The organism is Campylobacter aviculae (genome assembly GCF_005406215.1).
Classification (GTDB): domain Bacteria; phylum Campylobacterota; class Campylobacteria; order Campylobacterales; family Campylobacteraceae; genus Campylobacter_D; species Campylobacter_D aviculae.
The window spans coordinates 115344-160213 of record NZ_NXMA01000004.1 but is presented as its reverse complement, the minus strand read 5'-3'; the positions used below and the strand labels follow the sequence as shown (position 1 = coordinate 160213).

The following is a 44870-nucleotide window of genomic DNA, read 5'->3' as shown; positions in this document are numbered from 1 at the left end:
ATTAAGTATTTGATGAAACTTCTTTTTAAGATTTTAAGTCCTTTTTAGATAAAAAAAGGAAATGAAAGTATAACTAATTAAGCTTAAAGGGGGATTAAATTCGTAGGTTTGAAAAATTTTTAGCTATCTATAAGAATTTAACTCAAAAATTTCATTAGGGTAAAGTTATGGAGAATATATCAGTTCTAAAAGACAATTTTTTAGTGTATAGGATAGATATAAAAAAGGAGGATATGCTTTAATCATTGCTCCTAAAAAGAAATTAAAAGAATATAAGCTTAATATACCTAAATCTTTGAATTTCGATTTTAATCCTTTTAGCTTATATTAAAAGATTATTCATAGGAGTTAAAACAACTCCTATAATTTAAATATTTAATCTTTAAAAACAAAAAAATAAATACTTGCAATAAAACTTAATAAACTTCTAAACCTTAATATTTACACTTCTATGTTTAGTTTTAGCTTTAGAACTTAATTTACTAAGATGATTGGTATTAGAGTTGGAATTGTTATCGTTAGAATTATCATTGCTATTAGAATTGTTATTTGTATTGTCATTATCTATTTTTACATTAAAAAGAATTTCTAATTCTTTTGCTAAATCAAATTTATTTTCAAGAAGTTTTTTTATGAGTTCATTTCTTATATTATCATCTTTATAAGTTTCTTTGTTTTTACTTTCTACTTGGATGGGTTTAAAGGGTTTATCTTTTTTAATTGTTTTTTGATCAGTATCAATAGAATTAAATATTTTTTGACTTTCTATATCTTGACTTGTCTCTTCTTTTTGTAAAGATTTTTTATTTTTAGCCTCTAATTCCAACCATTCTTTTTTAAATTCTTCTATATTATTTATTTGCATAGGTAAAAGTAAAACTTGCCTCATAATTTCATCATTATTTGTATTATTTATAGGATGTTTATCAAAAAAATTTTTTAAATCTTTTATTTCATCAAGACTCATATTTCTATCAAGCCCACCTAATTTACCGAGCACGGTAGTATCACCTTCAACAATACCATAATTTTGTTCTAAACCTTTAGCAAAAGCAAGCAATGCTTCGCCCTTGCTTATATTTTGCTTATCTTTAAAATCAAATTTTAATGAAGTTTCAACTGTAAAATTATTTTTATATTTTTCAACATTCATAAAATCATTCTCGTTTGAATATATATGTGTTATTTGAAAATTTCGACTATCGTATTGTAACCATTTTGGAATATTTTCAAGTTCATCTTTAGTAAAATATGTATTTTCGTTAGATATAAATTGTGAAAAAACTTTATAAGCATTTCCTATGGTTTTGGCTATATCTACATTAGTAAAAAAGGCATTATTGACTGTATTTTCCTTATTGACAAAGTTTGCATAATCCTGCACATCTTTAGCATAAATCTTATAATCTTTTGGTATTCCTGCAGCTTCATTGAAATCACTGGTAAAAAAACCATCTTCATCTACACCATAACCTAGTATTTTATTAACAGCCTTAGATTTATCACTTACTAAATTTGAATTTGTTTGTTTTAATGAGGTATTGTTTGAAATATTATTGTTATTTAAATTTGTGTTGTTGTTTATTTCTTTATTATTATCTACCAAATCATTTGTTTTAGAATTCTTTTTAGAATTTAAAGTATTTGTATAGTAATTATAATTTGAGTAAGAAGTTATATTATTTATCATTTTACTGCCTTTTTGGTTATAGTGGTAGATAATATTTTATCATTTCTATATCGGTTAGAAATGAGTTTAACTTAATATATAAAAAAATATCAGCGAGTACGACCTATATGCAAGCCACCTAAATAGCTATCAAATTGATCTTTATATTGATTACTTAATTGTCTAACTATTAGATTACTATTTAAAACCTGCTTTGATTGTTTATACATTTGTCCTATTCTTGCGTCATATAATACCTCATCATAAGTAAAATAATTATAAGGAGTTCCTAAACTTGAAACAGTCCAATTGTTTTGAGCTAAAAAACCAACAAACAAATATAAATCTCCATATGTTAATGCTTTCCATTCAGTAAGCTCTCTAGGAGTCATAGTAAAATATGATTTTGCATGATTTGCTAAAGCATAACATAAAGTTGATCTACAATCATACAAAGTTTCATAGTACCCACCCTTAACATCTTTCATCTCATTAAGGCTAAGAACCTTAACACCTACGCTATTATCACTGAGTGCACCATTACTGACTTTAGCTAAAAAATCATCCCCAAAAGCAGAACTTGCTAATAAAGCACCTAAAGTTGCAATGCTAAGTAATTTTTTAATCATAATTTATCTCTTCTATGTAAAAACAGAACATAAATTATTCTATCATAAATGATAATTTTAAATCAAATTCTTAAAAGTTCTATTTTATGGATATTTTAGTAATATTTGTGGTGAATTTATAAATAAAAATTGCAAAATTTATTTTTATAACATTTTAAAAATTTTGTTACGAAGTGCAACAAAATTTATTTTTTAATGCAATTTATAAAGATTATTCTTAAAAATTTGGAATAATAAATTATCAACTCTCTACAAATAGCTTGACTATATAAAGTACTATGATTAAATTTTAGAACATTCTATCATTTTTCCATTGTGTATAACCACTTGTTGATTGAAATCGCTGAATTTGGGAATGTAAGCATACCCACTTAAAGGATCAATCACTATGCAAATTTGACGTTTATATTTAGAAGTTAGGCGAATAATGCAGTTTTTGCCACTTTTTGCTAAATTTTTATCATAAACGCTCTTAGAATTTTTAAGCGGGGAATATAATCTTCCTATTTCATCGAAAACAATTTTTGTAGAACCGCTACAAGATCCTTTAAATTCAACTTTTTCTATATCGAAAGTCTTAAAGATATTAAATCTTTTAGTTGTTTTTTCATCATCCTTATTGATCACCCCACTTTGTCCTGAATTCATCAATTTTTTAGGGTTTAAGATATCTATGGCAATCTCTCTATCGATATTGATATCCGTTTTCCCTAAATTGGCATTGCCATCACCATTTTTATCCAAAAAAATAGTATAGGTTTGCTCATAATCAGTTGCCGCAGATTTGATAAAATAAAGTTGCCATCTACTTTTATACCATTCCTTTTTAGCCACTGCTAAAGCTGAACTTCTAAAACTTTCTTGCACCATAGCTAAGTTTCTAACATAGTATATGTCATTAAGAATTTGTTTTGCTCCTAGCATTAATCTATCTTTTTTTATATTGACTTTAGCTATAGAAATGATAATGCCTAAAATAAAAATAACTAAAACAAGCTCTAAAAGCGTAAAGGCTCTATTTATAGCTCTTAACTTGATATATTTTTTCAAATTTGCCTAACTTAATTTTTATTATTGATTGGTCTTTAATACTTTCTTTACCATTTTTTATACTTCTTAAATACAGAGTATTACTTTCCTTAATGCCATAAAATTTTAATCTTTTTTGCAAAGAATCAGAAACTCTAATTGCAAAAATATTTTGTTTTTTTAATTCTTGACTTAATTCTTTAGCAAAATGGTAATTATTTGCAAAGTGGCGTTTAGGATTTGAAATGAAATAATATAAAAATTGATTCCCTATTATAACAAAATAGCAAAATAGCAAAAAAATTGCTGTACATTCTATAAAAATTTTATATTTTAGTCTAAATTTGGGCAATCTTACACGATAGCTTTCCATAAAAGTTTTTACCAATAAAGGAGTACAAATAACACAAAATGGTAAAAAATCTTCCAGATAAAGTTTTTGCCTTAAAGAAAGCAAGGAGCAAAAAATAAAAGTAATGCTCATCAAAAACCAAAGTAAGCTTTTATTGTCTTTAAACATCAAACGATAAATAACATAAAAAAAATAAATAAACACAAGCGGGGAAAAACAAGCGGAAAAAATTCCCAAAGTGTCCAAAAAATATCCTCTTGGACGTCCTCCTACATCAAAACCATAAAAACTGATATTGATTCCAAAAAGAACAAGGGATAAGCTTAATAAAATAAAATCTTTTTTATAAATTCCGAAAAAGAAAAAGGTTAAAAATAAAATATTAAAAGATTGATCCACACATAAAGCTAAGATTAAAAGGGGATAAAATAACCATTTTTTTTGATACTCATAAGCACAAAGTATAGCAAGGGTTAAAAATATAACTATGGAAGCTTCATTAACCAACAAAGCACTTGCAACAGTTCCAGGGAGTAAAATAAAAAGCAAAAGAGACAAAAAAATATCCAAATGGGTTTTTGTATACTTTTGTGCTAACTTACAAAGCAATAAACAGCTTAAAAAATGAAAAAGTAAAATAGGGAGTCTCAAACCAAAATCATTTTGTCCAAAAATAAAAGTTCCAAAATGGGTAATATAATAAAGTAAGCTATGAGAAAAAACTAAAAATGACCCTTTTTCTCCAAAATAAATTTCAGCTTCATCACTACTGATACTCAAAGTTGAAATTCCATAAATAAGGGCGATTAAATCAAAAATCAACAAGATAATAAAATAAATATTCCTAGCTTTTTTCATAAATCAAATTCTACTACACTAAACCTAAAATATTAATTTTCTTGACTTAATCTAAATCGCTTAAAATACTATGTTAAAAATTGTTATAATTTTTAACATAGAAATTTATTTTCTATAGTTTATTGATTTTTGATATATTCCACCTTTTTTAAAAATAATCCAAGACGCTACCAAAGAACATAAAGCCGCTAAAGTAAGCCATAATGCTGGAGAAGACGGATTATTTGTTTTTTCTATCAAAAAGGTTGAAACTGCTGGAGTAAATCCGCCAAAAATCGCTACTGCTACAGAATAAGCAAAAGAAAAACTTAACACTTTTACATTCTTTGGCATAATTTCACTCAAAGTTGCCGTCATAACTCCATTGTAAGTCCCATAAACAAAGCTAAACCATAATTCCACCAAAATCAGATTAGTAAAAGAAATATGATGCATTAAAAAATAAAGCATAGGATATGCACTAACAACCCCTAAAAAAGCTGCTACGGGTAAAATAAATTTTCTACCGATTTTGTCTCCCATGTATCCAGAAAATGGCAACCAAAAAGCATTGCTAAGCCCTACAATAGCTACAATTATAAAACCTTCAAGTTTGGTAAAATGCAAAACTTTATTTACAAAAGTTGGTGCATAAGCGGTGATAAAATAAAAAGTAACTGTGGTCATTGAAACAAGCATAATGCCTAAAATCACGATAAAAACATTTTGACGCATATTTTGAAAAATATCTTTTAAATTCTTTGGAGTTTGATGATTTTTAGACTTAAATTCTGGAGTTTCTTCTAAAGCTCTCCTTATATAAAAAATATAAGGCACAATCAAACATCCTATAATAAAAGGGATTCTCCATCCCCATATTTGCATAATTTCATCTCCCAAACAATAATGCAAAAATACACCCAAACCTCCTGAAAATATTGTAGCAATCTGTTGAGACCCGCTTTGCCAAGACACATAAAAACCTCGAAGATGATCAGGTGCGATTTCAGCTAAATAAACACTGGTACCACCAAGTTCAGCTCCTGCACTAAAACCTTGCAAAAGTCTGCCTAAAACGACAATAATAGGTGCTAAAATTCCTATGCTTTCATACCCAGGACAGCAAGCAATTGTAAAAGTTCCTAATGCCATAAGCACTAAAGTTAAAACCAAGCCTTTCTTTCGTCCATACTTGTCCATATAAACCCCAAGAACTATAGCACCTATAGGACGCATTAAAGATCCTACCCCAAAAGCTATAAAACTTTGCATTAATGAAATAAAATCATTTTGAGCAGGGAAAAAGATCTTAGCGATAAAAGCAGCATAAAAACCATAAACTGCAAAATCATACATTTCTAAAAAATTACCACTAGCAACACTAAAAATCATTTTGGCATTTTGTTTCTTGGTACTCATAATAAAGCTCCATTTTTATTTTCATTATAGTCCAATTTTATCTTTTTAAATACAAAATGATCTTTTTATATTTAAAAAACAATTTTTTAGTTACATATTGAAACAAAATTGCAAATTTTATAATACAAAAATTTTATTAAACAAATCTACAATACAAACATTTCAAAAAAGATTAAAAAAATAATAATTTGACTTTAGATATAATTTTTATAAAAAAAGGTTGAAATGTATTCCATCGCCAATACCTATACAGCTAAAATCGAAATTAAAAAATCTACTTTTTTAGCTTTTCTTTGCCCTTATGAAGACTTTGAAAATCTGTTAAAAAATGTAAAACAAGAACACCCAAAAGCAGTCCATTTCGTCTATGCTTATAGATATTTAAATGATTTAAACCAGATTATAGAAGATAAAAGTGATGATGGCGAGCCAAAAGGAACTTCCGGGATGCCTTCTTTAAATGTTTTAAGGGGTTTTGATCTTATAAATGTGGCTGTGATTGTTGTGAGATATTTTGGTGGAATAAAACTTGGCACAGGAGGTCTTGTAAGAGCTTATAGTGATGCAGTCAATGAAGTCATTTGTAATTCTATTTTAATCCCCTTTGAAATCAAAAAACACATACAAATTATCATAGAACTAAAAAATCTTAGACGCTTTGAGCATTTTTTAAACACTCATGCTTTAAATTTCAAACGCGAATTTAATAATGAAAAAGTCATTTTAAAATTTGATCTAAATGAAGAAGAAGAGCAAAAATTTGAAAATTTTTGCCAAAATTTTGCACCTTTTGAAATAGAGAAAAAGATTTTATAGTGCCCCAAAATGGGGCAAAAATCAAATTGCACTCAGTAAATCATTTAATAGCTTGCTATTTTGTTCACCTGTGCTTTGATTTAAAAGATCATTATGTACGCTTGCACTTTGAGACTTTAAAGAAAGCTCTCCTTCATTTTGTCTAAAACGATAAGCATACATACTTGACATTTGTGCATATTGGCTTGAAGAATGATTTGAATTCGAACTTTGACTGCTCTTTTGAGAATCTAAATTCTGTGAAGTATCATTCTCACCTAATTTATCTAAAAGACTAGTGAAATCAGAATTAGAAGAATAATCCTCAACTTCTTTATCCACTTTCTTATACTGACCACTGATAGCATCGTATTCATACGAGCTTATGGTTTTGTAATTTACTTGCATAACTTTCTCCTTTCAAAATATGCAAAAATTATACAAGCAAAAATCGTTCCTTCTTTAATTAATCGTGATGAGTTGGCACATACTCTATATCAATTTCACGATTTGCTATAAAATTTTCCTTAGCTTTTTTGCAGTTTTCATCACGCATTTTTCGGTATTCATTGCGTATAGTAATTTCTTTATCGCTTAAAGGTCTGTCCTCTAAAAAGCTGATGTGAAAATAGGTATCATCAGGCTTAGAATAAGTCTTGTAAAAATCGATATAATCAAAATAATCTTTTCCGTTATCAAATTCCACAACTTCTTCGATATAAATAGTCGGTCCAAAGCCTTTATGATTTTGAGTAAAATGCCCAAAACCTGCACTGTATTGAATTCTAAATTTAGCCATTGTTTTCTCCTAAAAATTCTTCATAATTTCCTCTAAAATCTAAAAGTTTTCCATCTTTTAGTTCCCAAATACGATTGGCAAAAGAACTGATGAGTTCTCTATCGTGACTCACGCAAAGCACCACACCTTGAAAATTATATAAAGCTTCCCCTAAGGCAATAATGCTTTCAAGATCAAGATGATTATCAGGTTCATCTAAAAGTAAAAAATTGGGACGCTCTAGCATAAGACGAGAAAGCATCAGGCGATGTTTTTCACCTCCACTTAAATTCGCAGCCATTTTTTCTTGATCACTTCCGCTAAAAAGCATTCTTCCTAAACACTTTCTAATCTCATCTAAATCTTTGAATTTTTCACTCATAAGCCATTCATAAAGCTTTAAATTTTCATTGATGATATTGCTCGTATCCTGTGGAAAATATCCAAGCTCTATAGTCGCACCTAAATGTAAATTACCACTATCTGGAGTGATGGCATTTGCAATGATTTTTGCTAAAGTTGATTTGCCCACGCCATTTGCTCCGATTAAAGCAATTTTATCATTTTTTTCTATCTTAAGTTCCAAATTTGAAAATAAATTATGTTCATAAGCTTTAGAAATTCCTTTAAGCTCTAAAACTTCATTGCCAATCTCCCTTCCTAAGCGAAAAACGATACTAGGATCCCTGCGACTTGAAATTTTAATCTCTTCAAGCTCTAATTTTTCAAGTGCCTTAGCTCTACTTGTGGCTTGTTTTGCCTTAGACGCATTGGCACTAAAACGACGGATAAAATTTTCTAATTCTTCTCTTTCTTTTAAAGTTTTATCACGTTTAAGTTCAGCTTGTTTTGCTAAAAGCGTCGAAGCCATATACCAATCATCATAATTTCCGGCAAAATCTCGAATTTGCTTAAAATCAACATCTAAAATTCTCGTGCAAATTTTATTAAGAAAATGCCTATCGTGAGAGATCACTACCAAAGTTCCCTCGTGCCTTAAAAGTTCATTTTCAAGCCAAGAAATTGCCTCTAAATCAAGGTTGTTTGTAGGCTCGTCTAAAAAAAGCACATCCGCACCTAAAAACAACACTTGTGCGAGTAAAACCTTAAATTTATCCGCACTTTGTAAAGTACTCATCAAAGCATCAAAATCTTTGATTTTTAAAGAACTTAAAATTTTTTCACAACGCGTTTCGCAATCGTAATTTGGATCCTCTTCAGCGGTTATCATTTCAAGTTCGCTTAAACGTTCATTGATTTCATCGGTAAATTCTTCACTCATATAAAGCTTTTCTTTTTCTTTTAAAGCCTCATATAATCTTTTATTGGCACACATAACCGCATCTTTAATGGTGTAGTTTTCAAAAGCAAATTGATCTTGCCCTAAAACTGCGATCCTTAAACCCTCATCAAAAACAACTTCACCGCTACTTGATTCTATTTCACCTGAAAGAATTTTTAAAAAAGTTGATTTTCCAGCACCATTGGCACCTATAAGTCCATATCTTTGCCCGCGAACGAGTTTTAAATTGACATTTTCAAATAAAAGTTGATTTGCAAAACGCATGGTAAGATTTCTTACTTCAACCATAAAGATTCCTTAGATTTTTACTTATAAAAAATTTTGAGAAATTGTAGCAAAAAAAGACTTGAAGTTAATTTAGTATAAACAATGAAAAATAAAATTTTTCATTGTCGTAAAAATATTAATAATCTAAAAGCTCCACAAAAACTTGTTTTTTATCGTCGCTAAATTGGGCACTATATGAAATTTGAGTTTCATACTCCCCTCCATCAAATAAAACTCCCCTCAAACTACCTTTTTCATAATTTTTTCTCATATCATCGGGCATTTGTGGATAAGTTAATTTCAAACTAGCTTTACAAAAAGTTGTTTTTTTGTCATTACTATCTTGAGTTATAAAGCTACTAAAAGAAGTATAAGCTACTTCATTAGCATAATCTTTCAAATCAAGAAAGGGCTTAAAATATGCTTTCAAAAGTCCAAGCTTATCAGTAGATAATGCAGCTTCTACATCTCTTATATCCATATCTGAAGCCATTCTTAATGCCTTTAAAGACTGTTCGTTTAAACCGTATTCGACATAAACCCACTCATCATCGTCTAAAATACTTTTTAATGTAAGCTTAACATCTTCATCGTCACATTTTGGCTTGGTATCAAAACATCCAAGGAATAATAAAGCTAAGAGCAAACTTAACAAAACTTTTTTCATTGCTTATCCGTTATTATTTTAATAAATTTAATAATTTCGTCATTTTTGGCACCATCTTGACCTAAGAGATTTCTTAACAAATCCAAGCTAAGCTGTGGTGGAAATATAAGATAAGCATTTGTCGGAAAACCATTAGAATTTAAACCGATACAAAATTTTTCATCTTTGTTTGTATATGCTTTTCCTGCGACGATTTTAAAAGTATCTTTGTCATAAAGCAAAGTGGGTTCTGTTTCAAAAGGTGCATATTTTTCACTCATTTTCATCTCCTTTAATTTAGGTATAAGTTAAAAATTTTTCTTTAATTTATACAATGTTAAGACTTGACCTCATCTATAATTAAATTAACTTTTTCAAGATTTTGATTCCTAAGCAATACACCAACTATAAATAAATCTATTATTGCAATACCGAAGTTACCATAATCTAGTATCTTTGAAACAGAAAACCAAAATGAATCATATGAAGATTCAGCAACAAAGCCAATTATTACGGAAAGTAAAGTTAAAGCTAATCTAAAAATTCCAAATCCAATTTGCCCTATATAAAATCTTGCTACACCAAAACCACCTAATAAAAAATTATAAACCCAAAAAACTAAAGTTGGATTTTTAAGTTTAGTATATTGAAGTCTTGCATATACCTTATCCAACTCATCGGAATTTAAAGCTTCAAGTTTTTTCTTTAAGTCTTCATTGGACATAATAGGCTCAGAATATTTATATCCTCGACTTATTTTTTTTCTGAAAAATCCATATTCTTTTGGCAGTTTATTTTCTATTGATAAAAATAAACTCGTAGCATCCATTCTTTCACTCCTTAAAAAATAAATAAAACTTTGGAATTATTCCACATTAAAACTTAATTATTATTGAAATATTAAATATTTTTATGATAAATAATTGAATATTTCAAATGTTTTTAATAAAGAAAAACTAATGTAAAATTTCAAAAAAATTTATAACTTTAATCAGGAATTAGATGATCAAAAAAAGCAAACGCGATATGGCATACGAAATTGATGTTGATGTTAGCACGCTATATAATTGGAGAAAATATAAACCCAATTTATATCGTATCGTAATGCTTGGCTTTAAATTTGATGAACTTTTAGAAAAACAGAAAAAAGACTACGAAGAACTCCTTAATATGGAACAAAAAATACAAGAAGAAATCTCAAAATTTAACAAAGACTAATTTTTAAGCTTTTTTATATAAAATTCTCCATTTTCACAAAAGGTTTATAAGATGTTTTTTTTAGATTTTTTAAGTTATTTTAGTTTGATTTTTGAATTTTTGGCACTATTTTTAGCTTTTTATTTTAAAAATACGCGTATATTTTTTATCACTCTTGCTTTACTTATCTTTCATTTGCCTTATTTTTTTGCAAGTGTATTTCAAGCTCATTTATTTGTTTCTTTATTTTTGCCTTTGATCTTTGTTTTACTCGGAGTGAAAAAAATATCTGATAAAATTTTAGAAAGAAGCAATCTTAGCTCTGTTTTAATCATATTTTTAATTGCGATTTTAAGTTTTATTCTTCCTAATAATACAAGTTTTAACGCAAATAGCTTAGATTTTCATCTCAATATACCTTTTTTTAGCCCTATTAGCGATCTGGCTTTTTTATTTTTCATCCTTTTTAGTTTCATTTTAATCATACAAGGCTTTAAAAGAAAAGAGTATTGCTTTTTTTTGGCTTTCATTGGTGCAAATTTGCAATTTTTATTTGATTTTCTTTGCGGTGTTAAGTACTTTGAATTTGCTAGTTTGATTTTTTGCTTTGTTATTTTATATCAAATATATCGAAATTTATTTTTTGATCCACTGACAAAATTGCCTAATGAAAAAAAATTAATGCATTATCTAAAAGGCGAAAATCATTACATCATCGCTTTGCTTCATTTTAATGAATTAAAACATACTCAAGAATCCTATGTCAAGCTTATTTTAAAACAAATCGCTAAAATTTTGAAACGCTTTAAAGCAAAAATTTTTATAGTAGAGAAAGATTTTATCTTAATTTTTAACGATAAAAATACAGCATTAAACCATCTTGCCTTTTTAGAATCCACGCTAAAAAATACAGAATTAAAACTAGAAAATGAAAGTTTTAAACCTGAATTTAAACTTGTTTGGAAAGAAAAAGAAGGAAATTTTACTCAAGAATTAGAAAGCCTAAGAGCAAAACTCTAAGGCTTAGAAATTATTTTTCGTTTGCTTCGACTTCGATGCTTAAGTTAATATCATCTCCTAAAGTGATGGTTGAAGTTCCTGATGCAAATTTAAAATCAGAACGCTTGATTTTTCCATTTAAAGAAAATCCGACTTTTTCTTTACCATCTTTACCTTTAGCTACTCCTCCGATTTCAGTATCTAAAACTACTTCTTTTGAAACTCCAGCTATGGTTAAAATTCCAGTCATTTTTCCTTTTTCATTATTAATCTTTTTATATTTTTTCATTACAAAAGTCATATCAGGATATTTTTTTGCTTTGAAAAAGTCATCTTGCTTTAAGTGATTATCTCTAGTTTGGTTTTCTGTATTAACAGATTCAACTTTAATCGTAGCCTCAAGTTTTTTAAATTCAGCACTTTTAGGATCAAAATCGATCACAGCACTATAATCTTTAAAATTTCCCTTTACATTACTGATCTGTAAATGCTTGATTTTAAAACCTACGTCAGTATGAGCTTTATCTAAAGTATATTCTTTAGCAAATAAACCTGTACTCAATAAAGACACAGCGACAAGCGAACTTAATAAAATCTTTTTCATGATTTTTTCCTTTTTAAAATAATTTTGCAAAAAGAATTCTATTTTAAAAAAAACAATCAATAATTAATATCAATTTAAAGTGTTGAGTAAAAATTTTACAAAATCATCAAAACTTGGCAAATTTAACTCTTTAACTTCTCTTTGTTGTTTTCCCCACATACATTCTGGAAAATAAGCATCATCCTTAAAACGTGCCATTATATGAAAATGAACCCTTGGAACATAATTTGCAAAAGAAGCAATATTAATTTTTTCAGGCTTATAAAATTTGATCATAGTTTTTTCACAAAGCAGAATTTTTTCAAAAAGCTCTCTTTGTAAATCGCTAGGACAATCACTCAATTCCTTATAAGGATACTGAGTAAAAATCTTGATCCAAGGTATTTGAGATTCTTCTTTTTCTATATAAATCAAATCATTTTTATAAATCATTTTTTTCTCACTCTTTATGTTTTAGAAATATTTTACTAAAATTTATCAAGTTTTTAAGTCAAAATAGGTTAAAATTTTAAAAACAATATTAGAGGGAAGGATATAATGCAGATTAGTTCAAACTATACTTCATATTATCGGTTTAATGAACTCTCTAATAACTCAAAAGATTCTTCTGATAAAACAGAAAATAATAATATTTCTAAAGATAATGATAAAGAAAACACTACAGATGAACAAACTCAAATGGTTAATGGCGTTGAACTTGACGCCAAACAAGTTCAACAAGTTAGAGAACTTCAAAATACAGATAGAAATGTTAAAGCCCATGAAGCAGCACATCAAGCTGCTGGTGGTGGTTTAGCAGGGGCTGCAAGTTTTACCTACACAAGAGGACCTGATAACAAAATGTATGCTACGGCAGGTGAAGTTCCTATAAAAATGCAAAAAGGAAAAACTCCAGAAGAAACCATAGCTAATGCACGCCAAATTGTGGCTGCAGCAATGGCACCTGCTGACCCTAGTCCGCAAGATTATAAGGTAGCTGCAAATGCTACAAAAATGGAATTTGAAGCAAGAGCAGAAGCTATGAAAATAAAAGCGGAAGAAAGTAAAGAAAAAGAAGAGGAAAATAAAGAAAAAACAGAAGAAGCTAATTCAGATAAAAACTCGGATTCAAAATCTAAAAATTCTAAACAAAATTTTTCTAATGCTAACTTTGATCAAGAATTTAAAAATTTTGTAGCAAAAACTTACCAGCAAAACTCACAAAATAATTATATTAATTTCAATATTGCTTCTTAAACCTTAATATTCACTCTTCTATGTTTAGTTCTAGAACTTAATTTACTAAGATGATTAGAGTTGGAATTGTTATCATTAGAATTATTGTTATTAGTATTAGAATTATTATTTGTATTGTCATTATCTATTTTTACATTAAAAAGAATTTCTAATTCTTTTGCTAAATCAAATTTATTTTCAAGAAGTTTTTTTATGAGTTCATTGGTATCTTTGGCTTTGTAAGTTTCTTTGTTTTTGCTTTCTGCTTGGATGGGTTTGAAGGGTTTAGTTTTTGTTTGATTAGTTTCGCTGGTTTGTTGTGTTAAGTTAGAATTATTTTGTTGTGCTATTTGTGCCTTATATTTTTCTCCCATAGCATCACTCTTAGCTTTCATTTCTAGCCATTGTTTTTTGAATTCTTCTATGTCGCTTATATTGCTTCTAAGTTTAATCATGTTTGCAAAATCAACTCCTATATCTCCAGTTATACTATAAGTAATAGGATTTTGCTGAATGAAATCTTTTAAACTCTGTATTTCATTTGCATTCATAGTTTTATCAAAACCAAGTATTTTTCCTAATATACTAGTTTCTCCTTCAATAATACTATTATCACTCATTCTAAATCTAGCATTCAAAAAAGCCATTAATGCACCACCTTTAGTTATACTTCCATCATTATTTGTATAAACGTTTTGTCCTATATCTGTAGTGATTGCTGAGGAGGCAAAAATAGAATTGCTATTAATTTTAGGATTAACTAAATTGTCATTATTGGGATAAGTTTGAGTAACTCTATGGATAGTATCTGTATAAATATTATTTAATTTGTTATAATAATCTTTAGCTTCATCTTGATTAAATGTTTTTGTAATTTCAAATGTATCGACGTCATAAACAAAAGCTACAGGCATACTTTGCAATTGTTCAAGTGTAAAAGAGTTTGAATTTGTATCTGGTGCAATTTGCGAAAAAAGCTTATAGGCATTTCCTATGGTTTTAGCAAAATCGATTTTAGTATGTGTTGATGCTGTTGATATTGCATTCCAGTCGGCTAAATTTTGAACTCCTTTAGCATAAATCTTATAATCTTTAGGTATTCCTGCAGCTTCATTAAAATCACTGGTAAAAAAACCATCTTCATCTACACCATAACCTAGTATTTTATTAACAGCCTTAGATTTATCACTTACTAAATTTGAATTTGTTTGTTTTAATGAGGTATTGTTTGAAATATTGTTATTATTATTTAAATTTGTGTTGTTGTTTATTTCTTTATTGTTATTATTATCTACTGAATTATTTGTTTTAGAATTCTTTTTATTAGAATTTAAAGTATTTGTATAGTGATTATAATTTGAGTAAGAATTTATATTATTTATCATTTTACTGCCTTTTTGGTTATAGTGGTAGATAATATTTTATCATTTCTATATCGGTTAGAAATGAGTTTAACTTAATATATAAAAAAATATCAGCGAGTACGACCTATATGCAAGCCACCTAAATAGCTATCAAATTGATCTTTATATCTTCTGCTTAATTCTCTCACTATGCTATTGTTATTTAAAACAGCACTAGATTGCTGATAAACTCTACCTGTAGTACCATCTAAAACAACTGCCGCATAAGTAAAATAGTTATAAGGCTTTCCTAAATCAGAAACAGCTTTATTATTTTTAGTCATAAATCCCAAATATTGATCAGGATCTCCAAAAGTTACCGCTATTAAATCAGCTTGCCACGTTCTATTAACGGGGTTATGTAAAATACTATCAGTATCAGCAAATCCATAACACTGGGTTGTACCACATGTATATTCAGATTTCCAATACCCACCCTTAACATCTTTCATCTCATTAAGACTAAGAACTTTAACACCTGCACTATTATCGCTGAGTGCACCATTGCTAACTTTAGCTAGAAAATCATCCCCAAAAGCAGAACTTGCCAATAAAGCACCTAAAGTTGCAACGCTTAATAACTTTTTATCATGACTTCTCCTTTGTATTAAAGTGTACTTATTTTATCACGATTGATTATTTAAATCAAATTTTAAAAATCCTATTTTATAGATATTTTAGTAATATTTGTGGTGAATTTTTAGTGTTTTAAGAGTTTTTTATTTTTTTAATATAATTGAATAATAGTGTGTAAATTGGTAATATTATTTAGTAATTAATTTTAATAAATTTTCTAAACCTTAATATTCACACTTCTATGTTTAGTTTTAGCTTTAGAACTTAATTTACTAAGATGATTAGAGTTGGAATTGTTATCATTAGAATTATTGTTATTAGTATTAGAATTATTATTTGTATTGTCATTATCTATTTTTACATTAAAAAGAATTTCTAATTCTTTTGCTAAATCAAATTTATTTTCAAGAAGTTTTTTTATGAGTTCATTGGTATCTTTGGCTTTGTAAGTTTCTTTGTTTTTGCTTTCTGCTTGGATGGGTTTGAAGGGTTTAGTTTTTGTTTGATTAGTTTCATTGGTTTGTTCGGTTACAATATCATCATGCAAAAGCATTTTATCACTTATAGCCACTTCATACTCTTTTACAAATTCATCATGTCTTTTTTTAAAATCCATATATTTAGTTTTAAATTCTTCCAAACTTAAATCTTGATCTCTTATAAGTTCTCTATATTCATCTCTAAGATCAGATGCTTGTTTGATTATATCATGACCAAGATTATACATTTGAGCATAATTAAGAAACATCCATGATTTTATTTCTTCATCTATTGGATCCCACTTTTCAGATTCTTCGCCAAAATTTTTAAGAGGAGATTTTTCAATTTTATTTGGATCTTTGAGTTTATTTTTATTCATAAAAGCATTAAAACTTTTCATTTCTTGTTCGCTAACGTTTTCATCAAAACCAAAGATTTTCGTATTATACTCAAATTTCTTTCCACGGTAAGGAAGAGCAGCATCTCCTGTTATAAAAGTATGTCCATGTATGTTGGTTGTTGTTATAATATCTTCTTCTTTAGTTTCTTGTTTATTTTTAGAATTTAAAGAATTTGTATAGTAATTATAATTTGAGTAAGAATTTATACTGTTTATCATAAATTTTCCCTATTATCTTATATTCCATCCACCAAGATAATGTTTTCCATTAACTTTACAATTCGTAGTTTCTGGACCACACATTCTGCCAAACTGAATAAGTCCTTGTCTATTCCAATAGTATTCATCACCATTGCTATCGTGAAATAAGGTTAATTCTGTCTCCCAATTAGGTCTAGCAAAAGTCGTTGTTGCAACCAACCTAATACAACATCGCCCATTTTATCAGAAATTTTAGTAAATCTATAAATAAAAATTGCAAAATCCTATTTTTATATTGTCGCTTTAAAATTTATTATAAGATATAATAAAATATGAAAATACAACAAATGAATTCAATAAATTTCCATAGTTTTAGAATTTAATTCTTTATAAGCGGCACAAGCTTCTTTATGTTTTTTATCGCAAGCCATACCAAAATATCTTTTAGCCTTTTGTAAATCTTTTATTTCAAGTTGATTATAACGTCCAAGAAGATAACACGCTTCAGCAAAACCTAACGTACAAGATTTGGAATAAAAGGCTAAAGAATATTTTTTACTTTGTCTGATCAACTCACCTTTTTCATACAAAAATCCTAATTTATAACAAGCAGAAGCATCTTTTAAGTCGCATGATTTTTTATAAAATTCTGTTGCCATTTGACCATCTTTATCATTTTCATAAAACAAAGCCACATTATTACAACTTCTAGTATCTCCTAAATTGCAAGCTTTATTAAATGCTAAAATCGATTCATTAACATATCCTTGATTTTGCAAAATCACACCCATATTAAAACAAGCCTCAAATAAACCCAAACTACAAGCTTTATCATATAATTTATAGGCCTTATTGACATCTTTTCTTACTCCCTGGGCATTTTCGATCATATAGGCCATAGAAAAACAGGATTTTGCACTATTTTTTTCACAAAGTTTCTCAAAAATTTCATACGCTTTTGAAAATTTATTTTCTTCATAAAATTGCAAACCTTTTTCTAAATCACTTAAAGCAAAAATTGCATTATAAGATAATATTAAAATTAAAATTATTTTAAACATTATATTTCCTTTAAAAGATCACAAGAATCTGTGATTTGTTTTTTTCTTTTGTAAAGTTCTGTTTTTTTAAATTCTACAACTTGTTTTTTTTCTTCGATCAAAATTTTATTTTTCTCAAAAAAATTCTTAGCAATTTTAGCAATAATTGGTTTATTAATAAGTAAATTTTCAAATTCATAAACATTTAATTCTTGTAAAACTCTTTCGTAAATTTCACTTTTTTTTGGATAAAATAAAACAAATTCAGAGCTATCAAGCTCGTAAAGAACGCGACTTTCATTTATTTTTTGACTAAAAAAACTTAAACTCAATTTTGTAGCGTTTTCATAATTTGCAAAAGCCTTTAAGTTAAGCTTTTCAAAAAACAAATCAAGATCTAATAAACTTTTATATAAAAGTTCTTTAAAATCCTTTAAAAAGTATTCTTCGCTTGCATTACAAAAAGCTCTTAAATCGCTAAAATTTTTATCACTTTGAAAAATATTATCTTTTTGAATATTTGAAAATTCAGCCTTAAATAATAAAATTTCTTTTTCTAAGCCATCGATTAATTTTGTCAATTTTTCTTTAATATTTTCAAAAGAGCAATTTATTTCATTTTTAATCTTTTTAAATTCTTTATTCAATACATCAGAATTATAAAACATCGCCAAATAAGCATCATCGCTTGATATAAAAGGTGTTTTATAATCATATCTTATATACAAATTTCTCGTTAAAAATTTAGTTGATTTTTTGTAAAAATAAGCTTCTTTCTCTTTGACACAATTAAAGATCTCGCTTGAAATTTTTTCACTAATGCTTTTAAGTTGGTTTAAAATTTGATGGTTTAAAATTATAATTTCTTCTAAAATTTTTTCATAAATAGAATTGAGATATTCTTCATAACTTTGAAATTTCAATAAAAGTTGATTAAAAATTTCCATAAAAAGTTTATTTTCATTATCTAAAATTTCACATAGAATTGATATTTTCCTTTTTATAAATTTCTGTTTTAAACCTTTTTCATCTAAATTTTGTAAAAAACTCAACAGGTGTTCAAAATTTGACTGCTTATAGCTTTCTTTTGCTTTGGCCTCTTTACAAGATATAGCAATAATTTCTTTAAAATATTTAGAAAAAACCTGCTTAGCATATTTTAAGACATTGTCTAATTCTTGCGGGGTCAATTTATCTTTTTGGTTTAAAACACAAATGCTATTTTCACCCAAAATTTCTAAATTTTCTCTGATAACATCTTCTTCACTTTTTTTACCTGCATTATCAATCAAACTTAACCAAATTGCCGCATGTATATTTTTTAATTCTTTTGACGTTGTTAAGGTATCATTTTCATTAGCATTAAGTCCAGGAGTATCTACAAGAGTGATTTTTTTCAACAAAGGTATAGGTGCAAAAATATGTAAATTTTTAGCTTTTTTAAGCTCATTTCTTTGATCGGTATATTGTGCAAGATCTTCTATATCTGTAATAATATCACTCCCATCTTCAAATTCTACTCTTAAAAAATACTCTTTAGCATAATGTAAGAAAGTAGGCTTAAAGGTTACAGGAATGATTCCAGTAGGCAAACACTCGCGTTTTAAAATCAAATTCAAAAGACTTGATTTGCCGCTAGAAAATTGTCCAACTATAGCAATATTTATATTTTTTTCCAAAGAAAAAATCAAATCTTCTAATTCTTTGCTTAATTCATAGCTTAGGTGCATAAAGGGTTCATTTAATTTTTTACAAAGCGTTTTAATACATCCTTCAAAACTATTATCAAAATCGCTTAAATAAGCATCTTTGTAAGCTTTTATAAAATGATTTAAAATATCAATTTGCATTCAAAAGATCCATTCTAAGTTGTTCTAATCTAGAAATTTTTTCTAAATTAACCTTATAAGAATTTAATATATCAGCATTTTTATCTTTAATTTCTCCGATCAAATTTTCAAGATTATTTAATTTCTCTTTCTGGATATTTTCATAATTTCTAAGTTTTTCATTTAAAAAAGCAAAAAATGCTCCATTAATATCAAGTTGCTTTAAAATAGCCCCTATGTCAAAACTTTTAAAAATACCGTTAATACTTTCATCTAATCTGATTTCAAGTTCAAATAAATTAGTTTTTTGCAAAATAATATCTTTAATTTGAAGTTTTAACAATACAAATTTATCACTGCTAAAAATATTTTCTATACTTTTAGAAATTTCATTTTTAAAATTCTCAAAACCTTCATCAAAACTCTCTCTCAAAAAATCATACTTTAAGGCTAGACCTTCTTTTAACTCTTCGATTTTTTTTATATTTTCAAATCTAATTTCTCTTAAAATATCGTTAATACCATCTTTAATTGTAATATCAACTATACTTAAAATGCGATTGATATCAATTTTTTGAGTTTTATCTTTAAAATATTTTAATTCATCCATTAAACGTTCTTTAAGTTTTTTTGCTAATAACAACACAAGGTTATCGATTCCGCTTTCTAAATTTTTAAGCTCCATAATCGTATTAGAAATTTCCTCTTTCGCCTTTTGTAAAATTCTTTCTTTTTTATCAAATTCAAGCAAGAATTGATCATTTTCCTGATTTAAACCTTGCTCATTCTCTTTTATTAATTTATTTTGCATTTCGTATATACTTAAAACATAATTTAACTCTAAAAAAAGTTCTTTTTTATAAGCCTCTAAAGCAATTTTGCTTTTTTCTCCAGAATAAAGTTCATTAAATAAATAAGCTTCAAATTCTTTCATACCACTTTTTTTCAAGCTTTCTTCATTTGCAATGCCTTTATAAAAATCATTTGCCATTTTTGCACTGACACATAAAAAGTCGATTTTTTCAACTAAGTTTTTATCAATATTTTTAAGTTTTTCTCTAAGGCTTTTTTTGGTGTAATTTATCACTTCTTCAAGCTCTTCTTTTTTTAGCAAATCAGATTTTGTTAAAACAATTAAAAATTTACTCAAACGCGAATTCAATAAACAATGAATCAAAAACTCAACATCTTTTTGAGTCAATGCTTGAGAAGCATTCATAAGATGGATTAAAAAATCGCTTTCTTTTAAATATTCATTAGTTAAAATTTCTCTTTGAACAATCACATCATCAAGACCTGGAGTATCTACTATAGCAATGTTATTTTTTAAAAATTCTAAGTCGTTTTTGATTTCTATTTTTTTAATTAAAGCTGAAATTTTATTTTTTGCAGAACTGAATTCTTTTAACTCATCTAATTGAATTTTTTGTTTTAAACCTTCCGTTTTTATATACTTTTCAATATCAATTTCTGAAGATAATTTAGAGATAAATTCTTTTAATTCTTTGCTAAAAGAAGAGGTTTTTAAAATATCTTCCCATTCACACTTGTCCCAAAAATAAACTATAGCTTCTTTTTCTAGTCCATAACTTATAAGAGTTAAATTGGCTGTTTCAGGTATGTTTGAAACCCCTAAAAAATCTTGCCTTAAAAGAGCATTTAAGAGGCTAGATTTTCCAGAATTCATAATGCCTGTTATAGCTATATTGAATTCTAAATTTCTAAATTTATTTATTTTTTTCTCTAATTTTTGTTTTGTATTTTCATCAAAACTTAATTTGCAAAGTTCTAAAGCAATTAAATCTAATTTGTCAAAATTATCTAAAAATAGCTTTTTTTTATCAATAATTTGCACTTTTATTGTTTGTATAAAATCCAAAATTAAAGTATTATCTGTAATTTTTCGTAAAATTTGTAAAGCTTTTGATAATTCTTGTTTATCAATAAAACCCATTTTTAAAAGATTGATAGCACAAATTTGAGCTTTTTGAATACTGAAAATATCCACTCTTAAAGCAATTTTTTCGAAGATAACCTTAAATTCTTTTAAAAGAAAATATTGTTCGTAATTTTCTTTATTTGCACTTAAAATAATTGCAATTTCAGATATATCAAGAATATTTTTATCTTTAAAATGAAAATTAAAATCTAAAAATTGAAGTTTATTTTGCCAAATTTTTTGAAGTAATTCTTTCATATTTTCCCCTTAAAAAAGGGGAAGGATTTATTATTTATCTTTTTGGGCAACAAGTTGTCTTCTCATATAGGCAATTTTACTTTGCAAAGGCAAATCCTTAGGACAATTATCTTCACAAGCGAGCAAAGACATACACCCAAAAACTCCATCATCATCACCCACTAACTCATAAAAATCCTCTACGCTTCTATGATCATGTGGATCTTGCAAATATCTTGCTGTTCTTAAAAGTCCTGTAGCGCCTATAAAATTTGGCCTCATCAGTTTAGTTGCACATGAAGCAACACAAATTCCACACTCTATACAACGATCAAGCTCAAAAGTTTCATCTGCAACTTCAGGCTCTATACGCTCTTCTAGTGCTGAAATATCAGTTTCTTTTTCATTATGTACCCAACTTTCAACACGCTTGCACATACCTTCAAACCATTCTCCAGTATTGACGCTTAAATCTTTAATATGTCTAAACGCCGGCATAGGCATAAGCTCGATAACACCATCTTCATAATCTTTTGTTAAAGTCTTACAAGCAAGTTTTGGAACACCGTTAATCATCATAGCACAAGATCCGCAAATTCCTGCACGACAAACAAAATCAAAACTAAGATCGGCATCCATTTTTTCACGGATTAGGGTCAAGCACACAAAAACAGTCATAAAAGGAGTTTCTTCAAGCTCGTAAGTTACAAAATGCGGTTTTGAAATTTTGCTTAAAGGATTATACTTAAATGCTTTTATAGTTAATTTTCTACTCATAATCCACTCCTATTCTTTGATTTGGTTTTTTAAATTTTGCTTGAAGTTCATAAGGCATTAAAGCATCTTGAATTTCATAACGACTTTTACCTTCTGCTTCCATTTTTTCACGGATTGCATCTACTTCAGCTTGGCGTTTTTCACTTAAAGGATTTTCGATAATATTACCTTTTGCTCCATATCCACGAAATGCTGGTGGTATTTCCATCTTCATAATATCAAGATCTTCATATTCTACACGTGGTAAGGTTTCACCTTCAACCCAATAAGTATTTGTTCTTTTCATCCAATTTAAATCATCTCTTTTTGGATAGTCTTCCCTATAATGTGCTCCACGACTTTCTGTTCTTAAAAGTGCTCCATAAGCGACACAAAGTGCAACTTTTAACATTCTAGGAACTCTATAGGCTTCTTCAAGTTCTGGATTTGCACAATCAAGTTCTTTACAATGCACCTTTACATCTAAAGAATCTTTATAAAGCTTTTCTAATTCATCAACAGCTTCTTTTAAACCTTCTCCTGTTCTAAAAATAGCTACTTTATCCCACATAATCTCTTTCATTCTATTTTTGATTTCAAAAACAGAATGTTTGCCTTCTTTATCCACTAAAGATTTAAGATACTGGTATTCTTTACTTAAGAAATTTTTAACTAAATCTGTATCGATAATTTCGCCGTTATTTTTACAATAATTGGCAAAATAGTCTCCTATAATCATTCCTGCCACCACAGTTTCAGCACAAGAATTTCCACCCAAACGATTAAATCCATGCATATCCCAGCAAGCTGCTTCACCACAAGCAAAAAGCCCATTTAACCATTGGCTTTCACCTGTTGGTTTTGTTCTAATACCCCCCATAGAATAATGCTGCATAGGTAAAACAGGCGCCCAGCCTTTTGGACCTTCGTCTGCAGGATCAATTCCATTAAAAGTTTTACAAATGTCTTGAACGTCGCGAAGATTTTTTTCAACATGGGCACGACCAAGTATAGAAATATCAAGCCATAAATGATCTCCATAAGGACTTTTAACCCCTTTTCCTTTTCTAATATGTTCCATCATTCTACGACTTACAACATCACGACTTGCAAGTTCTTTCTTCTCTGGTTCATAATCAGGCATGAAACGATAGCCATCCACATCACGTAAAATTCCACCATCTCCGCGACAACCTTCAGTAAGCAAAATTCCACTTGGGACAATAGGAGTTGGATGAAATTGCACTGCTTCCATATTTGATAATCTGCATAGCCCTGTTTCAAGAGCAATAGCTGCACCTGTACCTTCACAAATAACTGCATTTGTGGTTTGCTTATAAATTCTACCATAACCGCCAGTTGCTATCATAGTTCCACGCGCGATATAAGCAATCAATTGTCCATTAGTTAAATCTCTTGCGATCACACCTAAACATTTTTTACCATCATGGATAATTCTTACTGCTTCCATTCTATCAATAATCTTAACTTGATGCTTAATAGCTTCATTAGCTACACCATAAAGCATACAATGCCCAGTGGCATCAGCTATATAACAAGTTCTCCATTTTTTAGTTCCACCAAAATCACGTGCATTAATAAGACCATGTGCTTCTGCTTTTTCTTCAATAACCGTTTTTTGTGCATTGATAACTACAGTTCTTGGTCCTTTTGTAACTCTAGTCCAAGGTACACCCCAAGCTGCAAGTTCTCTAACAGCTTTTGGAGCCGTTTGTGCAAACATCCTTGCTACTTCCTGATCGCAACCCCAATCACTTCCTTTAACCGTATCTGCAAAATGAAGATCTTCATTATCACCTTCACCTTTAGCACCATTTCCAAGACTTGCTTGCATTCCTCCTTGAACCGCTGCTGAATGAGAACGTTTCACTGGACAAATGCTTAAAAGTGTTACACTTTGACCACTTTTTGCAACTTCAATTGCAGCTCTAAGACCTGCTAAACCTCCACCTATTACTAAAGCATCGCTATATTGTATATTCATAAATTCGCTCCATTATAAGTTTGTATCATTGCAATGGTTGAATTTTGGTAACTTTCTAAACCAATTTTTACAAAAGCCAAAAGACTTAAAACACCTAATGCTAAAAAGAATATACTGATTATCCATTTAGCGGCTTTGAGTTTTTTTCGACTTTCTTTTGCATTTTTGCCTTCAAACCAACCCCATTTAACACAAAGTCTGTAAAGACCTATGCTACCATGAAGTTCCACACATACTAAAAGTACAGCATAAAAAAGCCACATAAAATGACTTATTACTCTATCTCCGGACATACTACCACTAATCTTATCTGCATTTGTGATAATAAAAATAAGATGAGCAGAACCCAAAAAAAACATTACAAATCCAGTAAATGCTTGAACCCACCAAAGCGAAGTATCACTGTGCTTCATTGTTTTAGCATGTATTCTCAAAATCTGATATTGACGAAAATTAATAGGAAATTTTCTCATAGCCAATAAAGCATGAACAAAAAATATCACTAAAACACAGGCTGCTAAAAAAGAAGTGATATAACTCATTATAGGATTGTTGTAAACGAATTTTAATTCTAAAAAATGGACAACAGAATTAAAAAAATCCTCACTCACTAAAATGGTAGATACAAAAAACATATGCATCCACATAAAAAGACCCAAAAAAAGCCCTGAAGCACTTTGGATAAAATCTAATTTTGCAGGCATTTTGCTTTTTTTACCTTCAATGCTCTTACCCAAATACCCTTCGATAAGCTCACTCATCTTTACTCCTTTGTAAAAAGAAATTAAAAAAAACTCTTGATTATAATACAATAATCTTTAATATAAATTAAATATTTACTTTTTTAAATTTTATCCAAACATAAAATAACAAAGTAGTAAAAAGCATAATCAAACTTAAAATTTGTCCCATACTCATTCCAAATAGCACAAAACCTATTCCAAAATCGGGCTCTCTAAAAAATTCACAAATAAAACGTGCTAAAGAATATGCACAAGCATAAACAATGATTAATTCTCCGCAAAAAGTTTGTTTTAATTTTGCCATATAAACAACAATAAAAACAACAATGCCCTCCAAAAAAGCCTCATATAACTGAGATGGGTGTCTTAAAACACCGTTTACATAAATTCCCCAAGGTATGTCGGTAACGCGACCAAAAAGTTCTTGATTTAAGAAATTTCCAATACGTCCGAAAACATAAGCCAATGGCACGCTTAAAGCCACTAAATCGAGAAATTTCCAAGGATTTTCTTTGTGTTTTTTACAAAATAAAAAAGTTGCTATCAAAAAACCAACAATAGCTCCATGATAACTCATACCGCGGATTCCTACAAATTCGCCATTGATATAAGGGTTAAAAATTTGCCAAGGATGAGTAATATAGTACATTGTATGATTATCATAAATTAAAATATATCCAAGCCTTGCGCCTAAAATTACTCCGATTTCTACCCAAACAAAATAACTATCTAAACATTTATTACTAATTCCCATATTCATTTTTTTTGAAAAAAATTTAGCTAAAGCTAAAGCTAAAAGCAGGGCGCTGACATACATAATTCCGTACCAATGCACTTTAAGTCCAAAAATGCTGAACGCAACTACATCAAAATTTGAATAAATATGTCTCCAAAATTCCATATATTTTCCTAATTTTTATTTTTTAAAATATAGCAAAAAAACTTAAACTTGTTATAATTATATATTATTTTATGATTTAAAGGATAAAACTAATGAAAAAATATTTTCTATTTGTTATTTTTTTATTTTTAAGTGCTTGCAGTAGTAGTAATTTTGTCAATGTTTCCATGCCTAATTTTAAACCTCAAGTCCCAATAAAAATAGAACCTATAGATACTGGAGTTACAATTTCTCTCGAACCGATTATAATAGAACAAAATAACAATTATTCTGATTATTTTGAAAATTCTGTACTTAAAATTCGTATTGAAAAAGAACTTGAACTCTTAAAACAAAATCTAGAAGAACAAATAGTAACGATTGCGAAATTAAAAGGTTATAAAATAGTAAATTCTGATTCTGACTATACTCTTAAAAGCTTGATTAATGTTTATATAGAAGAAAAGGATGTGCAAAAAATGAGTAGCCTAATGAGCGGGGATTCAATTAAATCAAACCTAGGTATTAAATTTCAAGGAAAAATAAGTTTCATTGATACACATAATCCTCAAAATTCCACCAATTTTTCAAGTAATACGAAACTAGATTCTCTAGTTTCGCTTGTTTATCCTATAAAAAATGATGATGGGGTTGATATGCTTAAAGCCACTATATCTACAGTTCCAACTCAACTTAATAAAGGTTTAGAGTATCCTGCTTTTGAAATTGATAAGGGTTTTTTAACTTTTTATAAAACTACCTTAAATTCACTCTATAATAATCTCTCGAAGGCTATTGATATGGGAAAATCTACACCTAAAAATTCCGCCGAATTTAATAACTTTAATGAAAACACATCTTTTGAAGAAACACCATCCACTCAGAAAAATAATACTTTTGAAAATACTCCTATTAAAAGAGAGGATCAAAATTCAGATAATCAAAATAAAAAAGAAAACCAAGATGGAGTGATAATATTTGAATAATTTTTTAGAAAATTCTTTTTGAGAATTTTCTATTCTCCAATTTAAATACAATATTTAGCTTAATAATTTTAAACCTTGTAGCATTGCATTTTTTATTTCCTCTCTTTTGTTTTTAAGTTCAAAGAAAATCTCGAAAGCAAAAACTCCTTGCCATAAGAGCATTTCAAGTCCATTTTTTATTTTTAAATCATATTTTTTACAAAGTTTATAAAAAGGTGTTTCTCTGCTATAAATGACATCAAAAGCAAAACGTGCATTTACTAAAATTTTCTCCAAAATATTCTTATTGCAGGGTAAATTTTCATCTATTAAACCGGCAGAAGTAGAATTAACAACTAAATCAAAATGAAAATCTTCTAAATTTTCATAAAGGCTAGTTTGATAAGAATTATCAAAGCGCTGAAATTTTTTATCGTTGCGATTAGCTACACAAACTTGTATTCCATTTTGTTTTAAAATGTAAGCTAATGCAAGAGCAGTTCCACCTGCTCCTAAAATCAAAGCTTTTTTAATATTTTTAAATTCTTTAATAGATTCTAAAAAACCTATTCCATCGGTATTATAAGCATAAATTTTATTATTTTTTAAATAAAGAGTATTAGAAGAACCGATATAGCTTGAAAATTTATCTCTAAAATCAGCAATCTCATAGGCTTTTTCCTTAAAAGGAGCGGTAATATTTACAGCATCAAACCCCAACTTGAATAATTCTTCTCTTAAATTCAAATTTTGATTAAAACAATATCTAGTATAAACTCCTTTTAAACCAAGAAGCTTGATAGCATTATTATGCATTCTAGGCGATTTAGAATGCATAATAGGATTGCCTATAACGGCTAAGAATTTCATTTTAAAGTGAAAGAAAATGCGTCTTTAGCTACTTCTTTTCGAATTTTAGCAAGCTCTTTTGAAATATCTGCTTTTTCAAAAGGCCCGATCAAAACTTTAGTTATCTCTTTGCCCGCAACTGTTGTTTTATAAAGTTTATATTCATAACCTTTTTTTCTAACCGCTGCTAATTCTTTAGATTTTTGATCTAAATTACTTACAGAAAAAATTTGCACATAAATCCCAGAAGCCAGACCATCCGGATTTACAGGTTTTGCATCTACATTTTTAAATAAATCATTAGCACTTTGTTGGTTTTGTTTTGTATTATTTGGCTGTTTGACAACATCTTTTTCTTTTGCTGGAGTAGGTTTTTTAACCTGTTCTTTTTCTTTCGGCTTTTCTTCTACTTTAGGGGCTTTATTATTAACGCTCTCATCTGAATTTGTAGTATTTAAATTTTCAAAGGTGTCTTGATCAGATAATGCAAAATTTGAATTATCAAGATTTTGATCTAAAATATTAGTATCTGAACTAGTATCATTTTGATCTCCTTGAATTTGTTTTCTCAGTGCTTCAAATTGATCTTCTGCTATATTATTATCTGTAGAAACTGACATATTTTCAAAAGAATTGTCTGTATTACTATCTTGAGTAGTGTTTATTGGCTCACTAGGTAAAATTGCTTGATTTTGATTATCATTGCTTCCATTATTAATCAGTTTCATTACTATCATGATGATTAAAAATAAAATTACTAGAGCAATAACTCTTAAAAGAATCTTTTTTATTTTTTCACTTTTGTTACTCTTTTCTAAAATAATATCATCAAAATCATTTTTCTTATTTTCCATATCTTTCCTTTCTTTTACATATGCTTAGACCAAGAACTACCTCGTTCTTTTTGATAAACCTCATAAGGTAAAACTAAAATATTAAATTCCCTTGGAACATCCATACTCGGAAAAACCTTCCATTCTACAGGCATTTTACTTGCAAACATCATAGAAAGCTTAGACGCCAAAGAGTAGCCCTCATTTAAAGCTGTATGTCCTTTATGAATGTACAAGTGTAAATGTCCTGGGGTTTTTGTTTTATAAGCCGTAAAATTAATAAAACCCTCTTCACGTAAAATGAGTTGAGCACGATGATAAAATCTCTCGGCATTAAAACCATTATAATCAAAGACAATATTCTCAACCTTATTATCTTTTGTTATTAAATCATGTGCTACAACAATCTTTTTTGCCGCGTGTTCTCTAATAACGCTCAAATTTAAAGGTGCGTCAACTCTTTCAAACTTATCAAAAAATAAACGTCCCCTATGCGTTACTTTATTTACGATTCTATTTTGCATTACATAATAATGACTACCAATTATTTTAATTAATGATAAATCCATAGGTGAAATCAAAACATAGCCTTTTCATAAATAATAAAATTACTTGCAAGAACTTCAAGTTTCTTCTTAATTTCTTTTTGCAAATTAGCATTGTTAATATCGTCTAAAATATCTGCTATATAATTTGCAACGATTTCAATCTCTTTCTCTTTAAAACCTCTAGCAGTAAGAGCTGGAGTTCCAAGCCTTAATCCACTAGTTATAAATGGGCTTCTAGTCTCGCCTGGGACAGTATTTTTATTTGCTGTTATACCCGAATTCCCTAAAGCCATATCCGCATCTTTTCCACTAAATTCTCGATCTAAAAAGCTCATCAATACAAGATGATTGTCTGTACCATCACTTACAAGCTTATATTTTCTATCCATCAATGCTTTAGCTAAAACCTGAGCATTATTCCTAACTTGCTTTGCATAAATTTTCCACTCTTCACTAAGATTAAATTTAAAACCCACGGCCTTAGCAGCAATTACATGCATCAACGGACCGCCTTGAATTCCTGGAAAAATTGCTGAATTAATTTTTTTAGAAATCTCCTCATCATTACTCATAATAATGCCACCTCTTGGCCCTCTTAAGGTTTTATGAGTGGTTGAACTTACAACATGAGCATGCGGAAAAGGATCAGGATGTTCTCCTGCAACAACAAGTCCTGCAATATGTGCCACATCTGCAAAAAGATAAGCACCAACTTCATCTGCAATTTCTCTGAATTTTGCAAAATCAATAAATCTAGCATAAGCACTCGCACCACATACTATTAATTTTGGCTTAACTATGCGAGCTATTTCTCTCACTTTTTCATAATTAATTCTTCCATCAAGCTCTACGCCATAAAAAAAACTCTCATATATTTTTCCAGAAGAACTTACTTTGGCACCATGAGTTAAATGTCCACCATGACTTAAATCCATGCCTAAAATTTTATCACCTGGATTTAAAAGAGCTGCATAAACACCTTGATTAGCTTGAGATCCTGAATTAGGCTGAACATTAGCAAAATTACATTTAAAAAGTTTTTTACATCTCTCAATAGCCAAATTTTCTATCTCATCAACAACTTCGCAGCCACCGTAATATCTTTTACTTGGATATCCTTCAGCGTATTTATTTGTCAATACACTTCCCATAATTTCCATAACTTCAGGTAAAGTGAAATTTTCACTTGCTATCATTTCAAGACCCTCGCATTGACGCTTTAATTCTTGATTTGCTAAATTAAAAATTTCTTGATCAAAACTTTCTAAACTCATTCTTTACCCTCCTTTAATTCTGATTTTAATGGTCTCATAGCCGGAAATAAAATAACATCTCGAATAGATTTTTTATTGGTTAATAACATAACAAGCCTATCAATTCCTATTCCCTGTCCCGCAGTAGGAGGCATACCATAACCTAAAGCATTAACAAAATCTTCATCCATCTCGCAAGCTTCTTCATTACCTGCATTTTTTGCTTCTATTTGCTTTAAAAATCTTTCATATTGATCCAAAGGATCATTAAGCTCATTGAAACCATTTGCTAATTCTCTTCCACAAACAAATAATTCAAATCTCTCAGCTATATTAGGATCTTCGTCGCTACGACGTGAAAGTGGACTAATTGAAATTGGGAAATCTGTAATAAAGGTTGGATTAATCAATTTGCCCTCTACGTAATTATCAAATAATTCTGCTTGTAAATGTCCCAAATCTAATCTTTCGTTAGCCTCAAAACCATCAGATTTTAATTGAGTTAAAATTTTATCTTTATCTTCTATGACTTCATCGTTTAATCCACCATATTTTTTAAGAGCTTCTTTATAAGAAATTCTTTCAAAAGGTTTTGAAAAATCAATTTTATGGCCATCAAATTCTATAACTTTTTCCAAATTTAATTGATTCAAAAGTAAAGAAAAAAGCTCTTCTGTAAGATCCATTAAATCTTTATAATCATGATAAGCCCAATAAAACTCGATGGTAGTAAATTCTGGATTGTGTGTTAAATCCATACCTTCATTCCTAAAGCAACGATTGATTTCAAAAACTGCTTCAAAACCTCCAACTATAAGTCTTTTTAAATAAAGCTCTGGTGCAATTCTTAAAAATCTTTCAACCTTTAAAGAATTATGAAATGTTATAAAAGGTTTAGCATTTGCTCCGCCAGCAATTGGATGCATCATGGGTGTTTCAACTTCTAAAAATCCTTTATCTTCAAAAAAATGACGAATAATACTCACAACCTTAGAACGAGTTAAAAAATCTTTTCTTACTTCCGAATTCATAATCAAATCAACATAACGTTTGCGATATCGTTGTTCTATGTCTGTAAGTCCATGATATTTTTCAGGCAATGGAATAATAGACTTAGTAGCAAGTTTTATCTCGCTTGCATGAAGACTAAATTCACCCGTTTTTGTCACAAACGGAAAACCTTTTACTAAAATAATATCTCCTACCTCAAGATTTTTCTTAAGCAGATTAAATTGTTCTTCTCCTATACTATCCTTGCTGAAATAAATTTGCAAATTCTCATTTTCATCTTCTATATTTGCAAAAATAGATTTTCCAGCTATCCTTAAAAATTTTAAACGTCCAGCAACAATTCCGAAACGCTCTTCATCTCGTTTTGTTTCACTTTGTAATACATAAGAAAATTTAGTTTTAAAATCCAATAAAGACATTTCTTTTCTTAAGAAATGCGGGTAAGGATTGATTCCGGCTTTTTTAAATTCATTAGATTTTTCTATTCTTTGTTGCTCTAAAATATTATCAAACATTCTAAATTTTTACCTTAATTTTTTGATTACAATCGCCACAAATTCCATAAAGTTGCATTAAATGCCCAGTTAATTTAAAATTGTATTCTTTAGCAATTAAAGCTTGTTGTCGCTCGATTATAGAATTTTCAAACTCTATAATTTTACCACAATTTTTACAAATCATATGATCATGATGTGGTTTATTGGCTAACTCATATTTTTTTCCTGCTGAACCAAAAGAGATGGAAGTAACCATTTCCGCTTCTTCTAGCAAATTTAAAGTTCTATAAACAGTAGCAATTCCTACATTTGAATTTGGCTCAACTTGTTTTATTTCCATATATAAACTTTCTGGAGTATGATGAGTATCACTGTGATATAATGTTTTTAATAATATTTCTCTTTGTTTGGTATATTTAAGACCGCCCTGTCTTAAAATTTTTTTAAATCTTTCTAGTAATACATCGTACTCTACATTTTCAATTAACATATATTATTCCTCTTGAGTGCCATTTAAATCATTTACTATGCTTTTTAAATTTTTACCCGCCTCTTGCAAACCATTCTCTGTTATAGACTGATTCATAATAAATGAACCAGCATTTTTAAGCAATTCTAAAGTATAACTATCTTTAGCAAAATTATTGAGTTTATTATTTAAAAAATCGATTTTTGCTATACAAAAAATCAAGATAGCAAATATCAAAAACACCTTCATACCACCAAAAATAAACCCTCCTATGCGATCTAAAAATCCTAAACCGCTAAATTTTAATAATTTAGAAAGAAAATTTCCAAATAAAAGACAAAAAATCCAAAAAATAACCAAAACAGCTAAAAAACCTGCAAAATTTGCCAAACTTTGGTTATCTATTTTATAAAAAGTGTTTCGGATAAACTCAGAAGCTTCCGATGCATACTTTGATGCTACAAAAACACCTCCAATAATACCCAAAAGTCCAAAAATTTCTTTAATTAAACCATTGATAATGCCTTTAAGTCCCAAGAGCAAGGTAAAACCTAAAATAAAAGCATCAAACCAATAAAAATTCATCTTAACCACTTTCTCTACAATTAAAACTGACTTATTTTACAAACAGGTATTAAATAATCAGTTAATCATTCTATAATTTTAGGAACAATAAAAAAATGCTCACTGTATTTTGGAGAATGCTCTAAAACTTGATTGATCACATTGCTAACTCTAGCTTCATCCACCCTAAAAGGCGTTCCGCCTTTAATGGTATTAATCGTAATTTCGGAAAAACTTAAATCTAACTCATTAAGCTTATCAACAAAATTTACAATTTCGCTTAACTCTTGAATCACTTCGATTCTTTTCTCTTCTGCAATCTTTAAAGCACTTAATTTTTCAAGCTTACTAAGCAATTTCTCATCTATTTGCATTTGTAAATCGTAACCTTTTATGTTGTATTTTGATTTTCGAAAAATTATATCATAAAAAACTTTAAATTATTTAGAGTATTCTTTAGAATTTATAATTTTATGTTACAATATTATGTCATAGAAAATTTTCAAAGGATGAATTTTGAGATTGAAAGATAACCTAAAAGCTATAAAAACGGAATTTAATACTGAAGAAAAGTTTATAGAAAATTTTATAAGAAGTGAAAGATTTATACAAAAATATAAAATCTATATATTTTTACTGATTATAATCTTAATACTTTGGTTTGCAATTAGTTTTATTAACTCTAAAATAAACGAATATAATGAAAAAGAGAGTAATAGAATTTATACAAGTTTATTAAATAATCCTAACGATCAAGATCTTTTAAATAAACTCGAGCAAAAAAATGAAAATCTTTATGCAATTTTCCTTATGGAAAAATTTGTCAATGATTCAAATAATACAAAATTAAAAAGTCAGATCCAAGCTCTTAAGGATAATTCTAATGTAAATCCTCTTTTGCAAAATATTATTTCTGCCTCTTTGGAAGAAAATTCCATTTTCTTAAAAGACTATGATAAAGTTTTTAAAGCTTATCAACTCTTAAAAGAAAATAAAATAAAACAAGCAGATATATTACTTTCACAAATTAATGAAAACTCTAGTTTAAATCAAATTGCTAAAAATCTTAAACATTATCAAGGTATTTCACAATGAAACATTTTTTTATAATTTTATTTTGCTTATTCTTTCTTTATGCTTGTGGAACCAAAAGACAATATTTTGAACCTGTGCATATTGATGGAGAATTATCTTATAATGATTCTTTAAAGGCAAATATCGTTGATTGGAATTTATTTTCTGCTAAATTAGATAATAATGGAATTATTTTAAAAAATGATATTGTAATTAATGATTTTAAGCTTGATAAAAACTATATTCTTTTAGCTTATCAAGATGGAGAGTTTATCGAAGCTGATAATAATGGAAATTTAAAAATTTATGATCATAATCATAATGAAACTTATTCCTATAAATTTGATGCTGCTGTAGTTGGAATAGCTTTAAATGGTGATGATTTGGCTCTTGTATTAGCAGATAATAGTATTGTTTTTGCAAATCGTTCTCTAGGGATAAAATTCACTCAGACTTTAACTCCTGCACCTGTACAAGATAGTCGAGTTGCAAATCCTGTATTTTTGGATAATATCATAATCTATCCTACCCTAGATGGCAAAATCATAGTTTTATCTAAAAATACCTTAAAGGTTGTAAAAGATATAGTTGTTTCTGCGGAAAATTTTTTTAATAATATTATTAATCTCAGTATAAAAAATGATAAAATAATAGCTGCGACTGCCAAGAGAGTTATGGTTATAAGTCCAACACGAACCATTTATTTAAATGCAGATATTAAAGATATTGCGCTTAATAACAATGCTATTTTTATTTTCGAAAAAGATGGAAATATTATAAAGACTGATTATAACCTAAGAAAATTAGAAGAAAGAAAATTTGATTTTGCCATCTTTACAAAAGCAACAATATACAATGATTATTTATATGCTTTTGAAAAAACAGGTTATTTGATAAAATGTGATTTAAATTTAGAAGATGTAAAAGTATTTAAACTTTCAGATGCTGTTGAGGAATTATCTTTTATAGGAAATGGTCGATTTTATTTTGGAAATAAAATTTTAGATCTACTATGAATGTATTAGATGAAGCAATGAATATATTTAACTTAAATTTAAAATCTTTTGATTTGAAATCTTTTACAAACAAAAGATCTTATCTTTGTGCTACAGATAATAAGAATTTACTCTTTGTTTATACAGGAAAAGCTAGATTTGTTACAAAAGATGCTTTATTTTTAGATAACTTAGCAAATAATTTTAAATTAAAACACAAATTCTTTTTTACCAAAAATGCACTTTGTTCCAAAGCAAAATTATATTTAAAAGAAAAAGGATTTGATATTTATGTTGCTTTGTGATATTGGTAATTCTAATGCCAATTTTTTAGATAATAATAAATATTTCACATTAAATATACAGCAGTTTTTAGAATTTAAAAGCGAACAAAAAATCTTTTATATTAATGTCAACGAAAGCTTAAAAGATCATCTTAAATCTCAAAAAAATTTTATAAACCTTGAACCTTTTTTTATGTTTGATACTATTTATCAAGGCTTAGGTATAGATCGTATTGCTGCTTGTTATACTATAGAAGATGGAGTGATTGTAGATGCTGGAAGTGCTATCACCGTGGATATAGTTTCAAATTCTATACATCTAGGAGGGTTTATTTTACCTGGAATTGCTAACTTTAGAAAAATTTATACTCACATTTCTCCTAGATTAAAGCATGAGTTTAATACTCAAATCAGTTTTGATGCCTTTCCTCAAAAAACAAGAGATGCTTTAAGTTATGGAGTTTTTAAAAGCATTTATCTGCTTATAAAAGATGCTACGCAAAATAAAAAACTCTATTTTACAGGTGGAGATGGACAATTTTTGGCAAACTATTTTGAAAATGCGATTTATGATAAACTTCTTATTTTTAGAGGAATGAAAAAAATTATACAAGAAAATCCTAATTTATTACTCTAAAAGTGTTACAAAAATTCTCACTAAATATATTATTTAACAAATTTTAACTTTTTATAAAATAAATTCGACTAAACTTTTATTTAGTAAGTTTTATTTCAAGTAAAAGGAAAAATGATGGCTCAAAAACAATTCGATGTGCTTATCATTGGGGCTGGGATTTCTGGATCTGCTTTATTTTACGAATTTGCAAGATACACAGATATCAAAAACATTGCCTTAATAGAAAAATATAGCTCTCCCGCGACTTTAAACTCTAGAGGAACAAGTAATTCTCAAACTATACACTGTGGCGATATAGAAACTAATTATACGCTAGAAAAAGCTAAAAAAGTAAAAAGAACTGCAGATATGATTATAAAATATGGAATTTTGCAAAATGCACAAAATCGTTTTATGTTTTCACATCAAAAAATGGCTCTAGCGGTTGGCGATACAGAATGTGACTATATGAAAAATCGCTATGAGGAATTTAAAGAACTTTATCCTTATATAAAATTTTTCGATAAAGATAAAATCAAACACATTGAACCTAAAGTGGTTATTGGAGAAGACGGTATCAATGATAGGCCAGAAAATATCTGTGCTATGGGTGTTGAATCTGGAGAAGTTTTTACTACTGTTGATTTTGAGAAAATGAGTACAAGCTTAGTTGAGCAAGCCCAACTACAAAATAAAAATACTTTTATAGCCTTTAATCAAGAGGTTACTTATATCGAAAAAAAAGAAGATATTTTTATCGTAAGAACAAATAACTATCAAGAATATTATGCAAAAGCTATAGTTGTAAATGCCGGTGCACATTCTTTGTATTTAGCTCATAAAATGAATCTAGGGATGGATAAATCATGCTGGCCTGTTGCAGGCAGTTTTTATCTTACTAAGCAAAAACTACTTAATGGTAAAGTTTATATGGTTCAAAATCCAAAATTACCATTTGCTGCATTACACGGAGATCCTGATTTACTGGCAAATATGAATACTCGTTTTGGACCAACAGCATTGGTTATTCCAAAATTAGAACGTTACCATGGTTTGAAATCTGTTCCTGAATTTTTTGAAGCTTTAAGATTTGATAGTATAGTTTTAAAAGTTACTTTAAATATGTTTAAAGATTCAACAATCAGAAATTATATACTCTATAATTACCTTTTTGAGCTACCTTTTATCAATAAAAGATTATTTGTCAAAGATGCCAAAAAAATAGTTCCGAGTCTTAAAACAAGTGATATTTATTATGCTAAAGGTTTTGGTGGAGTGCGTCCTCAAGTTATTGATAAAACAAAAGGAGAATTAATGTTAGGAGAAGCGAGTATTGTTGAAATTCCTGGAATTATTTTTAATATGACACCAAGTCCAGGTGCAACAAGTTGCTTGGGTAATGCCGAAAGAGATGTAAAATTAATATGTGAATATTTAGGGGCTAAATTTGACGAAGATAAATTTACTTCTGAATTATTATAATTTATAACTTAAACAAAAAGGATTTATTTATGCTAAAAAAAACAAAGATTGTAGCTACGGTTGGACCAGCGAGCGAAAAAGAAGAAGTTTTGCGTCAAATGATCATTAATGGCGTAAATGTTTTTCGCCTAAATTTTTCTCATGGAACTCATGAATATCATAAAAACAATCTTGAAACTATACGCAAAGTAGCAAAAGAACTCAATGTTCGTGTAGGAATTTTACAAGATATCAGTGGACCTAAAATTCGCACAGGAGAATTAAAAACGCCTTTTGAACTTAAAAAAGGCGATAAACTTGATTTTTATCGCGAAAAAATTATAGGGGAGCAGATTGCAACAAACCATTACAAAATAAGTATCAATCAAAGTGAAATTTTAAATATGCTTAAACTTAATGAATATATATATTTATATGATGGATCTATTCGGACTCGAGTAACTGCAATTGATTCTGAAAAAATTGAAACGATAATTGAAAATGATGGTTTTTTGAATTCAAATAAAGGTATTAATTTTCCAAACACTAAAATCAATATAGATATTATCACTCAAAAAGACAAAGATGATTTGCTTTGGGGGATACAAAATGGGGTTGATTTTCTTGCTATTTCTTTTGTACAAAATGCCCATGATATTGACGAAGTCCGTGAAATTCTTATAAAAAATAATGCTACAATAGCAATTTTTGCGAAAATAGAGAAATTTGATGCAGTTGAAAATATAGATGAAATTATAGCTTCGAGTGATGGTATTATGGTTGCGCGTGGAGATTTGGGCATAGAAGTTCCTTATTATAGAGTACCTAATATCCAAAAAGAAATTATCTATAAAGCCAATAATGCTTCTAAACCTGTTATTACAGCCACTCAAATGCTTTTTTCTCTTGCAAAAAGTAAAACGGCAACAAGAGCTGAAATTTCTGATGTTGCCAACGCTGTTTTAGATGGTAGTGATGCAGTGATGCTCAGTGAAGAAAGTGCTGTAGGTATAGATCCTGCTAATGCAGTTGATATTATGTGTCAAACCATTATAGAAACCGAAAAGCGCTATCCCTATAATAAATTTAATGATTTTGAAAATCTAGACAACACGGATAAAATTATGCGCTCTTCAGCCAATCTCGCTAATGATTTAAATGCTAGTGCAATTTTTTCTCTTACAAGCAGTGGTAAATCGGCACTAAAAATCTCAAGATATCGACCAAATATGGAAATTATAGCTGTGGGTCATTCTGAAAAAACTCTTAATTCTTTAAGTATAGTTTGGGGAGTTAATCCTGCTATTTTAGTTAATAAAAGTAGTGGCTTAACAGAATTGCTAAAAGATGCCGTAAAGTCAGCTGTAGAAAAAGGTTTTATGAAAGAAGATAAATGTTATTTACTCACCGCAGGTTTTCCAACAGGAGTTGAAGGTACAAGTAATCTTATAAGAATATTAGAAAAAGAACAAATATCTTATTATCTAAAATAAAAATTTTTTTATAGAATAATCAATATTAAATTTATCTAAAATATAAAATTTTATTGAAAAAAGTCGATATAAAAATAACCTCACAATAAGGAGCTAAGATGCAAGTGAATACTTATTCAAATATCGCTAGCATGACGCAAACACAAGTTAGCAATAAAAAGGCAGACGAAGATGCTAAAAAAAATACGAAGGATACAAACGTCCAAAGTGCGAATTCAAGTAAGGATATTGATAAAAACACTCTTGAAAAATTAAGCACGCTTGGAGGAAAAGGTATTACTCAACTTTACCTAGTTCAATTTCAGCAACAAACTATGAATACTGTTTTTGGTACAAGTAGTGCTCAAGCTGGAATTAATGAACTTTTAGGTGGAGGTGATTTAAATACCGCTAAGTCCATTCTTTCAAATATTGATTTTGCATCTTTAGGTTATAGTGGTAAAAATCCACTTTCTATGAACGCTGACGAGCTAAATCAGCTTATAAGCGAAGACGGATTTTTTGGTATCGAGAATACAGCAAATCGCATTGCTGATTTTGTAATCAATGGTGCTGGAAATGATGTTGATAAACTCAAAGAAGGTCTTGAGGGTATGAAAAAAGGTTTTGAGCAAGCAGAAAAAATGTGGGGTGGGAAGCTTCCTCAAATCAGCCAAGATACAATTGAAGCAGCAATTAAAAAAGTTACTGATCGCATCGATGAACTTGGGGGGAAAACTTTAGATCTTCAAGCTTAATTAAAGATGTTTGGTTTTTCCAAACATCTTTAATTTTTAATATCAAAAGTAAAAAATTCACTTTTAAAATTATTAGGCAAGGTTTTATATTGTGATATTGCGGCCTCATAATTATGAACTTCTTGATAAAGCAAACCTAATGCGGCTTTACTTTCTTTATTGTTTTTATCGGTAAGTTTTGAAAGTTGAAGGAGTGCTATTGCCGAATTTGGATTATTTGCTCCTATAGCAGCTACTGCGGCTAAAAACAAAGTTCTACTATCTTTAATTTTTAAATCATCAATCAAGACATTGTAAAGTGCGTAAGATTCTTCATATTGCTGTGCAAATATATCCAGATACGCTAAAGTTTGCATCACTCCTTCGCTTTTAAATTTCGAAGTATTCATTAATTCTTTAAATTTATTTCTTTCTAAATTTAAAAGTCCCGAGATATGCATCAAACTAACATAAAATTCTCTAGTAATATTCGGTCCACCAAAAACATTGCGGTAATCAAGTTTTAAATTTTTAAAATGAATTTGTGCATTTTGAGCATATTCTTTAATATTGAAATTTGAATTTAAAGAATTAAAATATAAAATATTTGCGACAATATCTTGTGGTAATTGCGATCTCAATTTGGCAATTTTTACATCCACTTGATTATTAAGATTATTATTTTTTGCAATAATGGCTTCAAATATAAGACTTAAAGGCGAATCTTCTTTTTTGTTTTCATCCAAATAGGGTAACATAGAGACATAATCATTATTAGCTAAAAATAACATACTTTTATATATATTTATTTTAGATTTATCATCAGTACTCATATTTTCAAGAATTTCATTATAAAGTTTAGTTGTATCATAACCACCTAATTTTCCGCAAAACATAGCAAATACACCTGCTAAATAATTTTTAGGATTTAAATGATAGGAGCTAGAAAAATATTTATAAGCAAGCTCATAATTTTGCATTTGTGCGTAAGTTAAAGCTAAATTATATTGTAAAATACTATGTTCTGGATAATTTTTTAACAATTGCTGAAATTCTTCATTTGCAAGTCTTAATTGCTGATTGAGTGCGTGATTGATAATGTTAGCAATTTTAATATTAGTAGAAGATAAAGCCTTGCTTACAGCTAAATAATTCCCAGAATTTGCACCATCGTCAATAAAATCTACAATATTAGATTTTTCTATATAAAGTGATGCCTGTTTAGAATCAAACACTTGATAAGGTGCATAATAAAAAAGTAAATCGAATTGATTTTTGGTTTTTTTGAGTATATCCTTAGAAAAATTACTTTGTGCTATTTCAATATTAAATAAATTTTGATTTAAACGTGTTTTGATTTTATACCTATCTAAAACTTTATATTTATTTTCATCATTATTTTTATAAATATTTTGCAAACGCATCAACATATCTTGATAATCACCTGTTTTTATATCCACTAAAGTTAAGGCGGCTAAACTCTGGTTAAAATCTCTTTCAATTTTCATGGCCGTATTTAAAAAAGATTTGGCCTTATCATATTCACCCATTCTAGCATATAAAAGACCTAAAGAAAGACTTGATTCAAAATTTTCTTGTGTATTTAATTGCTGAACTGCTTTTGTATCAAAATCCATTTTTGCATAAATTTTAGCAGACAGATATTTAGCTGTATCTATATAAGGCTCAATATTAACACGCTGAAACATTTGCAAAGCTTCTGGATAATATCCTTTATAATAATCTATTAGAGCTAAATAATAATTATATAACTTGGATTTTCCTTCTTTTGAAAGGTAAACTTGTGCTAAATCGATATAATAATTAAATTTTTCCTTATCCTCAAGTTTTAAAGCACAAACTGCAGCATTTATAGCTGATACACTTTGATTCTCTCCACTTGCTATTGCCTTTTTAAAACTTTCTAGTGCTTCTTTAAATTTATTTTCATTCATTTGAGAAACACCTAAGTTATAATTTGATAAAGATTCGTTATAAACAGCAATTTGCTTATAAACTTTTAAGGCCTGATTAATTTCTCCCTTAAGATAAAGTGCATTAGCTTTTTGTATCATTTCATCAACTTTTGACATATCATGATTATATTTATAAGATTCATCTGGAACAATTTCTGGTTGTTCTATAGGTTTAGAGGCAACAATATCAGGTTTAATATTTCCTTCACTAAAAATTAAATAAAAAAGAGTAAATACTAAAATACAAATTAAAAGTGAAGATGCAGCTACAAGAGAGATAAATTTTCTATCTTTATACCAAGGGATAAGTTGATTCTCATCTTGAACTTCTTCAGGAGATGAAGCATCTTCTTCAGGAGCACTCTCTCGAGTAAAACTAAAACCAGTATCATTATTTTCACCAGAAGACTCTTCTGATAGTGATACAAATTCTTCATCTTCGGGAGCTTGTCCTTCTTGCCCCTTAAACTCTCCTAAACTCTCATCAAGCCTTTCCCTATTTAAATCGTCTTCTGATTTTTCTAATACTATATCTTCTTTTTCGGCCATTTATTGTCTCTAAAAATATTTTCTTAAAACATCAGGGATGGTGATTTTTCCATCTTTATCTTGATAATTTTCCATAATAGCAACTAAAGTTCTACCTACAGCTAATGAAGAACCATTTAAAGTATGGACTAATTCATTTTTACCTTGATCATTTTTATAACGAATTTTAGCACGTCTTGCTTGAAAATCACGACAATTAGAAACGGAGCTAATTTCGCGATATTTATTTTGAGAAGGAATCCAAACTTCAAGATCAATAGTCTTTGCAGCACTAAAACCCAAATCTCCCGTGCAAAGCATCAAATGCCTATGAGCCAAACCTAAAGAGCTTAATAAATCACTCGCACATTCTACCATTTCGTTAAACACACTATCGCTTTGTTCAGGCTTAGTTATACTGACAAGTTCTACCTTTTCAAATTGATGCTGACGAATAATTCCTCTTGTATCACGTCCTGCACTACCGGCTTCTTTTCTAAAACAAGCACTATAACAAGTCATTTTTATTGGTAAGCTTTCACTACTTAAAATTTCTCCGCTATAAAGATTGGTTACTGGAATTTCAGAAGTTGAAATAAGATATAAGTCCTCGTCCTCTACTTTATACATATCATCTTTAAATTTTGGCAATTGTCCTGTTCCAAACATAGTAGCACCATTAACCAAATAAGGCACATTGACAAAATTAAAGCCACGACTTCTGTTAAAATCTATCATATAATTAACCAAAGCTCTGCTTAACAAAGCCCCCTCGTTCTTAAGTACACAGAAACGACTCTCAGAAATTTTAACCCCTCTTACAAAATCAAGCCAATCTAAACTTTCACCCAAATCGTGATGCTCTTTGGGTTCAAAATCAAAATTTGGTGGAGTAAGAACTTTTTTTACTTCAACATTTTCATCTTCATCTTCACCTACAGGAACAATATCATCAGGAATATTTGGAATTGTATGCGCAATACTTTCAAGCTTATTTTCTAAAACAACAACTTTTTGATTTTGCTCATTAATTTTATTTTTATTTTCGCTTAGCTTTGATTTTAAGTCTTCCTTATCTTGAGTATTGGCAAGCTCTTTACTGAATTTATTTTGAAAAGCTTGCAATTCCTCTAAAGCTGTTTTTTCTTTTTTTAACTCAATAAAAATTTCAGCAAGTTGCTTGAGTAAATTTTCATCTACCTTTTTACTTTTTAGCTTTTTAGCCACCTCATCAAAATTGTTTTGTAAATTTTTTAAATCAAGCATCTCTTACTCCTTTATTTATAACCCTATTTTATCATAAATTTTTTGCATTTTTGCTTGAGCTACATTTTTAGCTCTATTTGCACCAAAATCTAAAATTTCTTTCAAATACGAAGGTTTTTCTAAAAATTCTTTATATTTTTGCCTCGCATCCTTAAAATACTCATTGATAAGTTCATTTAAATACATTTTAAAATGCCCATAACCTTCCCCTCCTTTTAAATAGCGACTTTTTAAATCACTTTCTCTTTCTTCATCTAAAAACAACTTTGCTATTTTAAAAACATTGCATTCTTTAGGATCTTTAGGTTCTTCTAAAGGGGTACTGTCAGTTATAATGGATGAAATTTGTTTTTTTAAGGTTTTTTCATCACTAAAAATATCTATAGTATTCTTATAAGATTTACTCATTTTAGCACCATCCGTTCCTAAAACAACTGCTACATCTTCATTAACTTTAGCTTGAGGTAAAGTAAAAATTTCTCCCCACTCATTATTTACCTTTAAAGCAATATCACGTGCAATTTCAACATGCTGAATTTGATCTTTTCCTACAGGAACAAGCTGGGTATCAAAAAGTAAAATATCTGCTGCCATCAAAACAGGATAAGAAAAAAGTCCGTGAGAAGCACTTAAACCTTTAGCAATTTTATCCTTATAACTATGTGCTCTTTCTAATAAGCCCATAGGAGTAAATTGTGATAAAATCCAATAAAGCTCCAAAACTTCTTTTACATCGCTTTGTAGCCAAAACACACTCTTTTGAGGATCAATACCAAGACTTAAAAAAGCTGCAGCTGCTTTTAGTGAATTTTCTTTTAATTTTTCCCCATTTTGCGAAGAGGTCATAGCATGGTAATTTGCAATAAATATAAACATTTCACTTGTATTTTGTGCATCTACCATTTGTTTTATCGCACCAAAATAATTTCCTATATGCAAATCTCCGCTAGGTTGTAATCCTGTCAAAACTCTCATTTTATTGCCTTTTTTAACTCATCCATAAGAATATCAATGCTTTTATTTTCGATATCTATAATAATATCAGCCTTATCCTCATAAGACTTTATCCTTTCATTATATAATTTTTTTGCTTTAATTTCATCATAAAATAAAGGTCTTTTAGCAATTTCATCTTCATTTAAACGCTTTTTTAAATACTCAAAACTAGCCTTCAAATAAATACAAAAACCTATTTTTTCTAAATTTTTTACTTGGATAAAACCACCACCGCTTGCAATACAAGC

The 44870-nt window shown here is 28.6% G+C and carries 46 protein-coding genes and 2 pseudogenes (1 of these 48 only partly in view); 13 read left to right on the top strand and 35 right to left on the bottom strand.

Features of this window, described 5'->3' with window-relative positions; translation table 11 throughout:
- Positions 1–163 precede the first annotated feature (163 nt).
- A pseudogene (locus CQA76_RS08990) lies at positions 164–331 on the top strand (peptidase C39); the annotation flags it as partial.
- A 96-nt stretch (positions 332–427) separates the two neighbouring features.
- Here the strand turns inward: CQA76_RS08990 and CQA76_RS03380 are convergent.
- The 5 genes from CQA76_RS03380 to tcuC all read right to left on the bottom strand — a co-directional run bounded on the left by CQA76_RS03380 (position 428) and on the right by tcuC (position 5935).
- Positions 428–1690, bottom strand: a complete 1263-nt coding sequence (locus tag CQA76_RS03380; RefSeq protein WP_137622044.1) for a Cj0814 family flagellar-dependent secreted protein — start codon at positions 1688–1690, stop codon at positions 428–430.
- A gap of 89 nt (positions 1691–1779) precedes the next feature.
- Complete coding sequence (locus CQA76_RS03375; RefSeq protein ID WP_232364886.1) at positions 1780–2298, bottom strand: hypothetical protein; 519 nt, start codon at positions 2296–2298, stop codon at positions 1780–1782.
- Positions 2299–2580: 282 nt separating this feature from the next.
- Positions 2581–3348, bottom strand: coding sequence for a prepilin-type N-terminal cleavage/methylation domain-containing protein (locus CQA76_RS03370; protein ID WP_137622043.1), 768 nt, complete (start codon positions 3346–3348; stop codon positions 2581–2583).
- Positions 3314–4537, bottom strand: coding sequence for a glycosyltransferase family 39 protein (locus CQA76_RS03365; protein ID WP_137622042.1), 1224 nt, complete (start codon positions 4535–4537; stop codon positions 3314–3316). Before CQA76_RS03365 ends, CQA76_RS03370 begins: the two co-directional genes overlap by 35 nt.
- Positions 4538–4642: 105 nt before the next feature.
- Entirely contained in the window at positions 4643–5935 is a 1293-nt protein-coding gene (tcuC, locus tag CQA76_RS03360; RefSeq protein WP_137622041.1) for a tricarballylate/proton symporter TcuC, read from the bottom strand.
- A gap of 225 nt (positions 5936–6160) precedes the next feature.
- Here tcuC and CQA76_RS03355 point away from each other — a divergent pair, with 225 nt between their 5' ends.
- Entirely contained in the window at positions 6161–6751 is a 591-nt protein-coding gene (locus CQA76_RS03355; RefSeq protein WP_137622040.1) for an IMPACT family protein, read from the top strand.
- 21 nt (positions 6752–6772) lie between these two features.
- On the opposite strand, the gene CQA76_RS03350 is transcribed toward CQA76_RS03355, so the two are convergent.
- The 6 genes from CQA76_RS03350 to CQA76_RS09150 form a co-directional block, all read right to left on the bottom strand.
- Positions 6773–7138 carry a hypothetical protein gene (locus CQA76_RS03350; RefSeq protein ID WP_137622039.1) on the bottom strand — a complete coding sequence of 122 codons (366 nt, stop codon included), beginning with the start codon at positions 7136–7138 and terminating at the stop codon, positions 6773–6775.
- A gap of 58 nt (positions 7139–7196) precedes the next feature.
- Positions 7197–7529 carry a hypothetical protein gene (locus tag CQA76_RS03345; protein WP_137622038.1) on the bottom strand — a complete coding sequence of 111 codons (333 nt, stop codon included), beginning with the start codon at positions 7527–7529 and terminating at the stop codon, positions 7197–7199.
- Positions 7522–9099, bottom strand: a complete 1578-nt coding sequence (locus tag CQA76_RS03340) for an ABC-F family ATP-binding cassette domain-containing protein (protein ID WP_137622037.1) — start codon at positions 9097–9099, stop codon at positions 7522–7524. Before CQA76_RS03340 ends, CQA76_RS03345 begins: the two co-directional genes overlap by 8 nt.
- Positions 9100–9214: 115 nt before the next feature.
- Positions 9215–9745 (bottom strand): hypothetical protein, encoded by a 531-nt coding sequence (locus CQA76_RS03335; RefSeq protein ID WP_137622036.1) that lies wholly within the window; start codon positions 9743–9745, stop codon positions 9215–9217.
- Positions 9742–10005: a hypothetical protein gene (locus tag CQA76_RS03330; RefSeq protein ID WP_137622035.1), complete on the bottom strand. Its 264-nt coding sequence runs from the start codon at positions 10003–10005 to the stop codon at positions 9742–9744. Before CQA76_RS03330 ends, CQA76_RS03335 begins: the two co-directional genes overlap by 4 nt.
- A gap of 56 nt (positions 10006–10061) precedes the next feature.
- Entirely contained in the window at positions 10062–10553 is a 492-nt protein-coding gene (locus CQA76_RS09150; RefSeq protein ID WP_212741542.1) for a TM2 domain-containing protein, read from the bottom strand.
- 173 nt (positions 10554–10726) lie between these two features.
- On the opposite strand from CQA76_RS09150, the gene CQA76_RS03320 reads away from it, so the two are divergent.
- Both CQA76_RS03320 and CQA76_RS03315 read left to right on the top strand, forming a co-directional pair.
- On the top strand, positions 10727–10942 hold the full coding sequence (locus CQA76_RS03320) for a transcriptional regulator (protein ID WP_137622034.1): 216 nt from the start codon (positions 10727–10729) through the stop codon (positions 10940–10942).
- A gap of 51 nt (positions 10943–10993) precedes the next feature.
- On the top strand, positions 10994–11941 hold the full coding sequence (locus CQA76_RS03315) for a hypothetical protein (RefSeq protein ID WP_137622033.1): 948 nt from the start codon (positions 10994–10996) through the stop codon (positions 11939–11941).
- 10 nt (positions 11942–11951) lie between these two features.
- Here the strand turns inward: CQA76_RS03315 and CQA76_RS03310 are convergent, their stop codons facing one another.
- Positions 11952–12524: a YceI family protein gene (locus CQA76_RS03310; RefSeq protein ID WP_137622032.1), complete on the bottom strand. Its 573-nt coding sequence runs from the start codon at positions 12522–12524 to the stop codon at positions 11952–11954.
- Positions 12525–12593: 69 nt separating this feature from the next.
- Positions 12594–12956: an HIT family protein gene (locus tag CQA76_RS03305; RefSeq protein WP_137622031.1), complete on the bottom strand. Its 363-nt coding sequence runs from the start codon at positions 12954–12956 to the stop codon at positions 12594–12596.
- A gap of 105 nt (positions 12957–13061) precedes the next feature.
- Here CQA76_RS03305 and CQA76_RS03300 point away from each other — a divergent pair, with 105 nt between their 5' ends.
- A complete protein-coding gene (locus tag CQA76_RS03300) occupies positions 13062–13760 on the top strand; it encodes a putative metalloprotease CJM1_0395 family protein (protein ID WP_137622030.1) in 699 nt (232 codons plus the stop codon).
- Here the strand turns inward: CQA76_RS03300 and CQA76_RS03295 are convergent.
- From CQA76_RS03295 to lgt, 10 genes and pseudogenes are all read right to left on the bottom strand, one after another.
- Positions 13757–15124 carry a Cj0814 family flagellar-dependent secreted protein gene (locus CQA76_RS03295; protein ID WP_137622029.1) on the bottom strand — a complete coding sequence of 456 codons (1368 nt, stop codon included), beginning with the start codon at positions 15122–15124 and terminating at the stop codon, positions 13757–13759. The two genes, CQA76_RS03300 and CQA76_RS03295, sit on opposite strands and share 4 nt — an antisense overlap.
- Positions 15125–15213: 89 nt before the next feature.
- A complete protein-coding gene (locus tag CQA76_RS03290; protein WP_232364885.1) occupies positions 15214–15693 on the bottom strand; it encodes a hypothetical protein in 480 nt (159 codons plus the stop codon).
- Between the two features lie 242 nt (positions 15694–15935).
- On the bottom strand, positions 15936–16817 hold the full coding sequence (locus CQA76_RS03285; protein ID WP_137622027.1) for a hypothetical protein: 882 nt from the start codon (positions 16815–16817) through the stop codon (positions 15936–15938).
- A 335-nt stretch (positions 16818–17152) separates the two neighbouring features.
- Entirely contained in the window at positions 17153–17860 is a 708-nt protein-coding gene (locus tag CQA76_RS03275; protein WP_137622025.1) for a tetratricopeptide repeat protein, read from the bottom strand.
- Complete coding sequence (locus tag CQA76_RS03270) at positions 17860–19689, bottom strand: dynamin family protein (RefSeq protein WP_137622024.1); 1830 nt, start codon at positions 19687–19689, stop codon at positions 17860–17862. Before CQA76_RS03270 ends, CQA76_RS03275 begins: the two co-directional genes overlap by 1 nt.
- Entirely contained in the window at positions 19679–21865 is a 2187-nt protein-coding gene (locus CQA76_RS03265; RefSeq protein WP_137622023.1) for a dynamin family protein, read from the bottom strand. The genes CQA76_RS03270 and CQA76_RS03265 overlap by 11 nt, the downstream gene beginning before the upstream one ends.
- Positions 21866–21895: 30 nt before the next feature.
- A complete protein-coding gene (locus CQA76_RS03260) occupies positions 21896–22621 on the bottom strand; it encodes a fumarate reductase iron-sulfur subunit (RefSeq protein ID WP_137622022.1) in 726 nt (241 codons plus the stop codon).
- Positions 22614–24605 (bottom strand): fumarate reductase flavoprotein subunit, encoded by a 1992-nt coding sequence (locus tag CQA76_RS03255; protein ID WP_137622021.1) that lies wholly within the window; start codon positions 24603–24605, stop codon positions 22614–22616. Before CQA76_RS03255 ends, CQA76_RS03260 begins: the two co-directional genes overlap by 8 nt.
- A pseudogene (locus CQA76_RS03250) lies at positions 24589–25366 on the bottom strand (fumarate reductase cytochrome b subunit). The gene CQA76_RS03255 and the pseudogene CQA76_RS03250 overlap by 17 nt, the downstream one beginning before the upstream one ends.
- 67 nt (positions 25367–25433) lie before the next feature.
- Entirely contained in the window at positions 25434–26249 is an 816-nt protein-coding gene (gene lgt, locus CQA76_RS03245; RefSeq protein ID WP_137622019.1) for a prolipoprotein diacylglyceryl transferase, read from the bottom strand.
- 92 nt (positions 26250–26341) lie between these two features.
- Here lgt and CQA76_RS03240 point away from each other — a divergent pair, with 92 nt between their 5' ends.
- Positions 26342–27214 (top strand): putative periplasmic lipoprotein, encoded by an 873-nt coding sequence (locus CQA76_RS03240; protein WP_137622018.1) that lies wholly within the window; start codon positions 26342–26344, stop codon positions 27212–27214.
- A gap of 54 nt (positions 27215–27268) precedes the next feature.
- Here the strand turns inward: CQA76_RS03240 and CQA76_RS03235 are convergent, their stop codons facing one another.
- The 8 genes from CQA76_RS03235 to gatC all read right to left on the bottom strand — a co-directional run bounded on the left by CQA76_RS03235 (position 27269) and on the right by gatC (position 33591).
- Entirely contained in the window at positions 27269–28063 is a 795-nt protein-coding gene (locus CQA76_RS03235; RefSeq protein ID WP_137622017.1) for a shikimate dehydrogenase, read from the bottom strand.
- Positions 28060–28896 carry an SPOR domain-containing protein gene (locus tag CQA76_RS03230; protein WP_137622016.1) on the bottom strand — a complete coding sequence of 279 codons (837 nt, stop codon included), beginning with the start codon at positions 28894–28896 and terminating at the stop codon, positions 28060–28062. Before CQA76_RS03230 ends, CQA76_RS03235 begins: the two co-directional genes overlap by 4 nt.
- A gap of 14 nt (positions 28897–28910) precedes the next feature.
- The gene (locus CQA76_RS03225) at positions 28911–29456 is read right to left on the bottom strand and encodes a DUF1882 domain-containing protein (protein ID WP_137622015.1); all 546 of its coding nucleotides are present in this window, start codon (positions 29454–29456) and stop codon (positions 28911–28913) included.
- Positions 29453–30697 (bottom strand): serine hydroxymethyltransferase, encoded by a 1245-nt coding sequence (locus CQA76_RS03220; protein ID WP_137622014.1) that lies wholly within the window; start codon positions 30695–30697, stop codon positions 29453–29455. Before CQA76_RS03220 ends, CQA76_RS03225 begins: the two co-directional genes overlap by 4 nt.
- Positions 30694–32202 (bottom strand): lysine--tRNA ligase, encoded by a 1509-nt coding sequence (lysS, locus tag CQA76_RS03215; protein ID WP_137622013.1) that lies wholly within the window; start codon positions 32200–32202, stop codon positions 30694–30696. Before lysS ends, CQA76_RS03220 begins: the two co-directional genes overlap by 4 nt.
- 1 nt (position 32203) lies before the next feature.
- The gene (locus tag CQA76_RS03210; RefSeq protein ID WP_137622012.1) at positions 32204–32674 is read right to left on the bottom strand and encodes a Fur family transcriptional regulator; all 471 of its coding nucleotides are present in this window, start codon (positions 32672–32674) and stop codon (positions 32204–32206) included.
- A 3-nt stretch (positions 32675–32677) separates the two neighbouring features.
- Complete coding sequence (locus CQA76_RS03205) at positions 32678–33238, bottom strand: CvpA family protein (RefSeq protein WP_137622011.1); 561 nt, start codon at positions 33236–33238, stop codon at positions 32678–32680.
- 65 nt (positions 33239–33303) lie between these two features.
- Positions 33304–33591, bottom strand: coding sequence for an Asp-tRNA(Asn)/Glu-tRNA(Gln) amidotransferase subunit GatC (gene gatC, locus CQA76_RS03200; RefSeq protein ID WP_137622010.1), 288 nt, complete (start codon positions 33589–33591; stop codon positions 33304–33306).
- Positions 33592–33733: 142 nt separating this feature from the next.
- On the opposite strand from gatC, the gene CQA76_RS03195 reads away from it, so the two are divergent.
- The 7 genes from CQA76_RS03195 (at position 33734) to CQA76_RS03165 (ending at position 39877) form a co-directional block, all read left to right on the top strand.
- Positions 33734–34312, top strand: coding sequence for a hypothetical protein (locus tag CQA76_RS03195; protein ID WP_137622009.1), 579 nt, complete (start codon positions 33734–33736; stop codon positions 34310–34312).
- On the top strand, positions 34309–35307 hold the full coding sequence (locus CQA76_RS03190) for a hypothetical protein (RefSeq protein WP_137622008.1): 999 nt from the start codon (positions 34309–34311) through the stop codon (positions 35305–35307). The genes CQA76_RS03195 and CQA76_RS03190 overlap by 4 nt, the downstream gene beginning before the upstream one ends.
- Complete coding sequence (locus tag CQA76_RS03185; RefSeq protein ID WP_137622007.1) at positions 35304–35591, top strand: tram-like protein; 288 nt, start codon at positions 35304–35306, stop codon at positions 35589–35591. Before CQA76_RS03190 ends, CQA76_RS03185 begins: the two co-directional genes overlap by 4 nt.
- The gene (locus CQA76_RS03180; protein ID WP_137622006.1) at positions 35578–36207 is read left to right on the top strand and encodes a type III pantothenate kinase; all 630 of its coding nucleotides are present in this window, start codon (positions 35578–35580) and stop codon (positions 36205–36207) included. The genes CQA76_RS03185 and CQA76_RS03180 overlap by 14 nt, the downstream gene beginning before the upstream one ends.
- 114 nt (positions 36208–36321) lie before the next feature.
- A complete protein-coding gene (locus CQA76_RS03175) occupies positions 36322–37668 on the top strand; it encodes an FAD-dependent oxidoreductase (RefSeq protein ID WP_137622005.1) in 1347 nt (448 codons plus the stop codon).
- A 29-nt stretch (positions 37669–37697) separates the two neighbouring features.
- The gene (gene pyk / locus CQA76_RS03170; RefSeq protein ID WP_137622004.1) at positions 37698–39140 is read left to right on the top strand and encodes a pyruvate kinase; all 1443 of its coding nucleotides are present in this window, start codon (positions 37698–37700) and stop codon (positions 39138–39140) included.
- A gap of 98 nt (positions 39141–39238) precedes the next feature.
- On the top strand, positions 39239–39877 hold the full coding sequence (locus tag CQA76_RS03165) for a hypothetical protein (protein ID WP_137622003.1): 639 nt from the start codon (positions 39239–39241) through the stop codon (positions 39875–39877).
- Positions 39878–39906: 29 nt separating this feature from the next.
- Here CQA76_RS03165 and pflB read toward each other — a convergent pair whose 3' ends face one another.
- The 4 genes in view from pflB to CQA76_RS03145 are tightly spaced (at most 15 nt apart) and all read right to left on the bottom strand, a layout consistent with a single transcriptional unit that may run on beyond the window.
- Entirely contained in the window at positions 39907–42381 is a 2475-nt protein-coding gene (pflB, locus tag CQA76_RS03160; protein ID WP_137622002.1) for a motility protein PflB, read from the bottom strand.
- A 9-nt stretch (positions 42382–42390) separates the two neighbouring features.
- Entirely contained in the window at positions 42391–43626 is a 1236-nt protein-coding gene (gene serS, locus CQA76_RS03155) for a serine--tRNA ligase (protein ID WP_137622001.1), read from the bottom strand.
- A 15-nt stretch (positions 43627–43641) separates the two neighbouring features.
- Positions 43642–44601 (bottom strand): tryptophan--tRNA ligase, encoded by a 960-nt coding sequence (gene trpS / locus CQA76_RS03150; protein ID WP_137622000.1) that lies wholly within the window; start codon positions 44599–44601, stop codon positions 43642–43644.
- A protein-coding gene (locus tag CQA76_RS03145; protein WP_232364887.1) for a shikimate kinase crosses the window boundary here: on the bottom strand, positions 44598–44870 show its 3' portion. Its footprint extends 222 nt past the window's final position; the window shows 273 of its 495 coding nt (coding positions 223–495); its start codon lies beyond the right edge, outside the window — the gene reads right to left on this strand; its stop codon occupies positions 44598–44600. The genes trpS and CQA76_RS03145 overlap by 4 nt, the downstream gene beginning before the upstream one ends.

Bases quoted from the DNA above. Each gene is read 5' to 3' on its own strand.
- CQA76_RS03380 (WP_137622044.1), bottom strand. From the start codon at position 1,690: ATGATAAATAATATAACTTCTTACTCAAATTATAATTACTATACAAAT.
- CQA76_RS03375 (WP_232364886.1), bottom strand. From the start codon at position 2,298: ATGATTAAAAAATTACTTAGCATTGCAACTTTAGGTGCTTTATTAGCA.
- CQA76_RS03365 (WP_137622042.1), bottom strand. From the start codon at position 4,537: ATGAAAAAAGCTAGGAATATTTATTTTATTATCTTGTTGATTTTTGAT.
- tcuC (WP_137622041.1), bottom strand. From the start codon at position 5,935: ATGAGTACCAAGAAACAAAATGCCAAAATGATTTTTAGTGTTGCTAGT.
- CQA76_RS03355 (WP_137622040.1), top strand. From the start codon at position 6,161: ATGTATTCCATCGCCAATACCTATACAGCTAAAATCGAAATTAAAAAA.
- CQA76_RS03350 (WP_137622039.1), bottom strand. From the start codon at position 7,138: ATGCAAGTAAATTACAAAACCATAAGCTCGTATGAATACGATGCTATC.
- CQA76_RS03345 (WP_137622038.1), bottom strand. From the start codon at position 7,529: ATGGCTAAATTTAGAATTCAATACAGTGCAGGTTTTGGGCATTTTACT.
- CQA76_RS03340 (WP_137622037.1), bottom strand. From the start codon at position 9,099: ATGGTTGAAGTAAGAAATCTTACCATGCGTTTTGCAAATCAACTTTTA.
- CQA76_RS03335 (WP_137622036.1), bottom strand. From the start codon at position 9,745: ATGAAAAAAGTTTTGTTAAGTTTGCTCTTAGCTTTATTATTCCTTGGA.
- CQA76_RS03330 (WP_137622035.1), bottom strand. From the start codon at position 10,005: ATGAGTGAAAAATATGCACCTTTTGAAACAGAACCCACTTTGCTTTAT.
- CQA76_RS09150 (WP_212741542.1), bottom strand. From the start codon at position 10,553: ATGGATGCTACGAGTTTATTTTTATCAATAGAAAATAAACTGCCAAAA.
- CQA76_RS03320 (WP_137622034.1), top strand. From the start codon at position 10,727: ATGATCAAAAAAAGCAAACGCGATATGGCATACGAAATTGATGTTGAT.
- CQA76_RS03315 (WP_137622033.1), top strand. From the start codon at position 10,994: ATGTTTTTTTTAGATTTTTTAAGTTATTTTAGTTTGATTTTTGAATTT.
- CQA76_RS03310 (WP_137622032.1), bottom strand. From the start codon at position 12,524: ATGAAAAAGATTTTATTAAGTTCGCTTGTCGCTGTGTCTTTATTGAGT.
- CQA76_RS03305 (WP_137622031.1), bottom strand. From the start codon at position 12,956: ATGATTTATAAAAATGATTTGATTTATATAGAAAAAGAAGAATCTCAA.
- CQA76_RS03300 (WP_137622030.1), top strand. From the start codon at position 13,062: ATGCAGATTAGTTCAAACTATACTTCATATTATCGGTTTAATGAACTC.
- CQA76_RS03295 (WP_137622029.1), bottom strand. From the start codon at position 15,124: ATGATAAATAATATAAATTCTTACTCAAATTATAATCACTATACAAAT.
- CQA76_RS03285 (WP_137622027.1), bottom strand. From the start codon at position 16,817: ATGATAAACAGTATAAATTCTTACTCAAATTATAATTACTATACAAAT.
- CQA76_RS03275 (WP_137622025.1), bottom strand. From the start codon at position 17,860: ATGTTTAAAATAATTTTAATTTTAATATTATCTTATAATGCAATTTTT.
- CQA76_RS03270 (WP_137622024.1), bottom strand. From the start codon at position 19,689: ATGCAAATTGATATTTTAAATCATTTTATAAAAGCTTACAAAGATGCT.
- CQA76_RS03265 (WP_137622023.1), bottom strand. From the start codon at position 21,865: ATGAAAGAATTACTTCAAAAAATTTGGCAAAATAAACTTCAATTTTTA.
- CQA76_RS03260 (WP_137622022.1), bottom strand. From the start codon at position 22,621: ATGAGTAGAAAATTAACTATAAAAGCATTTAAGTATAATCCTTTAAGC.
- CQA76_RS03255 (WP_137622021.1), bottom strand. From the start codon at position 24,605: ATGAATATACAATATAGCGATGCTTTAGTAATAGGTGGAGGTTTAGCA.
- lgt (WP_137622019.1), bottom strand. From the start codon at position 26,249: ATGGAATTTTGGAGACATATTTATTCAAATTTTGATGTAGTTGCGTTC.
- CQA76_RS03240 (WP_137622018.1), top strand. From the start codon at position 26,342: ATGAAAAAATATTTTCTATTTGTTATTTTTTTATTTTTAAGTGCTTGC.
- CQA76_RS03235 (WP_137622017.1), bottom strand. From the start codon at position 28,063: ATGAAATTCTTAGCCGTTATAGGCAATCCTATTATGCATTCTAAATCG.
- CQA76_RS03230 (WP_137622016.1), bottom strand. From the start codon at position 28,896: ATGGAAAATAAGAAAAATGATTTTGATGATATTATTTTAGAAAAGAGT.
- CQA76_RS03220 (WP_137622014.1), bottom strand. From the start codon at position 30,697: ATGAGTTTAGAAAGTTTTGATCAAGAAATTTTTAATTTAGCAAATCAA.
- lysS (WP_137622013.1), bottom strand. From the start codon at position 32,202: ATGTTTGATAATATTTTAGAGCAACAAAGAATAGAAAAATCTAATGAA.
- CQA76_RS03210 (WP_137622012.1), bottom strand. From the start codon at position 32,674: ATGTTAATTGAAAATGTAGAGTACGATGTATTACTAGAAAGATTTAAA.
- CQA76_RS03205 (WP_137622011.1), bottom strand. From the start codon at position 33,238: ATGAATTTTTATTGGTTTGATGCTTTTATTTTAGGTTTTACCTTGCTC.
- gatC (WP_137622010.1), bottom strand. From the start codon at position 33,591: ATGCAAATAGATGAGAAATTGCTTAGTAAGCTTGAAAAATTAAGTGCT.
- CQA76_RS03190 (WP_137622008.1), top strand. From the start codon at position 34,309: ATGAAACATTTTTTTATAATTTTATTTTGCTTATTCTTTCTTTATGCT.
- CQA76_RS03185 (WP_137622007.1), top strand. From the start codon at position 35,304: ATGAATGTATTAGATGAAGCAATGAATATATTTAACTTAAATTTAAAA.
- CQA76_RS03180 (WP_137622006.1), top strand. From the start codon at position 35,578: ATGTTGCTTTGTGATATTGGTAATTCTAATGCCAATTTTTTAGATAAT.
- CQA76_RS03175 (WP_137622005.1), top strand. From the start codon at position 36,322: ATGGCTCAAAAACAATTCGATGTGCTTATCATTGGGGCTGGGATTTCT.
- pyk (WP_137622004.1), top strand. From the start codon at position 37,698: ATGCTAAAAAAAACAAAGATTGTAGCTACGGTTGGACCAGCGAGCGAA.
- CQA76_RS03165 (WP_137622003.1), top strand. From the start codon at position 39,239: ATGCAAGTGAATACTTATTCAAATATCGCTAGCATGACGCAAACACAA.
- pflB (WP_137622002.1), bottom strand. From the start codon at position 42,381: ATGGCCGAAAAAGAAGATATAGTATTAGAAAAATCAGAAGACGATTTA.
- serS (WP_137622001.1), bottom strand. From the start codon at position 43,626: ATGCTTGATTTAAAAAATTTACAAAACAATTTTGATGAGGTGGCTAAA.
- trpS (WP_137622000.1), bottom strand. From the start codon at position 44,601: ATGAGAGTTTTGACAGGATTACAACCTAGCGGAGATTTGCATATAGGA.